This is a genomic window from Paenibacillus sp. RUD330 (assembly GCF_002243345.2).
In the GTDB taxonomy this organism is placed as follows: Bacteria; Bacillota; Bacilli; order Paenibacillales; family Paenibacillaceae; genus Paenibacillus_O.
In genome coordinates this window covers 5,441,718-5,499,388 of sequence record NZ_CP022655.2, presented here as the reverse complement: position 1 = coordinate 5,499,388, position 57,671 = coordinate 5,441,718, and the positions used below count along the sequence as shown (strand labels likewise).

The 57,671-nt window shown below is 50.6% G+C and carries 54 protein-coding genes and 1 pseudogene (2 of these 55 cut by a window edge); 35 read left to right on the top strand and 20 right to left on the bottom strand.

What is annotated here, in order from left to right; all coding sequences use genetic code 11:
* The 4 genes in view from CIC07_RS24825 to CIC07_RS24810 are tightly spaced (at most 24 nt apart) and all read right to left on the bottom strand, a layout consistent with a single transcriptional unit that may run on beyond the window.
* A protein-coding gene (locus CIC07_RS24825) for a recombinase family protein (protein WP_076357227.1) crosses the window boundary here: on the bottom strand, positions 1-162 show its beginning. It extends 1,494 nt beyond the left edge of the window; the window shows 162 of its 1,656 coding nt (coding positions 1-162); it begins with the start codon at positions 160-162; the stop codon falls past the left edge of the window.
* Positions 163-166: 4 nt separating this feature from the next.
* Positions 167-1,375: a hypothetical protein gene (locus tag CIC07_RS24820; RefSeq protein ID WP_076357229.1), complete on the bottom strand. Its 1,209-nt coding sequence runs from the start codon at positions 1,373-1,375 to the stop codon at positions 167-169.
* A 24-nt stretch (positions 1,376-1,399) separates the two neighbouring features.
* Complete coding sequence (locus tag CIC07_RS24815) at positions 1,400-1,792, bottom strand: hypothetical protein (RefSeq protein WP_076357231.1); 393 nt, start codon at positions 1,790-1,792, stop codon at positions 1,400-1,402.
* Positions 1,789-2,220 (bottom strand): hypothetical protein, encoded by a 432-nt coding sequence (locus CIC07_RS24810; protein WP_076357233.1) that lies wholly within the window; start codon positions 2,218-2,220, stop codon positions 1,789-1,791. Before CIC07_RS24810 ends, CIC07_RS24815 begins: the two co-directional genes overlap by 4 nt.
* 163 nt (positions 2,221-2,383) lie before the next feature.
* Between CIC07_RS24810 and CIC07_RS24805 the strand changes: the two genes are divergently transcribed.
* Positions 2,384-3,460 carry a BsuBI/PstI family type II restriction endonuclease gene (locus CIC07_RS24805; protein WP_076357235.1) on the top strand — a complete coding sequence of 359 codons (1,077 nt, stop codon included), beginning with the start codon at positions 2,384-2,386 and terminating at the stop codon, positions 3,458-3,460.
* 43 nt (positions 3,461-3,503) lie between these two features.
* On the opposite strand, the gene CIC07_RS24800 is transcribed toward CIC07_RS24805, so the two are convergent.
* Positions 3,504-5,021, bottom strand: coding sequence for an Eco57I restriction-modification methylase domain-containing protein (locus tag CIC07_RS24800; RefSeq protein ID WP_157741980.1), 1,518 nt, complete (start codon positions 5,019-5,021; stop codon positions 3,504-3,506).
* A 247-nt stretch (positions 5,022-5,268) separates the two neighbouring features.
* Here CIC07_RS24800 and CIC07_RS24795 point away from each other — a divergent pair, with 247 nt between their 5' ends.
* From CIC07_RS24795 to CIC07_RS24780, 4 genes are all read left to right on the top strand, one after another.
* Positions 5,269-6,834, top strand: a complete 1,566-nt coding sequence (locus CIC07_RS24795) for a DUF6119 family protein (RefSeq protein WP_076357239.1) — start codon at positions 5,269-5,271, stop codon at positions 6,832-6,834.
* A gap of 127 nt (positions 6,835-6,961) precedes the next feature.
* Entirely contained in the window at positions 6,962-7,600 is a 639-nt protein-coding gene (locus CIC07_RS24790) for a hypothetical protein (RefSeq protein WP_139334428.1), read from the top strand.
* A 96-nt stretch (positions 7,601-7,696) separates the two neighbouring features.
* A complete protein-coding gene (locus tag CIC07_RS24785) occupies positions 7,697-8,620 on the top strand; it encodes a bacteriophage abortive infection AbiH family protein (protein ID WP_094248293.1) in 924 nt (307 codons plus the stop codon).
* Positions 8,621-8,841: 221 nt separating this feature from the next.
* Complete coding sequence (locus tag CIC07_RS24780) at positions 8,842-9,582, top strand: hypothetical protein (RefSeq protein WP_076357243.1); 741 nt, start codon at positions 8,842-8,844, stop codon at positions 9,580-9,582.
* 278 nt (positions 9,583-9,860) lie between these two features.
* On the opposite strand, the gene CIC07_RS25900 is transcribed toward CIC07_RS24780, so the two are convergent.
* From CIC07_RS25900 to CIC07_RS24765, 3 genes are all read right to left on the bottom strand, one after another.
* A complete protein-coding gene (locus CIC07_RS25900) occupies positions 9,861-10,073 on the bottom strand; it encodes a restriction endonuclease (RefSeq protein ID WP_157741978.1) in 213 nt (70 codons plus the stop codon).
* A 76-nt stretch (positions 10,074-10,149) separates the two neighbouring features.
* Positions 10,150-11,127 carry an alpha/beta fold hydrolase gene (locus tag CIC07_RS24770; protein WP_076357247.1) on the bottom strand — a complete coding sequence of 326 codons (978 nt, stop codon included), beginning with the start codon at positions 11,125-11,127 and terminating at the stop codon, positions 10,150-10,152.
* Positions 11,128-11,265: 138 nt separating this feature from the next.
* Positions 11,266-12,123: a LysR family transcriptional regulator gene (locus CIC07_RS24765; protein ID WP_076357249.1), complete on the bottom strand. Its 858-nt coding sequence runs from the start codon at positions 12,121-12,123 to the stop codon at positions 11,266-11,268.
* 138 nt (positions 12,124-12,261) lie between these two features.
* Between CIC07_RS24765 and CIC07_RS24760 the strand changes: the two genes are divergently transcribed.
* A complete protein-coding gene (locus CIC07_RS24760) occupies positions 12,262-12,927 on the top strand; it encodes a flavodoxin family protein (protein ID WP_076357251.1) in 666 nt (221 codons plus the stop codon).
* Between the two features lie 38 nt (positions 12,928-12,965).
* Positions 12,966-13,177, top strand: a pseudogene (locus tag CIC07_RS25630) (sugar ABC transporter permease); the annotation flags it as partial.
* A 90-nt stretch (positions 13,178-13,267) separates the two neighbouring features.
* Here the strand turns inward: CIC07_RS25630 and CIC07_RS24755 are convergent.
* Complete coding sequence (locus CIC07_RS24755) at positions 13,268-13,768, bottom strand: VOC family protein (RefSeq protein ID WP_076357253.1); 501 nt, start codon at positions 13,766-13,768, stop codon at positions 13,268-13,270.
* 94 nt (positions 13,769-13,862) lie between these two features.
* On the opposite strand from CIC07_RS24755, the gene CIC07_RS24750 reads away from it, so the two are divergent.
* The 6 genes from CIC07_RS24750 to CIC07_RS24725 all read left to right on the top strand — a co-directional run bounded on the left by CIC07_RS24750 (position 13,863) and on the right by CIC07_RS24725 (position 28,423).
* Positions 13,863-14,795, top strand: coding sequence for a helix-turn-helix transcriptional regulator (locus tag CIC07_RS24750; protein ID WP_076357255.1), 933 nt, complete (start codon positions 13,863-13,865; stop codon positions 14,793-14,795).
* A gap of 332 nt (positions 14,796-15,127) precedes the next feature.
* On the top strand, positions 15,128-18,205 hold the full coding sequence (locus CIC07_RS24745; RefSeq protein WP_076357257.1) for an AfsR/SARP family transcriptional regulator: 3,078 nt from the start codon (positions 15,128-15,130) through the stop codon (positions 18,203-18,205).
* Between the two features lie 244 nt (positions 18,206-18,449).
* Complete coding sequence (locus tag CIC07_RS25740; protein WP_159442433.1) at positions 18,450-25,439, top strand: InlB B-repeat-containing protein; 6,990 nt, start codon at positions 18,450-18,452, stop codon at positions 25,437-25,439.
* A gap of 403 nt (positions 25,440-25,842) precedes the next feature.
* The gene (locus tag CIC07_RS24735) at positions 25,843-26,412 is read left to right on the top strand and encodes a dihydrofolate reductase family protein (RefSeq protein ID WP_076357261.1); all 570 of its coding nucleotides are present in this window, start codon (positions 25,843-25,845) and stop codon (positions 26,410-26,412) included.
* 402 nt (positions 26,413-26,814) lie between these two features.
* Positions 26,815-27,762 (top strand): helix-turn-helix transcriptional regulator, encoded by a 948-nt coding sequence (locus CIC07_RS24730; RefSeq protein ID WP_076357263.1) that lies wholly within the window; start codon positions 26,815-26,817, stop codon positions 27,760-27,762.
* Positions 27,763-27,826: 64 nt separating this feature from the next.
* Positions 27,827-28,423 (top strand): DinB family protein, encoded by a 597-nt coding sequence (locus tag CIC07_RS24725; protein WP_076357265.1) that lies wholly within the window; start codon positions 27,827-27,829, stop codon positions 28,421-28,423.
* 90 nt (positions 28,424-28,513) lie between these two features.
* Here the strand turns inward: CIC07_RS24725 and CIC07_RS24720 are convergent, their stop codons facing one another.
* Positions 28,514-28,987 carry an SRPBCC family protein gene (locus tag CIC07_RS24720; protein ID WP_076357267.1) on the bottom strand — a complete coding sequence of 158 codons (474 nt, stop codon included), beginning with the start codon at positions 28,985-28,987 and terminating at the stop codon, positions 28,514-28,516.
* Between the two features lie 135 nt (positions 28,988-29,122).
* Here CIC07_RS24720 and CIC07_RS24715 point away from each other — a divergent pair, with 135 nt between their 5' ends.
* Positions 29,123-29,539 carry a winged helix-turn-helix transcriptional regulator gene (locus CIC07_RS24715; RefSeq protein WP_076357269.1) on the top strand — a complete coding sequence of 139 codons (417 nt, stop codon included), beginning with the start codon at positions 29,123-29,125 and terminating at the stop codon, positions 29,537-29,539.
* A 496-nt stretch (positions 29,540-30,035) separates the two neighbouring features.
* The gene (locus CIC07_RS24710) at positions 30,036-30,956 is read left to right on the top strand and encodes a GNAT family N-acetyltransferase (RefSeq protein WP_175619191.1); all 921 of its coding nucleotides are present in this window, start codon (positions 30,036-30,038) and stop codon (positions 30,954-30,956) included.
* A gap of 231 nt (positions 30,957-31,187) precedes the next feature.
* Here CIC07_RS24710 and CIC07_RS24705 read toward each other — a convergent pair whose 3' ends face one another.
* On the bottom strand, positions 31,188-32,147 hold the full coding sequence (locus CIC07_RS24705) for a helix-turn-helix transcriptional regulator (RefSeq protein WP_076357271.1): 960 nt from the start codon (positions 32,145-32,147) through the stop codon (positions 31,188-31,190).
* Positions 32,148-32,254: 107 nt separating this feature from the next.
* Between CIC07_RS24705 and CIC07_RS24700 the strand changes: the two genes are divergently transcribed.
* Together CIC07_RS24700 and CIC07_RS24695 are read left to right on the top strand one after the other, a co-directional pair.
* Positions 32,255-32,734, top strand: coding sequence for a GyrI-like domain-containing protein (locus tag CIC07_RS24700; RefSeq protein ID WP_076357998.1), 480 nt, complete (start codon positions 32,255-32,257; stop codon positions 32,732-32,734).
* A 24-nt stretch (positions 32,735-32,758) separates the two neighbouring features.
* Positions 32,759-33,226: a DUF8821 family protein gene (locus tag CIC07_RS24695; RefSeq protein WP_076357273.1), complete on the top strand. Its 468-nt coding sequence runs from the start codon at positions 32,759-32,761 to the stop codon at positions 33,224-33,226.
* A gap of 104 nt (positions 33,227-33,330) precedes the next feature.
* Here the strand turns inward: CIC07_RS24695 and CIC07_RS24690 are convergent, their stop codons facing one another.
* Positions 33,331-34,152: a haloalkane dehalogenase gene (locus tag CIC07_RS24690; RefSeq protein WP_234992950.1), complete on the bottom strand. Its 822-nt coding sequence runs from the start codon at positions 34,150-34,152 to the stop codon at positions 33,331-33,333.
* A 162-nt stretch (positions 34,153-34,314) separates the two neighbouring features.
* Positions 34,315-34,908: a TetR/AcrR family transcriptional regulator gene (locus CIC07_RS24685; RefSeq protein WP_076357277.1), complete on the bottom strand. Its 594-nt coding sequence runs from the start codon at positions 34,906-34,908 to the stop codon at positions 34,315-34,317.
* 289 nt (positions 34,909-35,197) lie between these two features.
* Between CIC07_RS24685 and CIC07_RS24680 the strand changes: the two genes are divergently transcribed.
* Entirely contained in the window at positions 35,198-35,629 is a 432-nt protein-coding gene (locus CIC07_RS24680; protein WP_076357279.1) for a VOC family protein, read from the top strand.
* Positions 35,630-35,968: 339 nt separating this feature from the next.
* Here the strand turns inward: CIC07_RS24680 and CIC07_RS24675 are convergent, their stop codons facing one another.
* Positions 35,969-37,063 carry an MBL fold metallo-hydrolase gene (locus CIC07_RS24675; RefSeq protein ID WP_076357281.1) on the bottom strand — a complete coding sequence of 365 codons (1,095 nt, stop codon included), beginning with the start codon at positions 37,061-37,063 and terminating at the stop codon, positions 35,969-35,971.
* Positions 37,064-37,497: 434 nt separating this feature from the next.
* Between CIC07_RS24675 and CIC07_RS24670 the strand changes: the two genes are divergently transcribed.
* The 4 genes from CIC07_RS24670 to CIC07_RS24655 all read left to right on the top strand — a co-directional run bounded on the left by CIC07_RS24670 (position 37,498) and on the right by CIC07_RS24655 (position 39,924).
* Positions 37,498-38,160 carry an MgtC/SapB family protein gene (locus CIC07_RS24670; RefSeq protein ID WP_076357283.1) on the top strand — a complete coding sequence of 221 codons (663 nt, stop codon included), beginning with the start codon at positions 37,498-37,500 and terminating at the stop codon, positions 38,158-38,160.
* 120 nt (positions 38,161-38,280) lie between these two features.
* The gene (locus tag CIC07_RS24665; protein ID WP_076357285.1) at positions 38,281-38,769 is read left to right on the top strand and encodes a MerR family transcriptional regulator; all 489 of its coding nucleotides are present in this window, start codon (positions 38,281-38,283) and stop codon (positions 38,767-38,769) included.
* A gap of 12 nt (positions 38,770-38,781) precedes the next feature.
* Positions 38,782-39,225, top strand: coding sequence for an SRPBCC family protein (locus CIC07_RS24660; protein WP_076357287.1), 444 nt, complete (start codon positions 38,782-38,784; stop codon positions 39,223-39,225).
* A gap of 120 nt (positions 39,226-39,345) precedes the next feature.
* Entirely contained in the window at positions 39,346-39,924 is a 579-nt protein-coding gene (locus CIC07_RS24655) for a TMEM175 family protein (protein ID WP_076357289.1), read from the top strand.
* Positions 39,925-40,162: 238 nt separating this feature from the next.
* Here the strand turns inward: CIC07_RS24655 and CIC07_RS24650 are convergent, their stop codons facing one another.
* Complete coding sequence (locus tag CIC07_RS24650) at positions 40,163-41,146, bottom strand: nucleoside hydrolase (RefSeq protein WP_076357291.1); 984 nt, start codon at positions 41,144-41,146, stop codon at positions 40,163-40,165.
* 192 nt (positions 41,147-41,338) lie between these two features.
* On the opposite strand from CIC07_RS24650, the gene CIC07_RS24645 reads away from it, so the two are divergent.
* Together CIC07_RS24645 and CIC07_RS24640 are read left to right on the top strand one after the other, a co-directional pair.
* The gene (locus tag CIC07_RS24645) at positions 41,339-41,860 is read left to right on the top strand and encodes a TetR/AcrR family transcriptional regulator (RefSeq protein WP_076357293.1); all 522 of its coding nucleotides are present in this window, start codon (positions 41,339-41,341) and stop codon (positions 41,858-41,860) included.
* 109 nt (positions 41,861-41,969) lie between these two features.
* A complete protein-coding gene (locus CIC07_RS24640) occupies positions 41,970-42,980 on the top strand; it encodes an SDR family NAD(P)-dependent oxidoreductase (protein WP_076357295.1) in 1,011 nt (336 codons plus the stop codon).
* A 105-nt stretch (positions 42,981-43,085) separates the two neighbouring features.
* On the opposite strand, the gene CIC07_RS24635 is transcribed toward CIC07_RS24640, so the two are convergent.
* The gene (locus CIC07_RS24635) at positions 43,086-43,652 is read right to left on the bottom strand and encodes a TetR/AcrR family transcriptional regulator (protein WP_076357297.1); all 567 of its coding nucleotides are present in this window, start codon (positions 43,650-43,652) and stop codon (positions 43,086-43,088) included.
* Between the two features lie 187 nt (positions 43,653-43,839).
* Here CIC07_RS24635 and lpdA point away from each other — a divergent pair, with 187 nt between their 5' ends.
* The 3 genes from lpdA (at position 43,840) to CIC07_RS24620 (ending at position 47,036) form a co-directional block, all read left to right on the top strand.
* Positions 43,840-45,282, top strand: a complete 1,443-nt coding sequence (lpdA, locus tag CIC07_RS24630) for a dihydrolipoyl dehydrogenase (protein ID WP_076357299.1) — start codon at positions 43,840-43,842, stop codon at positions 45,280-45,282.
* 106 nt (positions 45,283-45,388) lie between these two features.
* Positions 45,389-45,904, top strand: a complete 516-nt coding sequence (locus CIC07_RS24625; protein WP_234992951.1) for a biotin/lipoyl-containing protein — start codon at positions 45,389-45,391, stop codon at positions 45,902-45,904.
* Positions 45,888-47,036, top strand: a complete 1,149-nt coding sequence (locus CIC07_RS24620; RefSeq protein ID WP_076357303.1) for an ABC transporter permease — start codon at positions 45,888-45,890, stop codon at positions 47,034-47,036. Before CIC07_RS24625 ends, CIC07_RS24620 begins: the two co-directional genes overlap by 17 nt.
* A gap of 88 nt (positions 47,037-47,124) precedes the next feature.
* Here CIC07_RS24620 and CIC07_RS24615 read toward each other — a convergent pair whose 3' ends face one another.
* Complete coding sequence (locus tag CIC07_RS24615) at positions 47,125-47,982, bottom strand: hypothetical protein (protein ID WP_076357305.1); 858 nt, start codon at positions 47,980-47,982, stop codon at positions 47,125-47,127.
* 250 nt (positions 47,983-48,232) lie between these two features.
* On the opposite strand from CIC07_RS24615, the gene CIC07_RS24610 reads away from it, so the two are divergent.
* Complete coding sequence (locus CIC07_RS24610) at positions 48,233-48,730, top strand: RNA polymerase sigma factor (RefSeq protein ID WP_076357307.1); 498 nt, start codon at positions 48,233-48,235, stop codon at positions 48,728-48,730.
* A complete protein-coding gene (locus tag CIC07_RS24605; RefSeq protein ID WP_076357309.1) occupies positions 48,711-49,265 on the top strand; it encodes a hypothetical protein in 555 nt (184 codons plus the stop codon). The genes CIC07_RS24610 and CIC07_RS24605 overlap by 20 nt, the downstream gene beginning before the upstream one ends.
* 138 nt (positions 49,266-49,403) lie before the next feature.
* On the opposite strand, the gene CIC07_RS24600 is transcribed toward CIC07_RS24605, so the two are convergent.
* The 3 genes from CIC07_RS24600 to CIC07_RS24590 form a co-directional block, all read right to left on the bottom strand.
* On the bottom strand, positions 49,404-50,633 hold the full coding sequence (locus CIC07_RS24600) for an MFS transporter (protein ID WP_076357311.1): 1,230 nt from the start codon (positions 50,631-50,633) through the stop codon (positions 49,404-49,406).
* A gap of 72 nt (positions 50,634-50,705) precedes the next feature.
* Positions 50,706-51,305 carry a TetR/AcrR family transcriptional regulator gene (locus CIC07_RS24595; RefSeq protein ID WP_076357313.1) on the bottom strand — a complete coding sequence of 200 codons (600 nt, stop codon included), beginning with the start codon at positions 51,303-51,305 and terminating at the stop codon, positions 50,706-50,708.
* Between the two features lie 319 nt (positions 51,306-51,624).
* Entirely contained in the window at positions 51,625-52,380 is a 756-nt protein-coding gene (locus tag CIC07_RS24590; RefSeq protein WP_076357315.1) for an SDR family NAD(P)-dependent oxidoreductase, read from the bottom strand.
* Positions 52,381-52,528: 148 nt separating this feature from the next.
* Here CIC07_RS24590 and CIC07_RS24585 point away from each other — a divergent pair, with 148 nt between their 5' ends.
* The 6 genes from CIC07_RS24585 to CIC07_RS25800 all read left to right on the top strand — a co-directional run.
* Positions 52,529-53,785, top strand: coding sequence for a helix-turn-helix domain-containing protein (locus tag CIC07_RS24585; RefSeq protein WP_076357317.1), 1,257 nt, complete (start codon positions 52,529-52,531; stop codon positions 53,783-53,785).
* Positions 53,786-53,904: 119 nt separating this feature from the next.
* A complete protein-coding gene (locus CIC07_RS24580) occupies positions 53,905-54,579 on the top strand; it encodes a response regulator transcription factor (RefSeq protein ID WP_076357319.1) in 675 nt (224 codons plus the stop codon).
* Entirely contained in the window at positions 54,569-55,879 is a 1,311-nt protein-coding gene (locus CIC07_RS24575; protein WP_076357321.1) for a sensor histidine kinase, read from the top strand. Before CIC07_RS24580 ends, CIC07_RS24575 begins: the two co-directional genes overlap by 11 nt.
* A 131-nt stretch (positions 55,880-56,010) precedes the next feature.
* Complete coding sequence (locus CIC07_RS24570; RefSeq protein WP_076357323.1) at positions 56,011-56,427, top strand: hypothetical protein; 417 nt, start codon at positions 56,011-56,013, stop codon at positions 56,425-56,427.
* A gap of 1 nt (position 56,428) precedes the next feature.
* The gene (locus CIC07_RS24565; protein ID WP_076357325.1) at positions 56,429-57,094 is read left to right on the top strand and encodes a PspA/IM30 family protein; all 666 of its coding nucleotides are present in this window, start codon (positions 56,429-56,431) and stop codon (positions 57,092-57,094) included.
* Positions 57,095-57,254: 160 nt separating this feature from the next.
* Positions 57,255-57,671, top strand: the start of a protein-coding gene (locus tag CIC07_RS25800; protein ID WP_094248290.1) for an isochorismatase family protein. The gene runs 798 nt beyond the window's last position; the window shows 417 of its 1,215 coding nt (coding positions 1-417); its start codon is at positions 57,255-57,257; its stop codon lies beyond the right edge, outside the window.

Genomic DNA, 57,671 nt, shown 5'->3' with positions numbered 1-57,671 from the left:
ACCGCTGACACCTCTGTCTACGTATTCATCGACAATTTGCTTGTTATACAGTTGACAATAGTTTTTTAAATTATCAAGCTGAGCATCAATTGAATATCCATACTCCGCTTGTTCCTCGGTGCTGACCCGAGCGTAAATGGCTACACGTAGCGGTTGTTCCATGTCGTTAAGAGCCTCCTTTTTTAATTGGTGGAATTGGCAAGCTAAGCAGAGCTGGCTTTCCGTAGATCACCGATTTGGTAACATCCCGATCATGTGGGATGGAGATTTTGTCGACTAGGCTTTGAAACAATACTTTCTTTTGTCCTTGGGAAGCACTTTGTATCATGGCCTGAAAGTTACCCAGTGCATTCCGTACACTAGCAGATGGAATAACTCGTTCAGGGTGATTCGCAATGAAAAGGGTTAGCTTGGTTGAGTTATTTGCCTGTTCAGTAAAAGCTAGACGTAATGAATCGTCATCAAAAAGGAAGTAATCTCTGCCTTTCTGCTTGCCAAGCATGGCAATGAAGGCGTAATTGTAGCTGCTTGGATTGCAGATACCGGCACTACCTAAAGGAATTAAACTCATGATATCTTGAATGGTCAACTGATCAGAAGTTTCAGGCTGACTGTCCAGTGCCAGCAGTAGGCAAGCGAACAGACGGTCTGCATTTGCTCTTTCGGTAATTAGGTTCAGATTGAATCGTTGGCTGCTCGCCGTTTCCCAGTCCAACACTGTTATGGTTGGTTCGGGTTGATTCGGTGAACTTTCGGCCACTTTGCTGAGAACATCGCGGTATCCGTAGGCAAACAAAAAGCGACCTAGCTTTAAGGAAGCATGATCGCCAAGGATGGATTGTGTCTTGGGCAGGAGCTGACGGTAAAAGTCAGTGTAATGCTCCACAGATGTAGCAACATCTTCAGGCTCTACGCATTCATCTGGTAGTTCAGCTTCTGTGAGCAGGTCGTTCATGCCTTTAACGCTGCGTGAATCGGTAAGTTCGATTTGCTCGGAACAAAGAAGATGAGTAAGAAAGGCGACCGTGTTGAAGGCGTATTCACCTTTTCCAAGCAAGCCTGTCCAGTAGGAGATGACAAATGGAGATTCAGGTTTATACTGCTCCACAAAGTTCTTCCAATGGCTAATGACCATCAGATGCAGCTTTTTATAGGGGGAGGGGATGCTCTGCTGCCATTTGCCACAAGACCATGAAAGGGCAGCACGTAGTGTATCAGCTTCAATGGTTGCAGGATCAGTGAACTGTTGCCTCCAGACCTCTAACGGCTCAACGGGATATTTGGCAAAAGGAAAACGGCTAAGGTGCTGCTCATGATGTGTTTTCACAAGTACAGCAAGTGACTTTTTCTTGGCGTCAGTGAGTTGCGGGGACATTTGAAGGATGCTCCTTTCAGTGGTTTAATTGGCTTCATCGGAGTTTGCTAGGAGCCATTGCTCTGTCTCCAAGGGATTTATGCCTTGTAACGTAAAAAACGTCATGCTGCACTCGTTGTCCAGCATGACATAGATTTTATATAAGGCGTGTCCTTCATCAAAAGTACACCGTTCGATGTATTCAGGGTAATACGTACCCGCCGAGCAGGAGAAGGCTGCTTGATCGTGCTGAATGGGAGTAAGCTGATCGGTGGTTTCCAGAATGAACAACCATTGACCAGGCGGCGGGAATGCTTCATCTTCAAGTGCGGAGCGAAGCTGTTGCATGTAATCGTGGATGAATGTAAGGCAGTCGTTAGGGATATCGCTATTCTGTAGTGGGTTTGCCCAATGTGTATCAAATGGTAGGTCGATCATTTTTCTGGTTCCTCCTGATGACTATTTTCTTGTGGGCTATCCCCGTAGCGGGGATGGTTGTTAGCTTTTGCTGCTTCAAGGGCTTCAGGCGAAACATAGAATGGTTCAGCGAGTTCTGATACCCAGCCCAGGGCGAACTCAATAGGGCTTCCTTCAATAGCTGGTGGGCCATCGGCCCAATCTTTTTCAAGAGTGAATTGGATGCTATCCTCGCCCATCGTTACAAACAAATCTGTTCCATCATAATAAGGATTTACTGTGTCTCCTTCCTGAAATGTAAGAGCGACCCGTACTTGACGCACGGGCCGCTCCTTTTTGTGGATTTGAACTTGTGTTTCTGTTTCTGCGATTGCGAGGAAGTGAATATCGCCTTCAGAGTTGGAAGTTTCTTCTAGTAAAGAGATTAGTTGATTATGTTTTTCGATCATTTTTTACCTCCTTTAATTTAATCAAGATAATAATATATGATTAAAAGATTATTTATCTCGCTCGTTCTTCTGAAGTTTATTTTTGTGTCTGAAGATAAATAAATACATTGCAGACGTTATTTCTTTATGTTAAACTCAGACTATTGAAATAGGGAGGGGTATTATGGAAAATTGGTATGAGAGCGCATTACCGGATGTGGAATTCATTAAGTCCAGATTACACACAATCATTCCTGATAATGTGCAGAACGCAAATCACGCTAGAAATATTACAGCTGCCCGTACTATCTTTGTAATGTTATATGCTTATGCAATTGAAGGAGAGGCTGGAAGAATACGCCCTTCAATGGTAACTGTAATGACTGATAGACAGTCATTGGAACAGACAAGATTAGCAAGAGAGACGTGGCGAGCGCTTGTACTGGGGCCGAAAAAGCCCAATGATCCAGAGAGATGGTACAGCGAAAATACTCGGGAGCCCATTAGAGACGACACCATCTCGTCATTAAAAGAGATAGGCGCAGTAGAAGAAGTAGCGGGTATTCCAACAACTTCATCTAAACCACGCTATTTTTTAGCACGGGATTTTGCGAATCTACTAAATCCTTTTCTTGAGGGAGACGAACTGGAAGAGTTGATAGCAATATGGAGAACTGCACATTTGGCTAAAGGGGCACTTATTCTTCAGGGATTAAGAGAGCAGGAGTTGCGAAGCGAAATTTTTGTGGAGTTTGGACACGTCAAACATCCAATGTCTCCTGGCAAGAGTTCGGTGCTGACGAAGGCTGCTGTAGAAGTTTTTGCACACAACTTTATGGAGAAACCTGAAGTCTTACTTATTAGTGAATCAGCTGAAAAAGTACACTGGCAATTTGGAAAACTTCTCGAAAGATTAAAGCTTGCAATTAATCCGAAAAAAACTCTCCCAGACCTCATAATTGCTGAGACAGGTTCTTCTGGTTTCCGACTAGTATTTATTGAAATCGTCCATTCCGATGGGCCTATATCAAACAGCAGGAAAAGAGACTTGCTTGCTCTCGCTGAAGCGAGTGATTTAACAGAACAAGAATGTACATTTGTTACTGTGTTTGCATCTAGATCTGACACTGCTTACCGTAAGGTACAGAGTAGTATTGCGTGGGGCTCCTTTGTTTGGTTTGCTGACGAGCCCGAGAGAATTGTTCACTTAATTGATACTGAATCAACAGGAAAGAAAGGACTTAACGACCTGCTAAGATAGCTGGATAACCTAATAGGCTGCCAAAAGGCAGCCTATTAAATAGTTATTCCAATAAATCTGAAACAATGTTATCAATCTCTTGCTGTTCTGGAAAATGATTATCGAATGCAGTCCCCATCTTAATAAGTAATTTGTATGGAGGGTAGGGTAAACTCTTTAGATCGCCAACATTAACTTGAGTGTGACCGTTGAACTGCCTAAAGAAACAGTCTACTAGACTTGAACTTAAATATATTGCTAAACCTTTTGCTAAATCTAGTGGTAAACCCTGTCCATTCCGATGGAAATAATTAAGGTGGTTTTCAAAGCCTACAAACTCAGCGCTCATATGCTCCTCATTATATATCGCAGTAACAATACGTCGTGTCTCCTCTTTAGGAGAGAATCTTTTAACTAATACGTAGTTTCCTTTTGGGACTAGTTGTTTGATAGTTACTTCATTTAGCGAAATTGCGTTTGGTTTATCTGCTGGAAAGAGGGGCCATTCTAAAGATCCCTTATGAAAATGGACCGGATATATTAGAGGTACTGTATCATCACCAGGCGCACTTCTAAGGTTTTCCTTAGTTCTGAAATCAACTACCCTTCCTGTAGAAACCTTTAAACCTAAATCCTCAAGAGTAGTTGTTATACCCTCCATTAACGACTTGACTCTCAGGTCTTCTTCATCTCTTAATATTCTTATGAACTTGTCCTCATCGTTTGGGTGCACCAATTTATCATATTCGAGCGTATGTGTCGATGCTTCTTCGTTTAGATTCTCTGAGGATGAAATAGTAACATTCTTGTGTTCATATTCTTTTACAGCATGATAAATAATGTTCTCTTGAAGGACCTCATCATCCTTGAAAGCATCAGTTCTAGAGTTAAAAAGATGAATTTTTCTAAAATTCATGTCACTCAAGAAGTCTGATCTAAAAGGCTTAAAATAGGTTCCATTACAAAAACTACGCGGAGTAATAGCCACCAGCTCTCCATTAGGAATGAGTAACTTCTTTGATATTGCTACGAACGCGCTATAAAGATTTGTAGTTTCAATATCAATCTCCCTAAGTGTTAGCCGTGTTTCTGACTTACTGCTAATTTTTTTGTAAGGGGGATTTAGAATTACCTTACTATACATTCCTCCTGTATTGGATTTGAGTAGTGTTGAACCGTACTTTATAAAGTCATCATGAATTATAGAATAAGTAAACTGAATATTGTTTAAGGAACACAGCTTATTACAAAACTCTAAAGAAAATCGAAGATGTTCCAACAGAGTTTCATCAATTTCAACTGCTGTTACATGGATACTGAGCGGCCTTTTATCTTTTTTGCAAATTTGAGTGATAGTTGCAGTTGTAAGAATACCAATGCCGGCTCCGGGGTCAAGTAGATTTATATGAGGCTCATTTATTTCAAACATGTCACTCATAAAAAGAGCTAGACGTGGTTCTGTGAAAAATTGACCTAGGTTTGATTTGATTTCTTTCTCAGTCGCCTTGCTAACTTGCTGCCGAGTAACGTTGATCTGAGTCAGCATAAGTTCTGAGAATAATTCATTTTTTTTATCAATCATTAGCATAATAAGCCTCCATTCTGGCCGACATAAGATAGACTCTATTATAACAAAGGGAACATATGTGCGATAGGTGTCTTGATATTTTTATTTTATAGTATGGGGTTTACATAGTCCAACTAATTTCCGGTCATTAAAATATGGAATTAATAAAGAATCCCCATTTTCCGTCAAATTATGTAAGGACAGAAGGGAGGTAAAGAAGTAAAATATAGGTAAATAATCCTATTTCGAATGAGGTGACCTTATGAAACTCTCTGTTTACTTACTCAATGAGGATGTGAAGGACTTTAAGAAGGCGATACAGCGGAAATATCTTTCTGGAAACAATCCATTTTTTGAATTGCCTAAAAAAGGAGATTTGAATTATGAATGCATTGCTTTTGTACAGAGTAATAAAGTTAAGGCTCCTAAATGGCTGGAGTTTGTGGGCCAAAACTTCGACTTATCACATCTTGCATTACTAAATGCCTCAAATTCCTTCTTAATCATTCTGAGAGTGAAGAATCGTGTCTTTGCCGTCCCCTTTGGGTTTGCTTATAGTGCTTTAGATAGATCAAGAATAGAGCAAGGTTTTGGTATGCGGGTTACTTTAAATGAGATAGATCCAGAACGCATAGAAACACTAGATACAAGGAACATTGATTTGGTTACCAAGCAAAGAAGAACGCATGTGACGGTAGGGAGTAAAGTTTCTGAATTCGGTCTAAATCAGAATATAGATTGGATTAGATACGTAAGCGGTAAGCCTACAACAAAAGAATTCGCTTCTAAACTGTCAGGTTCGGATTCTTTAGCGATTACTACAGATACCACACTTAAAGAACTTGGGAAGCTCTGTGAAGATCTGTTAGAAAAATTCGAATCGAATGTCTATAAAAAACATTTTGAATTTATAGATTATCTCCGCCCCTTAAAACGCACAGATCTCAAAGTTCAGAATTTAAATGTAGAATTAGAAGGATATTTGGATAACAGAGTGACTCAAAAGGTTACAGTGGCTTTACCAGAAATTCCTGAATCAAATGTGGATCATTACAAAATTTTTATGGGTACTCGAAGTAACAAGTTATCTGACATAACATTGGAGAGTTTCTATAATTTCTTGGATGATAATCCGGATATAGATAATTACTTAGATAAAGTACATATAATCGGTTTGGATAGTGAGGGCTCTCCTGTAACTGCAAAGTATAAGATGCGTGAGTTTATTGTGGCGGAAATAAACAGTGCTTCGGAAACTTTTGTGTTGTCACTGGGTAACTGGTTTCAAGTAGACAATGAGTATGTGAAAATGATCAAAGAAACAGTTAAAGCTATCCCTGATATAACTGACACCTTAAAGTTACCTGCTATAAAGGTGGGAGAAAAGGAAGGGGAGTATAACGAAAGGGTTGGTAAAATCAAAAACTGGCTTCTTTTTGATAAAGAGCTCCTTTACTTTAGTTCAACCGAGAAATATGAGATATGTGATCTTTTAACAAAGGAAATGCAGTACTTGTGCGTTAAGAAAATGTACAGTTCTGCAACTCTCAGCCATCTTTTCGCCCAAGGAAGCGTTTCTGCGAGGCTTTTAAGAGGGGACCCGAGGGTAGAAAAGAAGGTGGAAAAAGCATACAGTCAAATGTGGTCTAAACAGGATTTTTTAGACCAAGAGGCTCCTGAGTTTGTTTATGTGATACCTACAACTAAAGAAGGTGTCCTTAGTGAATGTTTATTCTTCTTTAGCCTTATAAACTTGGTTGATCATGTACGTTCAATAAAAGAAGTGGGCTATAAGGTTTCTCTTTGTAAGGTTGAATATGAGGATTGATATTTTTCTGATAATAGGTGATTGATCAATAATTTCAATCCTCAACTAATTGCGGAAATTCAAATGAATAATTTAGAGCGATATAATTTATGTCTGATAAAATATAGTGGGAATTTGGAGGAAGTCAATGGACTCCAACTTTGATATTTATTTAGCACTTAATGAATTAGCAAAAGATCGTCCAGTTTTCCACTCAGAATCAGATTTTCAGTTTGCGTTTGCATGGAAAATCCAATCAATGTATCCTTATGCTTTGATTAGGCTAGAGTATAATCCACAGGCGTTTAGTAGTAGAACCTACATTGATATTTGGATTCAATTTTCTAATGGGCAAAATATTGCAATTGAACTTAAATATAAAACAAGAAAGATAACGTTACAGCATTTGGGTGAAACATATGAATTAGCACGACATGGAGCACCAGCAAATAATCGATTCTTAATAGTGCAAGATATAGCACGTCTTGAACGTGTTGTAAAACAAGTACCCAACACATCCGGGTATGCTGTTATTGTAACTAATGATAACGAATACTGGCAAGAGTGGAAGATCCCTAAAGAAACTAAGGACAAGGCGTTTAGGGTTCATGAAGGCGCATTTTTAACTGGTCAACTTAAATGGAAGGAAGACACAGCAACGAGTACTATTCGATCCTTAGGAGATGCTTTATACCTTGATGGCAGATATTCAATGAAGTGGTTCGATTACTCTACTTCTACAGGTTCTACCTTCAAGCTTCTTATAAATAAGGTTATTCAAGTTTAAGGAGACCTCCGTTTTTGGAACATTAAAGAGTTACTAAATCAGAAATAAGAGGAAATAGGCCGCTGTTTTCCTTCGTTTGGTAAAGGAGTGATGAGAATGACTAGTTTATTTATTATTGGTAATGGGTTTGACATAGCTCACGGAATGAGGACATCCTATGAAGACTTTCATCAATATCTTAAGGAGGAATATCCGGATGCTTCATTCGATGGATGTGTACCCGAAGCTCAAATGATGCCTGATGGTGATATGAGTTATGGTGATATTGATGTAGTAGGTTTCTTAATGGAGGTCATTACTAATGCCGAGCCGGAAGGTGAAAAATGGTCCGATCTCGAAACATCACTTGGTTATTTAAATTTAGATGAATACCTCGATAACTTTGATGATGAAGATGATGATAACGAGTGGCATAAAGTTTACAGAAATGAAGACCTATCAAACAACCTTGTCGGAGCAGTATTGGAGATTACCGATTATTTTGCTGGATGGATCAATACAATTGATATTGATGAAGTATCTCCCAAGAGTGAGTTTGAAAAGTTGATTGATAATGGTAAAGATCTTTTCCTAACCTTCAACTACACTGCTACGTTAGAGGCGCTATACGAAGCGAAGAATGTTTGCCACATTCACGGAAAGCAAGGCGGCAAATTATTGTTCGGGCATGGAAACAATACTGATTATACAGAAGAATATATGGGGCGCCATGTTGGTTCTGAGAACTCACTACAAGGTATGCAAGAAAAATTAAGAAAGAACACAACCGAAGCTATTAAGGTGAACGAGGACTTCTTTAATAGTATTAGAACAATATCTGTTGATAAAGTATATTCATTCGGATTTTCTTTCTCCGAAGTTGATAAAATATACATAACGGAGATTTGTCGCAGATTAACGAATGCAGATGTTACTTGGTATCTAAATGACTTTGATGATATTGTACTACGTAAGGAATACGAAAATGTTATTAAATCTTGTGGCTTTAATGGTGTGTTTGATACTTATCATGTTTCCTAGATTCTGACACATTAATGCAGGATGACTACTAGGCTCCCTCTCCATAAGGCCAAAACATCACGCGGCGGTGAATTGACATGGTTCCTTTCTGAGCATTTGTCCATGTAAAACCACAATAGCTAAAGCTGAATTGGGGTTCAGTATCGTTCAACTGAACTTAACAGCTCCGCTGCTGATGGTGCGATATTATTGTCTAGGGTTAAACGAAGGGGATGATTTTAATGTGGGATGGAATATTGCTTCTAGTAATTATTGCGGGTTTCTTTTCTCTTGGACTTTTTATAAAAAACTATTTGCCTACTTATATGAACGAAAAAGGGAAAAACTTAGCGACCAAAGAAGACATTGGGGATATTACACAAAAAACCGAAGAAGTAAAAAATGTGTTTCAAAAGGAGTTTGCGGATTTTTCTACGGAGTTAAGTTTTAAAAATGATTTCTATTACAAACAATATTCCCAGTTATATGCGAAGCTGTATGCCATCGTAGCTCAGTCGGAATACTTTAGATACTTTGCTGAGAAATATCATGGCTTAAATTATCCATCGGATGACGTTCCTTTCTTTGAAATCCACGGTAAACGGACGGAAATGAAAGCAGATCTTTTTTCTAGTACTATCTTAAGTCAGAAGGCAGAAGAAATAACGGATTCCGTTACTGAGTACAACAAGAAGCAGATTTGTGATTTTATCATAGCAAACGGAGATATTGCCTCGCAGAAATTGCTGAAGCTTGCTGTCGCCTACCGGTATGCACATCGCCATTACTCTGGTTCTGGAAAGAATGTGGAAGATGAAGAACTTAAAAAAGCGTTCGATAATGAGGAATTTGAATTGATTAAGAAGATCGTTCGTACGATCATTATAGACTATAATACGTTAAGAAAAGATATCAAGTTAGAATTTAGCACAAGTGAACTTGAAACTGGCCTTTTTGATGACCTGGAGTTTAAAGCAAAGTAAGGTACCCCTGGATACTATCGATGAAAGAGGGATCCCTGTGATTGCATATGTTACTACGTAACCTCACCAACCATCCTCGGCAGAACACTTCGGTGAATTGTGATTTTGCACAGCCACGGGTCACTGCTTCAAACCCTTGTCCAAGTGTGAAGGGCGCCTAACCAGGGCGTCCTTCATTTCGCTCTATTTATGATACGGTGAACCGTATCATAAGTGACGGCGAAATCTTATGGATCAGCTTCTGAAGAACAGGTATAATTTACAGGGAAATATACTTTTTACAAGCTCCAGATGCCGGTATCTGGTTTACGCATCACCATAATCCAACTGCGTAGAGTTTCGCGATTCGCCTCCGCGACTGGATATGCCCGAGCAGAACATAATTTTCTTGATCCAGGCGAAAAGCTGCTTGTTGTCACTATCAATCCTTTTTCTGCTTTTTCATATAGCACATCAGCGTACAAGGCTTTTACAATAGTTTGCTCGACCAAATCTTTTTGTCTTTTACACTGAATTAGAATTGTTGGCGGCCCTGGAAAGCCCAGCAAGGCTTTTGATTTATGAAATTCAATTGGATAGAAGATTATTTAGTGCATCATTAATAAATGAGATATCAGGCTGATGAATACCCCTTCCAGCAAAATGTCCCCAAATGGAGTCTATTGGATGTATGCATGCGTTCGGCATATGATCGGCTTCGTACATGCTATCATCGTGCGTAAAATAGAGATCTGTTTTTCCTGGCATAATGCAGGCTTGGGCCTTGATACTTTGGAGTGCCTTATTGAAATCACCCTTGTACAAGGGATTATTGCTGATGTCGGCATGTTGCCCTGTGCGAATCATTGCCAATAAGTTGTAAGGGTCAAGCGTAAGAAAGTTTTGCTCCCAGAAACCGGCAATAAACTCATCTAATGAATCGTACCCTAGCTCCTTGTAGCAGCTATTACGATAGAACGCATGCGAGAGTCCCCATCCGGCGTAAATACGTCCTACGGCTCGTAAGCTTGTGCTCGTGCCGTTAGTCTCCAGTGGAGCTTTTACACCTTCAAAGAAGGCATAGGTGTGAGGCCAAGTCTTGGCTGTTCCGTTAAAAGGTGCTATCCGTTGAACCATATTGGGATAAGCGGCTCCCCATTCAAAGGCTTGCATAGCTCCTAATGACCAGCCTGTGACCAGAGCAATCTTCTTAATTCCTAGTTTGTACATCATGAGATGGTGCTGTATTCGCACATTATCATAGATTGTAATAAGAGGAAATGAGTTCTTATCTGACGGTATTTCTATGTTGCTAGGGGATGAAGACAAGCCGTTTCCTAAAAGATTTGGAACAATAATAAAGTATTTATTCGGATCCAGTGCCATACCTTCGCCGATCAACCATTCATTACTTCGATGGGTATCGCCCAGAGCTGTAGGATACAAAATAACATTGTTCTTCTCAGCATTCAAAGTCCCATAAGTTTTGTATGCGAGAAAAGCGTTATTTAGCACTGCACCTGACTGCAGGGTATAATCGCCTAGCTCCAAAATCTCATATTCCATGATATAGTCCCTCCCAAAATTGAATTGGTTTCATTCTAGTTTAATCATTGCAGCAGCCGCAGTTTAAGACTTTATTTACCTCCACTTCATAGAGGAGGGAGACAGGAAATAGAGTTATAAAATGGAATCGGGTGGAATTTATTCCAGGCCAGCAATCTTCACCATCTCTACGAAAGCTGTCAAGGCTTTACTGGAAAATGGAGCATTCCGGCGAACCAGGTTTGTCTGCGTACACCTAAACGCTGCCGGAATCGTGAATGCACCCAGCGACTTGTAGGCTCCAGTCAGCACGGATTCAGGCAGCAGCGTAGCAGCAAGACCGGACCGCACACAACTCAGGAGCGTTTCCAACGAACCGATTTCAATCATATTCACCAGAGGTATTCCTTTGTTGCCAAGCCACTCCTCCAAAATAGCTCTGAATGGACATCCCTTCGGAGAAACAGCCCATTTTGTATTCGACAGGTCCGGGTAAACCTCATCTGTTTTTTTGGTCAGTAGCTTGACCTGCTCCTGCATCGTATATTCACAAATCAACTGAGGCGACTTGATATCACCAGTGATGAAGGCGCCATCCAATTGATAGTTTAGCACCTTTGCAAGAAGCTCCGATGAGGTTCCAGTTATAAAGGAAAGCGATACATCAGGGTATTGCAATTGAAAATCTGATAAGATGTTCATAAAATTTCCGCACGTAACGGTCTCTACAACGCCGATCGCTAAGGAGCCGCTTGGATAAGAAGTCTCCCGGACCTCTTTAACCGCTTCTTCGGACAAATTCATAATCGTTAGCGCATATTTGCGGAATACGATCCCCTTCTCAGATAGTGTGACGCCTTTGGAATGTCTGTGGAACAACTCTACCCCCAATTCAGACTCCAGCTTACGGATTCGCGCGGTAACATTCGACTGCACGTACTCCAATCGTTCAGCTGCCCGCGAAATACTGCCTTCTTCTGCAATGCTCAAAAATACTTTGAGATCAATCAGTTCCATGCTTTACTCCTTCAAAGGGATATCAGAAATAATGATACCGATATCAATATCGATCATTATTCAATTTGCAATTTCATTATTACAATGAGGATAAGAAAGCGTTAAACATAAAACCGCATTTGGAAAGGGGAAATAGAATTGAATCCAAAAAACCATTCACAAAAGCTGCTTATCCTCGTTGGCAGCCCGCGACGCGAAGGGAATTCTGCCGCGCTTGCAGCAGCTGTTCAGCGTGGCGCCGAGCAGGTGAGAACTCAGGTATCGTTGCGGTTCATTGACTCGTACATTTCAAGCTTCCTCCATGATTGCCGGACATGTCGTCTTCCGGACGGCGAGTGCGCTATTGCCGACCAGTACCGGACGCTGTTTTTCGATGACTTTCTACCGGCCGACGGTGTGGTGTTCTGTTCCCCGGTGTACTGGTACGGGTTATCAGCTCAGACAAAAGCGTTCTTCGATCGCACATTCTGCTATTATGCAGCGTCGTACTCGGAATCGGCCCATGTTATGGAGAGGATGTCCCGCAAGCGTATTGGCCTTGCGCTGGCTTCCGAGGAGACTTATCCGGGCGCATCGCTCGGCATTATCCATCAAATTCAGGAGTATTCCCGCTACACAGACTCCGAATTTGTTGGTGTCGTACGAGGCTTCGGCAACAGCCGCGGCGAGGTGGTGAATGACCCAAGCTCTCCGGTTACCGCCGCCGAGCAGCTTGGCCGTGAATTTTTCCGGGGCAAATATTCCGATTACCGCATAGACACCCAGAGGAGCGGGCGAGTGTGGCCTTCGGATTCGACTAATTAGTTGCTCCTGAAAAAGTCCAAAATTGAAAAAAAAAGGCCCCCCATTTTCTGTCTTGGATTATTCTGGGCGACATTCTGATCGATATATTATCCCCTTCGGAGGGAATCCTCAGTTGGGCGCTCGGCCTGCTCATTACGAAGCGGCAGTCATCGACGGTGCGAACCGCTGGCGCCAGACCTGGCACGTCACCCTTTCGGGTATCGCCCTGATCGTCGTGCTGATGGTGAGGTTGAGCTTGGGCAACGTTCTCAAGCATTCAAGATCAATGGGGGAAACTTACCATAAGTGACGGCGAAAATGTCTGCAAAAATCCTCTTTTTGGTGGTTCAGGCTCTGGCTTTCAGCTCTTTTCCACATCCGTCAAAAATGGATTAAAGCTCTTCTGGGCATATTCCATAGCATCGATATACTTTTGCTGTTTTGACCGCTCTATCATTTCTTCAGGACTAACGTCCTCTATTTTGGATGTTATCCACCATATATTCCCGAACGGATCAATTACTCTTCCACCTCGTTCCCCCCATGCCTGGGTTATCACTTTCGTCATGGATGTAGCGCCGGCCTCTATGGCCTGAGCATAAAATTTATCACTGTCGTCCACGTACAGACGAATTAAGCAAGGAAACGGCGGCCATTCGTCAGGAGAATCGAACATGAGAATTTTTGAATCACCGATGCGTACCTCTGCATGCCCTATGCTTCCGTCAGCATTGTATACCCGGCCAAGTTCCTGTGCATAAAAGGCGGAAGCCAAAAAGGCAATCAATTTTTCTGTGCTTTTTGTAGTGATCCAAGGGGTAATGGTATGGTTCTCAGCATGCAACATTTGGTTCTCGTTCATTCAGCCCAACCTCCAATGATAGAATTGGATTGATTGTATCATGTAAAACTTGACAACATTATGTCATAGTTTAAAGGGTAGAGGGGGTGACAGGATGAGGATCGACCGATTAATCTCCATTATTATGCTTCTCATGCAACGCAGAAAAATGGATGCTAAAGAGCTGGCCGCCATTTTGGAAGTGACTACCCGTACGATTTACCGGGATATTGAAGCTATCAATCAGGCGGGTATTCCGATCGTAACCTACCCTGGACGTCTGGGCGGCATTGGTATTCTGGAAGAATATAAAGTAGATAAAAAGTTTTTTACCAACAACGACATTCGCACGATGCTTATTGGTTTGTTAGGCCTTCAATCTGTATTAAAAGACGAGCAATCCAAAAATGCCATTATCAAAGTCAAAGGTATGGTGCCTAGTAATCAATTATCGTTGGTTGAAAGACAAACGGAACAAATCGTCATTGACCTGACGCCGTGGTATGCAGACGCTCGTTTGGAGCAATTTCTAGAATGCGTGCAAAGAGCTTTGGATCAGCAGAAAATATTACATTTTGAATATTGCAACGCACAGGGAGGGACGTCCAACCGGGAAGTCGAGCCGTACCGACTTGTTCACAAGGGAAATCATTGGTACTTGCAAGGCTTTTGTCGGACAAAGCAGGAGTTTCGAACATTTAGAGTTTACCGGATATCTAATATTTCTCTATCAAAGACTACATTTGTCCCGAGCAATTTTGAAATCGATGAGATGGATGCATCATTCTCCAAAGAAGTATCATGGATAAACGTTCAAATTAGATTTAATGAGAATATTAAAAAGACGATGATAGATTATTATGGTGAAGATTGTATTGTTTCTTATTCGGATGGCTGGTACACTGCAACAATTTCATTGGAAGATAATGAGCAAGGTTATGACTCCTTATTAAGGTTTACCAATCACTGCGAATGTTTGAGCCCTTCGCATATCAGAGAACATTTAATTGAAAAAGCGGCTGGTATTTTGTCTTTATATGGACGATAGACGGACAGCGCGGAGAATCGTACCACAGTGCCGAAAGACCTGATACATCGTTTTATGGGAAGTTCCCCAATGCGCGTGGGGTGACGTACTTTAAACCACAATATTTTATAGCATAACTGAAATAAATCACCTAATAAACGCACGGGGAGAGCTGCTACGGCAGCATTATTCACATTTTTCGCCGGTAGAACCGTTAAGCTGAACCTTATCACAAATAGGGCGAAATTATAACGGTGACACTAAGTTTGCCAATAAGACGTAGGAATTTACGACTTGTTGTCGAAGTTACACTTCATTACTCATTTTCAGTCTTACTTCCGGAGGGTGCCTTGATGATTGCCGCAACAAAGATGCATATTCCTCATGAACGGCATACTTTGGTTATTCGCTCGGATCTGATTCGTATGCTAGATCAGGGCATGGATGCGAAGCTGACGTTCGTATTCGCTCCATCCGGCTATGGGAAAACGACGGCGTTAAGCGAATGGGCCAGACAAAGAGAGAAATCTGTTGCATGGGTATCACTCGGCAAGCAGGACGACGGATGGATTACATTCTGGAACACGGTCATCGCTTCGATCCAGAATCGGATTGTAGGTTTTGGCCGGACGGTTTGGCCACTGCTAGCTCAGGGGCCCTCTGCGTCTTCCGCGTCAATGGAGCCGGCAATGACTGCGCTGTTGAACGAGTTGTATCGATTGCCAGGCGAGCTGGTCATCCTAATTGACGATTATCACCTGGTGACGATGCCCGCCATCCAGAAGTCGATGAGCTACTTGCTCGAATATCTTCCCGATCATATTCATTTATATATCGCAAGTCGCAATGACCTATCCTTCCCGACAACAAGATTGTTGTCGAAAGGCCAGATGCGACGGATTACGATTGAACAATTGCGGTTCCGACCTGAGGAAGTATCCGATTTCTTCCAAGATACGACGGAATTGAAGCTGTCGATGGAGCAACTCCATATATTGTACAACCAAACCGAAGGCTGGATTAGCGGATTGCGTCTGGCGGCCATCTCCCTGAAACGGAGCGGCAATGTGGCTGAAATGATCCGTCAGTTCAGCGGTCAGCAACAGCTCGTATCGAATTACTTGTTGGAGGAAGTCATTGGCGATCTGCCGGAGGCGATGCTCGGTTTTTTGCTGCAAACCTCCGTATTAAACCAGATGAATTACGCCTTGTGCGAGGCGGTGACCGGCCAGTCGGGAGGCCAGCAACAGCTGGAACAATTGGAACAGCTACAGCTATTCATTATTCCATTGGACGATCAACGCAGATGGTATCGTTATCACCATCTGCTGTCTGATTTTCTACAGTCGATGCTCGCTCGAACAGAGCCTGAGCTGTGGGTTCAAGCGAATGCGCGAGCCGCGCAATGGCTCGAAAATAATGGCTTTGTCGAAGAAGCGGCAGAGCACTACTTGGCGGGGCGGCAGTATGATGACGCCGTTCGACTGATCGAGGGTTATCTGCATGAATTTCTGATTGGCGGCAAAAACTTCGTCGTTGCTCGCTGGGTGATGAAAGTGCCTGAGCAATACTTATCGCATAGGCCATTCCTCGAGCTTTTTTATTTGTATGCGATGGTTGGTATTCGGCAGTTTAAAAGCATTCCGGATCGAGCGAAGCGGCTTCGGGTCCGTTTTGAAGCGATGAAGGATCATATGGATGCGGACGTATGGTGTGCGACGATGGGAGAAATCTATTATATCTGCGCTTCTGCTGCCTATGTATCCAAAGACCTTGTCAGCACAGCTGAATATTTTATCCGCGGGGATAAGTCTGCACCTGAGCACAGCTTGTTTATTCAAGGCGGCAACAATAGACATTATTCCGTAGAAGAGTTTGATGACCATCTGTGCTACATTAACGACTATCATGGCGCGGCACAATTTTTCGCCAGGATGACGGGTCATTGGCGGGATCACGTGAACCATCCGTATGCGACGCCGATGTATGCGTCATATGCCAAGCTATTGTGCGAGTGGAATCGGTTAGAGGAAGCGGAAGTTTGGATCAACCGTATGAACCGCGCGGACGGACTCGCGCCCGTTCCTCGCAATATGTATCAACTGGATGTGGCGGCTTCGAGAATTCAAGAAGCGAAGGGGAACTCACTAGAAGCTGCGGCGCTGCTAGAACGACTTAAGCTGAGGATCGATTCACCGGACTATGAAATCTTCCTACGGAAAATCGAAGCGGAACAGGCCAGCCTGGCGGTGCGTCAAGGCGACTTGGCGTCTGCTCAGCGATGGTTGAAGCAATGTGGGATGTCATACTCGGACGAGGCAACGCTGGACAAAGTGCCCGAACAGTTGGCGCTGGTTCGCGTGCTTGCCGCATGCGAACAATACGAACAAGCGCTTTCTCTCGCAGAGCGGCAGTATCATCTGTTGACGAAGGAAGACCGTCTGCGGGACCGCATTCACATTCTGATTTTGCAAAGCATGGCGTTATATAATAATGGTCGGATTGAGCCGGCGCTGGCGAAGCTGGGTATCGCACTGCGTATCGCGAAGCCGCAAGGGTTCATCCGCAGCTTCGTTAACGAAGGCGCGGCGATGGCGGAGCTGTTGTCTATTTATGTGCAGTCGCATGGAGACAAGGGGGCGGGATCGACGGATGTGTCCAGTTATGCGGGTCTCATACTAGATGCGTTTCACATGAATAACACACGTCCGCGAATGAAGATTCGATGTTTTGGGCGATTGCGTGTAGAGACGGAGAACGGTACTGCGATCAAGTGGCGGACATCCAAAACCGAAGAGTTGATGGCCTTTCTCCTTCATCATCGCGGCGAGGCGGTGAGCAGGGATCGAATTCTCGATTCTTTGTGGGGAGAGGTGCAAGTTGAAAGGGCAGGGGCCCAGTTTAATACGACGGCTCACTATTTACGCAAGGCTTTAAGCCAAATCGGCCTTGATGGCATCGTTCAGCATGTGGGAGACGGTTACCGAATCGATATGAGTCAGTTGGAATGTGATCTCGTTGACTGGAATCGTTTGCTGGCGGCTCAGACGCAGATCGATGATATCAAGCTGCGGGACTTTGCCAGTGAGCTAGTTCAATTATATGGAGAAGGCTATATGGCAGGCACCTCGTACGTATGGGCAGAGCCGACGCGAGTTCGCCTGGAAAACCAGTACGTCGAGATGTTGCTTCGTCTCCATGAACGTGAGAAGGAAATGGGGCAGTATGATGTGGCTGCGGAACTGCTGAGGCAGGCGCTTGCGCGCGATCCGTTGAATGATTATATTCATGAGCTGCTCATCCGCGTGATGGTGCTGGCAGGTAACCGCTTTTCAGCGATCAAGCAATATGAGGCGCTCCAGAAGATGTTGTTGACCGAGTTCGGAATGAAGCCAAAGGAAGCGGTCAGGAGACTGCTGGATATAAACTGAAGCATTTTACTTTGAAGGGAGTATCCCTCAGTCATCGAGTATGACTGAGGGATACTCCTTTTTCTATGAGCGGATTGTTTAGGGTTTGTTTAGACCGCCTGTGCTAAGTTGTAGCAGAATATCGACATCCTGCAGGGGTTTAGTAGTTATTTTGTCTGATTTTATCGGCGCCTAAACTTTCGAAAAATGCCTAGCCGAGCCGGACAGATATTGGATTGATTATCATATCGGAAGGATGTTGGACTTGAACAAGTGGCATAAGCGAACGATTAGCTTCTTACTTTTATTTTCTATTCTGGTATCGTTATTATCAACGTGGGCATTTGCTGCTCCAACAAGTGCGGTCGCGCCAACAGGTTCCTCTTCTACGCCAATAACATGGCATGATGCATCACGGAATGCAGGGACAGCGCAAAATACATTTCAAGATGTAAAATCAACGGATTGGTTCTACGATGCTGTAATGTATGTGCTGCAAAATGATATATTCACGGGTACTGGACAAGATACCTTCTCGCCGAAGAGTACAATGACTCGTGCCATGTATGTAACGGTGCTTGGACGAATCGCAGGTGTTGATGCAGGTAAATTCACCACTTCTGTATTTACAGATGTGCCGCTGACTGCTTGGTATGCGCCTTATGTGCAATGGGCAGTTGAGAAAGGCATTACAAGCGGTACGGGTGGCGACACCTTCTCGCCCAACAAGACTCTATCAAGAGAAATGATGGTGACGCTGACATTACGATATTTTGAAAATGAAAACATCGCTTATCAAACGAACGTCAAAGTAACAACGTTACCGAGTGACATCGCGGATATTTCTCCTTGGGCGGTCGATGCGGTTGTCAAGCTATGGCAGGCAGGCTTGCTTACCGGAGACGAGCATGGTGATTTCAAACCCAAGTCTAGCGCAACTCGTGTTGAAGCGGCTGCTTTTTGCATGCGCAGCAACGAAGTTGTAAAGGTTTGGGCGAGCCAGAATCAAGTAGTTCCAACACCTTCGCCATCACCAACGCCAACACCAATAACCGAGAATGCTAGCAGCGGCGGTGGCGGTAACTCAGGAAGTAGCGACGCTGTTACTTATGCCATTACGTTTGTAACAAATGGCGGACCGGCTATTGCTAGCCTTCAGCTCCACAAAGGTGAAACTATGAGCAATCTTCCGGTTCCAGTGAAGCAAGGGTTTATTTTTCAAGGTTGGTATAAGAACAGTGATCTTACACGAATATTCGCCGATGGCAGTACAGTCAACGAAAACATGACGTTGTATGCCAAATATATTGAAAGCCTCGATGATGCCGTTCAAAGTATTCCGAGTATTACGGTTCTGGATCAAGCGCCGAGCTTCACGATCAAAGTGGATGATGCTACGGGCAACATGACGGTAGACCAAGTGAAAGCTGGAATGAAGTTTGAATCGCCGGGCAATCCCCAATTTGCAGGCATTGAAGTAACCGGCTCGCATGGTCAGTTCATTGTAGTTGCCAAAGGCGGCGCGTTCGAGGAAGGGAACACCTACCAGCTTACGCTTACGGACGCCCATCTTTCTTTTGCAGGTCAAGACCCTACGACCACGATCTATGTTTTTGACATTGCCAAACAAGAGGTCGTGCAGTTACCGCTAAACCATGACATGGTTTATGTGCCGTTCTCGGACGTATCGAACATGACGGAGAACGGTACGGATGTGGACTCCCTATCGATTCCGGTTATCACTGCGGAGGTTGGCGATAGCAGAACAAGTCTGGGCTCAGTTAACGTTTTAAACGGTACTTTCGATTATGACGGTCATTCGGTTCAAGTTGGCGATACCGTTGCCATATATACAGGTGTTCGGCCTGATCAGCGTACTGTACATACAAGCGACGCCGGCAACGGCGATGTGGCTTATGTAGAGATCACGGCGAAAAGCGGCAACACCTACACCTATACCCATGCAGATCCCGAGAAAGTGTTAGTTAAACCGAACGTTCTTCCTGTGAGCACGACAGCGGACACGGATGGAAGCGCGACGAACCACTCTATCACGCTAGAGCATACAACGATGAACTATAGTAATAGTAAGTATTCGCCGCTGGGTCTGGATGAGCTCACCGTTGTAAAAGCAGGGGACTTTATCGCTTTCTACAATGGTGAATTCGGCAGCGGAGCCACTTCTGCAGGATACGGACTCATCACGTCGATCACGCATGCGGAAGATATGGATATCCTTACTTATACAGATGCAACGGAGGAACAACTAGAGAACCCTCTGAATTTCTATCAGAAGCAAACGCTCGACGGAGATCAGTTATTATCGAATGCCGAAGTCGCGAGTCTGGAAGGGCAAATCAAGCAGCAAGCCGTAGCAAGTGGATTCGTCAATCAAGCGGCTAATTATTTGTCCACTGCGGCGCTGCAAACCGACAGCTTCAAGCAGCAGTACAACGCGCTTGCACCGATGGCTGCAACAAACTCCAGCAAAAAAGTAAGCGTGGAAAATCTAACTATCATACCTTCGATAGGCAGTCAATTGCAGCATTTTCCGGGATATACGGGGGTTAGCGTCTCTCTCCAAGTGAAGTGCGATATCGTCATTGATTCCAACAACGACAATAAAGATGTCATTATTATTCATCTGACGAGCACGTTCCTTGAAGAAATGCATTTTGGTCTCAGTATTAATGGCCAGACGCAGACCCATAAAATTTTGTTCGTTCCTATCATAGATGACTATGTCATAACGGCCAACCTAGATGCCTATACGTACACAGGCATCACGATAACGGCCGAGATCGGCACCATCGCAAAGACTAATCTAAAGGATGCTTTAAAGGACTGGAATAAGATAAACAACGCAGTAAACATCGCTCAGCAGATTCAAGCGCTGCTTGAGGGTGTCGATGATTCCGGGGCAATCTCCGCGACTACATTGAAGAACAAGTATCGGAGCCTGCTGAAGAACGAAACGGAATGGGTTCCGTTCCTAAGCAAAGAACTCGTGAGGAACCGTCCAAGTGTTTGCGCGGGTCTCGTTCAAGTTGAATTTACGGCTACTCTTGTCGTCAGTGTCAATCCGAATCTGACGGTGGGTGCGGATTATAGTTATCAGAGCGCCAAGAGGTATACGGCTACCGTAAAGGTTTATTCTTTTACAGGCAGCAGCAGCACCTTAAGTTTACAAGGTGATGGTAACTATCAGTTTAAGTTCTATGTCCTGGGTACTATAGGATTGCGCGCAGGTCTTCTAATGGAACTTAAGGCAGGTATTTTAAGTGTTAAATTGAATAGTATAGGCGCCTCTGCAGAGGCTGGAATTTATTTGAAATTATGGGGATATTTCTACTACCAGCTGACGAATACGTCCGCCGGCAAGACGGCCGATTCTCTAGGCGCTTTGTATTTGGAATCGGGAGTTTACTTGGTTTCAGTAGTCGGGGCGCAGCTGGGCGGCGGTTTGCTCTCGGGAGATGTTCCGCTGTACGAAAATGAATGGCTGCTTTATTCTGCGGGGTCGCAAAACAATGCCGATGACTTCGCATACCCCCAGGATGATTCGCTTGGATTTACATTCGTGCCTGCTGCGACCTCCTTCCAAGTTCCGGACAAACTGTTTACGATGAATGGAATCGATATGAAAACAGGAGACGCGACTGCCAAAGTTTATGATCCATCCAATTTCGATATCCAGGTGGATAATCCTGATTTCAAGTATAATCCGAGCACCAGAACGATAGAAGTTGCCAACAAGAGCAATTCGGTGAGCGCAGGCAACTTGGTTATTACATGGAAGAATGCGTCCTTGGCTTTCAGCGCATCCCCAATAAAGCGCACGTTGCCATTGTATTGGTCATCGAGACAGGGTAATTATACGATCGAACTGGAACTGAGGAACGGTGAGATCAACAGAGTCATTTCTGCGCCCTATGATGCAAAAATTGATGTTCAGGCTCCCGTATATTCAGGATATACCTTTAAAGGCTGGTATACGGCTCTTGACGGCGGCACGAAGTATACGATTTCTAACACAATGCCGGCAAAGGATCTCCACCTTTATGCGCACTGGGTGCCGAACAGCAATACGCCGTATGCCGTTGAACATTATTTAATAGATCCGAACAGAGGAGATGCCAGCCTTGCGGCTACGGAGAACTTGCAGGGGACAACAAATACGGAGATTAATATCACCTCCAACAAATTCGCGCTCCAAGGTTATTTAACTGGTTCTGTAAGCGGTGTGTACATTAAGGGAGACGGCACGGCAGTCGCCAGAATTTATTACCGGCCCGCGGATCGGATGATGACCTTCAAATTAGGCTATGGGGCTTCATCTGCCGGGAGTACGGTAAGCGCGCCAATCGGGAAGGACATATCCACTCAAATACCGGTAATGACAAGGCCAGGCTATTCGTTCGCCGGATGGTCGCCATCCGTTCCGAACGCCATGCCGAGTCAAGACGCTACATACACCGCGACGTGGACAGCCAGAAACGATACGCCTTACAAAATCGTATACTTGCAGCAGGATATGGGAAAGGACCAATACGGATATCCCATCGGAGGTAACACATATACAATCGCTGATGTGGAATTATTAAAAGGAACGACGGATACGGCAATTAACGCAACGCCAAAGAGTTATGAGGGCTTTAGCTATGACAGTTCTGCCCCAGGCACGCTTCTCACGAGTACAATCGCGGCCGATGGGACTACTGTTCTAAAGATGTATTACAAACGTAACCAGTATCTCGCAACATTTGATCCAAACGGAGGTACGCTTGTTGGCGGTTATACCAACCCTATTAACAAGACGATCTATTATGGTCAGAATATGAACATATGGACACCTGCTGTAACCAATGGAAATGCCGTGTTCATGGGATGGTCGCCTTCCATACCCGCGACAATGCCAGGGCATAATGTCACTTTCACGTCACAATGGAAACAGGGTTCTTATACGGTAGACCATATTCGGCAAGATCTAACGGGTGCATATACGATAACCGAATCCGAGACGATAGTTGCTCCAGCCAATAATACAGTTACCGGAACGCCCAAAAGTTATGAAGGCTTCACGTATAACAGCGGCATGTCGGGTACTATCGCATCAGGGGTAGTGGGGGATTCGACGAATAGCCCGCTGCATTTGAAACTGTATTACGCGCGCAACAGCTACAAGGTGACGTTTGATGCCAATGGAGGTACGGGCGGAACCACGATAAATGTGGTGTACGGCGCGTCCACGTTTATCGTCTCTGCGCCGCAAGTGACAAAGGCAGGCAATGTGTTCAAGGAGTGGTCTCCTTTGCTTTCCGCCATGCCTGAAACGATGCCCGCCCAGGATATTGCGTACACCGCTCAGTGGAAGGCGGGTCCCTCCGTAAATTATGCAGGTATCATTCTTCAAGCGTCTTATAAAGTGGGAGATACCCTTACGGCTACTGCGACAATAAGCGACGGTAATCCAGTAGGCAACCGAGCGGCTTATCAATGGCAAGTAGAAACGAATGTAGGTAGCGGGACGTACCAAAATGCATCCGGTTCGGGCAGCACAACGGCGAGCTACACGATTGCAATGGCGGATATGGGTAAGAAACTGAGAGTTGCGGTTACCGGCGCAGAGGAAGCAACGGGAACAGAAACGAGTATAGCAACTAGTGCAGTGCTCATACCAGTCTCAGGGGTAACGATCAATATTGTCAATCCTATCGTGGGAGATACCCTTGCTGCCAATGTCACCATGGGAGATGGCAATGCAGCGGGCAGCCGAGTGAACTACCAATGGAAAGTAGAAACGACGGCAGATAGTGGAACATACCAGGATGCAGCGGGCACGGGCAGCCAAACCGCAACATACACGGTTGCAGAAGCAGATTCGGGTAAGAAACTGCAAGTTGTGGTGACGGGTGCAGCGGGAGCATCGGGAACGGCAACAAGCGCAGCAACAAGCGCGGTGCCTGTTGGTGTCGCGGGAGTAACGATAGATAATATATATCCGACCATTGATGCGATCCTTACGGCTAGCGCAACCATGCAAGATGGTAATGTTGCAGGCAACCGAGTGATCTACCAATGGAAAGTAGAGTCGGCGGCTGGAAGCGGAACGTACCAGAATGCGACGGGTACGGGCAACGCGACAGCGAGCTATACGGTTGCGGCGGATGACATGGGTAAGAAACTGCAGGTTGTGGTGATGGGCGTAAGCCCGGCAACCGGAACAAAAACCGCTACGACAAGCACGGTGATCGATTCTATCTATATCACTGGCGTAACAATTCCCAATGTAAATCCGGGGGTTGGTTGGCGCGGGGTAAATTCCGGTGTTTATGCCAGAGTATCGATGAGTGATGGTAATCCGACAGAAGGTCGAGTGTCTTTTCAATGGCAAGTAGAAACGGAAACAGGGAGCGGGACGTATCAGAATGCAACAGGTGAAGTCTTCGAATCCCAGGGAGCCGGATTTTACAGACCTGTAGCAGGAGATATAGGCAAGAAGCTGAAAGTCATTGTGACAGGCTTAGGTCCGGTTGCCGGAACGAAAACCACGGTAACCAATGCGGTAATCGCTGGTTTTGATAATTATCCTATTATAGACAATACAAATCCTAGAATAGGTGATACCCTGCATGCGGATGTCTTGATGGCTGATGGCAATCCGCCTGGCGACCGCGTTACGTATCAGTGGTATACGGAAGACCTATTACCCGGAGACTATATCCCTGCCAAGGGTGTTGACGCCACAACGGCAAGTTACACGGTTAAGGCAGCGGATGGAGGCAAGAGGCTGAAAGTTACGGTTACTGTCGACGCAGATTACGGCGCTCTAGGAAGTGCGGCCACGAATGCGGTGAAGTTGATTTCGGACAACATTATCCCTACATGGATCGCGGTTGCCCAATCAGCCGGACTGACGAATCTCACTCAAGTCTCGAACACGGTAGTATCCATGTCAGGCCCAGCTACGCTAACGGGCAATTTGACAATTCCGGAAGGCGTAACGCTTATTGTGAGTGATCCATTTGTTGTGGCTGCAGGCACAAAGCTTACCATTGAGGGCACGCTAAAGGTCCATAACCACCCGTCGTTTGCCAACAACGGCACCATAGTAATGGAAAATAATTCGTATTTTATCCAGTTTGGCGAGGATTTCACCGAGGAACTTTCGGAAGCAATAAACGAATGGATCGATAATGGTACATTCATCATCAACGGTGACGGCACTCTTGTAATTGTCCCCCGCGAGCTATGAAACGAAGGCAGGTAGGCCGTGTTTGACGCAAACGGTACCAACGAAGGGCACCCCATTCAGGTGCCCTTTCGATTTTGCCCTATAGATGATGCGGCGAACCGTATCATAAGTGACGGCGAAAAATGATTGTTGCTATACAATTAAAATAGGTAAAAAGCTGGGATTAATCACTGAAGGGGAGCAGGTAAGGATAACAAGCAGCTCATAAGTAAAATAGACGATTGCCAATCCTTGCCGCGGTCGGTTGTCGCCGTTTTAAAGCTTCCTTGTGGGTACTGGCTAGAGACTGCACCAAAGGCGATCTCCAAAATGGATTCCTCCTTGAACCTTACGCAACGTAATGATTTATAGTGAACGTAACAGCAGGACAAACATTGAATTCGAAAACGGAGGAGAAACAGTCATGAGAAAACTCGTATTGTTCATGCATGTATCGCTGGACGGGTATGCGTCGGATTCGAACGGGGGACTAGATTGGATTCCCTATAACGAAGAGATGGAGAAGTACGCCGAGGAGGTCGTAGCCGAAGTGGGCTCTCCTGTATATGGACGAACGACGTATCGGATGATGGAGAGCCACTGGCCCATGGTGCTGGACCATCCGAATGCGTCGATGCACGATAGGGAGCATGCCAAATGGGTGCAGGATGTTAAGAAGATCGTCATTTCCGGCACGATGGACAAGGCGGAGTGGAACAATACGATGCTGATCAAGGACAATATCGCTGAGCAAATCAAGGCGCTCAAGGAGGAGCCGGGAAAAAATCTCGTTATCTTCGGCAGCCCGGGAGCTGCGAAGACGCTGCTTGAGCTCGGCCTGATCGACGAGCTTCTATTGACGATTTGTCCGGTCGTCCTCGGAGGCGGAACTTCGGTTTTCCACGGCGGCGTCGAGAAAATCAGGCTCAAGCTGCAGTCCAGCCGGACGTTCAAGTCGGGCATCATCGCGACCCGCTATGAATTGGAGAAGTAGTCCCTTACAAGGTGCTCCGCTCTAACCGGGAACGATTGCCTAAAATACTAGACTGCAGCCGGCTAAAAAGCGTGGCTGCAGTCTTTATTTAGCTATAGGGCAGGTTTATTCCTATATATGATATAGCATTTCGTCGGGCATATGCTTCAAAAGGAGTCTTCCCAGATAAATCGCCTCATCCACTAGACCCTTGCGACGCGAAACCGCTCCCGCAAGCACCTCCCGACCGTTTCCACAAGCTGCATAAATAACTTCCAGTAAGGTGTCCAAGCGCTAGGCAATTGCAGAAGCTTCAGGATGCCATTTCCGCGTCAACATCTGACAGAATTCCACTTGCAGACAAACCTCCGAGATAGCGATATAGTAGACAAAAGCAGGGCAGGACAAAGGATGTGGGCAGCAATGAACAAAACCGATCGGATGTTGGCGATCGTCATTGAGCTGCAGCGCAAGGGAGTGCTGCGAGCCGAGGATCTGGCCGGCCGGTTCGAGACGAGCGTCCGTACGATTTACCGCGACATGCAAGCGCTTAGCGAAATGGGCGTTCCGGTGGCAGGTGCGACGGGCGTAGGCTACTCCCTGATGGGGGGTTACTTTCTTCCCCCCGTGAGCTTCACGGCGGAGGAAGCGACAGCGCTGCTCGTCGGGGCGGACTTCGTGGAACTGAGGCTGGACGCGGAGTACGGCTCGAGCGCCCGCAGCTCGCAGGAGAAGATCGAGGCCATCTTGCCGGAGAATGTACTCGAGGAAACGGCCCGGCTGCGGTCGGCGATCCGGCTGCTGAGCGATAGAACGGCCCGAACACTCGGGAAGGAGAAGGAGACGTTCGAGCAGCTGCGACGGGCGATTGTGCAGAAGCGCAAGATTCATTTCCACTATTCAAAAAACCTGCCGGGACCGGATGGAAGTCGCCACAGTGAGCGTACGGCTGACCCTTACGGTCTCGTTTTTTCTCAGGGGACGTGGATGCTTGTCGCGTTCTGCGGACTAAGGGGCGACATTCGCCACTTTCGGCTGTCCCGCATGAATGAGCTCATCGTACTTGAAGCCTCTTTTGAAGTCCTTCCCGGCTTCAGCCTTCAGGACCGGCGGCCTGCGGACGACCGGAACGTTATCGTACGGATGCGGGTCGATCCGGCTGTCGCGGACCTGGTTCAGGGAGCGGACAACTTCTATATGGAAACGTTCGAGCCGCGGGAGGAAGGCTGGCTGGCGACGTTCCGCGTCCGGCGGATCGAGGACCTGCTTCAGTGGACGCTCGGCTGGGGAGCAGCGGTGCACGTTCTCGAGCCGGAATCGCTGCGGGATCGAATGCGCGCAGAAATCGAAAACATGCGGAAGAGGTACTGACACACTTGTGTCAGGAGCCATGTTGTATGCTTGAGCCAACTCAGTTCAAAGGAGTGGTTCGGCAGTGGATACAAAGGAAACGTTGCGCAAGTTCGAGGACACCGTGAATGGATATATTCAGGAATTGGAGAACTTCAGTCTCGAGCAGCTGTTATGGAAGCCTGCGGCAGCGGAATGGTCGCTTGGTCAGATGCATATGCATCTGATCCGCTCCGCGCAGTTTATGCATTTGCGGAATGTAGAGCTGTGCCTTGCGCCGAATGGCGATCCGGAAGGTTCTCCTACAGGCAAGACACAGCAGGGGGAGGCAATGTTCAAGGCGGGAAGCTTTCCGGCAGAGCGCATTCAGGTTCCCCCATCGCCTCAGTACACGCCGCCGCAGCCGGAAAGCAAGGAGCAAATCGTTGACGGGCTGCGCGATACGGTGAGTCGGATGACCGGAATCGAGCCGATGGTGGCGGCGGCTTTTGATCCGGTTGCCCAAGACCTGTCGGAGCCCGGCAAGGGGACAGCATTCGAGCGTGTGCAGAATACGGTTGTTCACCCGCGCCTCGGCGGCTTGAATGCGCTCGAATGGTTCCAACTGATCGAGATGCACTACCGCCATCATCTGCTGCAGAAGAAGCGGCTGGTCGACGCTTGGAGGCAAGCGCATGCATGAGGTTGTGCAAAGACGGGCTCATTCCCGCCCGTTGTTTTCGCCGATAGATGACAAAGAGCGGGGCTTCTGACTAGGTTCGGGAGGGTGTCTTTAAGAGTTTTCCAAGCGGTGTCTGGTAACAATTTGTTCGTTTTGGTTGGGCTTGCCTTTCCCCTTCGCAATTAAGTCGCGTAGGCTGCCATTTATGTAGGTGCCCCAGGAGTCTGAACAGACAGAGTAGCATTCGTAAGAGGGAACGAGGCCTACATGGGTAAAGCGAACTTCTGTTTTGCCTTCCCCTTTGATGATGTCAAAGACAATGTCTGTACCCGTCCACTCGCTCTTGTCCTCTACGAAGTTGAAGTAGTTGTCCACGATGTGCCAAACTACCTTTTCATTTGGGGCGAGTTCTGTGATATTGATGGTGCTGCGGTGAATGTCTCGGTAATGGTACTTGAATTGGCCGATTTGGTCGGTTCTGCCTTCAACTTCTTCTGACCACCATCCGCGGACGTTGAGGATAGCGGCAAAAACTTCTTCGGGGCTTTGGTCTACCGTAAAAGAAAGGCGCAAATTTTGATCCATTTCAGGATTCCCCTCTCGGTATTTGTGATCTTTCAAGTCGAGTATAGAATTTGTACTTGTAAAATGCAAGTACATAGTTGAAATCATGCTCGCCGCCAACTTGCAGAATGCAAGTACAGTTCGTATAATTAGGTTATGAAAAAGCGAGCTTCCACAGTTTGTCCAATCGTATATGCGCTCGATATATGGGGAGACCCATGGAGCCTTGTCATACTTCGTGACGTCCTCATTCACAACAAGCGGCATTATCGCGAGTTTCTTGCTTCACGCGAGCATATCTCAACCAATATTTTGAGCGCACGGCTCCAATCCCTCGTTGAAGCAGGCCTTCTCGTCAAGATTGAAGGCGAGTCCAACCGTGCCCAAACGATGTACCGGCCGACACAAAAGGCACTTGATCTATTCCCGGTCGTATTTGCCATGATGCACTGGGGCCTTAAATACAATCCCAATACCGATATGAGCATTCCGATCATGCAGGAACTAACAACAGACGAAAAAGGGCTGGAGCAGCGCCTTTTGAGTCATTTCGACGATATTCATTCCTATTAATTCATTTTGAGGGCAAGGAAATGTCGCTTACAGAGAAAGCTATCATATCGTAATTGGAGTGATAAGAATCGCAACAACGCGCCGAATCCGGTATCCTCGTTGCGGCTTGTCGGATTGTTTAGCTTTTTCCATCGCAAGCTCTTTCGTTTTGCAGAAGGGGAGTTGCTCATTGTAGTCAAGGAGGAGACGCCATATGAGCTCTATTCTTAAGGTGATATCCGCCACGGGCACTCCGCTGCGAAGAGCAAGTTTGTATACCTCTGAGCTGAATGACTCTGGAACATCTTCTAGATTCGAGACGTTCTTGAAGGGGATCAATCGATTCGGCCTATGATCGATCTGGAGAGAATCATTTCATTTTATGACATCCAGGATGCTTTCAGCGCAATGGTTTGGTATAAAAACAGAGGCAGTGATTTTCTTCAGGAAAATATTCTTACTGGACGGAAATCGGTGGGTTATTGAGCATCACAACCGGATCAGAGGAGGGTACATAATGAAGCCAATCCGTAACCCGTGGTTGAAGCTCAGAGAAGGAATCGGCCAAGAAGACTACGACTTGATCAACAGCCTCCAGGAACGTTGCATCCGCGTAGATGAGACGGCGCTGAAGCTCGAGCTGGACTACAAGCTTGGTGTACATTCAGGGAGGGATTCCAGCGGAATCCGCCAGATCAATGAATTCATGTACTTCGACGGACATGAGTTGATCGGCTATATGGGAATTTGCGGGTTCGGGGGCGCAGGAGCTCCGCTCGAGGTGAATGGAATGGTGCACCCCGAATACAGGCTTCAGGGTGTATTTGGGACACTTGGCAGGCTGGTTATGGCAGAGCGGGGACGCCGATCCCGACCGATGCTTCTCTTGAGCGAACGCAAGTCAGAAGCCGGGCAAGCCTTCATCCGGGGAACTGGAGCAACATACCATCACTCGGAGCATGAAATGTTTCTTCGTGGCAATCAGCCGGAGACGCACCCTAATTTAGAGCGCATTATAATTCGGAAGGCGACGAATGCCGATGCGTGGGAGATTCACAGGCAGAATGCGATCTATTTTGGAGACCACCCAGGGGAAGAGGAGAAAAGCGGACTGGCGGAAGGGATGATCCTGCCTGAAGAGGAAGAGAAGAGGGGCATGACGGTCTATCTTGCGGAAGTCGGCCAGCAGATCATCGGGAAAGTCCATACCCAGCTGTCGCCCGGCATTGGAGGCATCTACGGTCTGGGCGTTCTGCCCGAGCATCGTGGCAAGGGATATGGAAGAGCGGTTCTCTTGAAGGCGATAGAGAAGCTGAAGGAAGCGAACGCAGGGGACATTATGCTGCAAGTGGCCGTGGAAAACGCCAATGCGCTCCGGCTTTATCAATCCTGCGGTTTTGTTGAGACCTCGACGATGGATTATTATGAGCTGAAATGATCCTCTTCACAAATGGCCGACCTGATTCGGCTCCTTGCGGGCGAAAGGTGCAGTCGCCGTACTCAAGCAACCGGGCATCGTCGGCGGCAAAGGCGCAAATGAGTTTGATCCCTCCGACGATCGGACGACAAAGGAGCTGCCGCGGCAGCTCCTTTCGCCATTTCAAACGAATCGGGAGGTCGTTGATGGAGCCGTATGCGCAGCGGGCTGGGCTGCACGGTCGAGGATGCGTTACCGGATCACATCCAATCTCCCCTGCAGGCCCTCCACGACTTCTTTCGGTATTTCCCTGGCCTTGATATCTTCACCCAAGAAAAGCAGCCAATTGGTGAATTCATCCATTTCGTCCGGATGATGAACATGGATGAACGTTTTCAAAATAGCCGTCGTTTGATAAGGATTCGTGTATGAAAGGGTCACTTTCAATGGATGATACTTTTTGAACTGGGCAATCGCCTTGGGACCAAGCTCGAGGATGAGATTGACGGCTTCTGCCTGCTTGCTCAGTTGGTCGGCGATCTTCTTCCTGCTGATTCTCTTTTTTTCGGGGTACGTTTTGACATCGGTGAGATTGTCGACAGAAATGATCCTCCTCCTTTCCTCTTCAAGGTCGAAGCCTTCGATCTGCCAAGAGCTTTTTTCACGATACAGGCGGATGAGATAGATGGGATAAGACTGTATTACTCCTCCTTCTTCGACCGATACTACTAAGTAGCTGTCTGCGAGCAGGGTTTGGATAAGTTGCTCCAACATCGGATGGGGCAGATCGGATAGATCAAGCAGGTCAGGATTGTGGGGGTTGGTGCCTTCGAAGAGCAGCAGTTGATTCAACCGAACAAGATCATCCTGCTGGTTTTCGGAGATGAGGCCGAGCAGTTTTTCCGCCAAGGAATGGCGGCTCTTGAGATAAGGGAGCTGCAGATTCCGCGTGGCCATGAAGGCGATAAAAAGAGCTTTAATCTCATTGTCGGTAAAGCGGACAGCGGGCAGGACGGAGTTGTGCATCACAAAATAACCCCCGTCTCTCCCGACCTCGGCGACTAGCGGCATTCCCATCGCTTCAATTTCCCTGATATCCCGAATCGCCGTCGAACGGGAGATGTCGAACTCGCGCATGATTTCCGAAATCGTAAAATGAGCGCGGTTGTTGATGTACCGCATGATGATGTTGATCCGTTCTATTTTTTTCATCGGGCCCTCTAAACAGGTTCATATTTTGACATGATTTATGATTATTATAAACCCATCAAGTCCATTAGCAAATCAATGGATCCATTCAAAAAAAGGGAGCTGGGATGATGGCTGCGCATGCTTTTGAGGAAAAAGACGGTTTTATCGTGCTTGGGATTGGAACAGAGCTGAAGAGCGATTACACGGACTATGCCGGCATCAACAAGGAGAAGGAAAGCTTTTGGCGGGCAGTGGAGCAGGATGGAAGGCTGGACACGTTAAAGGCAATTGCGGCGAACGACTATATTTTTGCCGTCAACGAAGCGGTGAATCACAAGATGATGCATTATGCCGGCGTCATGACGGATTCATCGGTGCCCGAAGAACACAGAGTGATCCAATTTCCCAAGGGACACTATCTCGTCGTTAAAGGCGAAGGGAAGACGGCTGATGAGTTGAGCGGCACCCTCACCGGCATTGCCTTTGGCCAGGTCTTGCCGGCAGCCGATCAGTACGCCTATGTCGGCGGACCTAATGCAACGGTTGAGATGGGGCGGCGAGATGGCGTGGTATATGGAGAAATGTGGATTCCGGTTGTGAAGAAGTAAACAAGACCAAAGGAGGAATGCGGAATGTCCCCTATCGTTGATTTCAAAAACGTGTCCACGGCTGGTTTGGAATCCTCGCCGGTTGCAGAAGCGCTTGCGGGATTGCGCGCCAATGAAGCCCGCTACTTCATGAATAAATACAAGCACGAATTCACGGTCGTGTCAGCCGGCGACAGCCAGGAGACGCTTGATTACGTGAGGCGGGTCTTGAAAGAAGAGCGAGGGATCGAGTTTGCGGCCAAGCCTCTGGAAACCTCGCGTTTTCAAGTGGAAAACATCAAATGGGCCTTCGTCTTTTATGAGGATGGCCTGGCGATCAACGTCATGTATACGGTGGATGATCCTAAGAAGCGGGCCGTCGGATTCAAGCTGTCCGAGGGGATGGAAGTACCCCGGGAGCTGGAGGAGAAGAAGTTCAAATTTGCCAGACAGAAGTCCAAGCTGGCCGGGACCATACGTGGCACGTTCTTCGTCATTAAAGGAGAATACTGAGCCATCGATGCCCCTTGGAAGGGATCGGCTTGCCTGGCGGATCCGAACATGGCGGCAAGCCTAACTAAAGACAGGGCCATCCGCTTCAGGATGGCCCTTGACGGCTAGGTTAAATTCTTCAGCCAGGCAGCAAGCGCCTCGCCAATTACATGAGGCGAATCTTCCTGGGGATAATGAAGTCCGCGGACGGTGATCTCCGTTTGCATGGGCCAGGTACGGCAGAACTCAACATGAGATGCCGGCATCGTGCCGGGATCGCAGTTGACGAAGAGCTTCGGGACCGAGCTCAGCGCCATCCACTCTCCGTATGCGGCGACGATGTCGGTCACATCTGCCGGATCTCCATCAAACGGAAGCTGTCGAGGCCAGGTCAACGTCGGGCGGCGTCCTTCGCCAGGCAGCAAGAAGGGACGGCGATATTCCGTCATCTCCTCCTCCGTCAACTTGCGCAGAATGCCGATTGGAAGGTTGGTCTCGATAAAAGAGTTCTGTTCCAACACCATCTGCTCTCCTTTGTCGGATCGTAATGCCTGGAAAATAGCTCGCCCCCTTTCCGGGAGCTCGCTCCAACGGCGAGGTTTTATAATTCCCTCCATATAGACGATTCCTTTAACGGCTTCCGGATGGCGATACGCCCAATCGAATCCCAGGGCCGACCCCCAATCATGCACAACAAAAGTGACCCGCTTGCGAATGCCAAGCTGATCCAAAAAGGCATCGAGATATCGACGATTCTCTACAAAGGTGTAAGAGCTGGAGCCGCTGAGGGGAATTTTGTCGGAATCGCCCATGCCTATGAGGTCAGGAGCAAGGCAACGGCCGAAATCTTGAGCATAAGGAAGAATTTCACGCCAGAGATAAGAGGAAGTGGGGTTGCCATGCAGGAAAACAATCGGATCGCCGCTTCCTTCGTCCACGTAGGCCATCTCTAGACCAAGCACTCGTTGACGCTTTTTTTCGTACGGAAAAGACGGACTCCTCATTGCGAATCTCACCTTTCATGTTTGGATGGTATGTGAAGATTTGCATGAATGAATGCAAGCACATACTTTCATTATTCGTTTGAAAAAAGCTCCATTCGGAGCTGCTCAAGCATTAGGGCTTAGAGCCTTGGCAAATAGGTGGACGCTCTCTTCAATAAATTCGTCCCGTGCAGCTTCCGAGACCGCTTCCTTGGCATTCAGTGTACTGATGAAAGCCCCGTAATTCATCCACATGAACGATAAGGCTTGGATTTCTGGATTGGAGGATGCCGCCTTGCCTTCGGATGACATTTTCGTCAGATAATCCGCGAGCAGATTTTTCAGCTGCTTCGGATTGCGCGAAGCTTCTTGGAGAACAGAGTCAGGCAGGGTATGGCTTCCTTTGAGTGCGATTGAAATCAGGTTTCTGTTCCGGTTCATAAGGCTATGATACGTTCGGCTAAGTGTAAGCAGATCCTCGTACAAATTTCCCTTAAGTCCCTCGCTGAAAAGCTTAGTCATTTCATTGCCATAGTGAAACTGGCTGAAAGCAGCCTCAAGCAGCTTTTCTTTCGTTCCAAAATGCCGGAATAGGGTGACCTCGTTCACCCCGGCAGCTAACGCGATCTCTCTGGTCGTGGTGCCGTCGTAACCTTTTTCCGCCATGAGGGTTATGGCGGCCAGCAATATTTTTTCGCTTGTCGTTGGATGAGCGCTCATGAGTCTACTCCTTAATGCAAGTGCTTGCTTTCATTCATTCTAAATAGAGTGTAATAAATTGTCAATACTCTTTCCGGGATAGGATTCGTGAGAAAGCCCAAAAAAGATGAAAACGCTCCTGACATAACGCTGTCAGCAGCGTTTTTATATAATCGGAATATCAAGCCGGAATTCGCGGCAGGCGTTAGCTCCGCCTGAATGTGAGGGAGGCACAGTGTTAGGATCTGATCCAGCTAATCCGTGAAACAGGCCGCCCTATCTTTTTTTATTGCAGGAAGGATGATAGCTTGTGAATTTCGCTTCTGTACGCATCATTACCAACGACGTGGATCGTCTCGCCGGGTTTTATGAAAAAGTCCTTGGCGTTTCGGCGGAGCGCCCAGCGCCTGTATTTGCCGAGCTCGTCCTGCCGTCATGCACCTTGGCCATCGGCCACTCCCAGACGGCGCAGCTGTTCGGCGCCGGTTCCGTAGTTGCAGCCGATAACCGCAGTGTCATCCTCGAGTTCCGCGTCGACCATGTCGATGCCGAATACGCGCGCTTGAAACCATTTGTCGAACAATGGGTACAGGAACCGACGACGATGCCATGGGGGAACCGTTCGATCCTGTTCCGCGATCCCGACGGCAACCTGGTCAATCTCTTCGAGCCGGAGACCGAGGAGGCGATCAAGCGGTTCAGTGGACGGCAGGCTTTCTCCCAGCGTCCCAAGCTAGATTGAGCCCTGCAATTCCACCCTTAAAGCAGGTCTTCTCCTTGTTGGGGGAAGACCTGTAAGCCTGGTATCCAGCCTGCTTCCATTCGATCATGAAGCAGGCTCTTTTTGTCGTGATGAACAAGTACAAGCATGAGTTAGTGGTCGTGCCAGCCTGCGAAAGCCGGGAAGCCCTTGTATGTCCATCCCGTTCAAAGCTTTGGATTACTCAGCAATTCCAAGTAACACCTTTTAAATATTTTCCAAAAAGGACCCCTTGGGGGCTATTTGACAGACGGAATGAGCGCCAGTCAAAAAGGGCCGCCAGTCCGACTTCTCCTGATAGGGCTCAAGCCGTCCGGCCCGCTATTTCCACCAAGCCGCCGTCATCTCTTCGGGTGCGCCGACGGCCAGAGTCTGTCCGAGCCTAGGAGTTGCGATCGCGACTCCCTCTCGGCGTGCCGCTGCAACGACTCGATCGATGGGATCGGTCCATGGATGCAGCGCTAACGTAAACGCGCCCCAGTGAATCGGAATCAGCAGATTCGCCTGCACATCAAGATGGGCTTGAACCGTCTGCTCCGGCATCATATGAATGGCCTCCCAGCTTGCATCGTACTGGCCGCATTCCATCAAAGCGACGTCGAAAGGTCCATGCCGGTCGCCGATTTCCTTGAAGTGGGGGCCGTAACCGCTGTCTCCGCTGCAGAAGACGCTCGCGTGCCGGCCCTTCACGACCCACGAGCACCAGAGGGTCGCATTCGAATCCACTCCGCGCCTGCCCGAGAAATGCCGCGCCGGCGTGCAAGCAAGCTGCAATCCTCCCAGATCGGCGCCATCCCACCAGCCAAGCTCCTCGATCTTGTCGGGATCGACACCCCATCGGATCAAATGAGTCCGTACGCCGAGCGGTACGAAGAAGCGGCCGACCTTGTCCTTGATCCGCTTCACCGTGCCGTAGTCGAGATGATCGTAGTGATCATGGGTAATCAAGACGGCGTCCAGCGGCGGCAGCTGCCCGGCATCCAGCGGCGGCTGGCCGCTGAACCGCTTGCCGCCGATTGGCGGAAAGGGCGACGGCGCGCGGCCTAGCATCGGATCGACCAAGATCGTCTGCCCCTCTATGCGAAGCAGGAACGTCGAATGTCCGAACCAGATGATGCTCGTCCCCTCGGAGCCCGCGAATGCGCCCGGATCCACCTTGTCGGCCGAGAGAACCGCTGCGGGCCGGCGATTGTTCCCGCCTTTGAGGTATTCCTTCGCCACGGCAACCATAGTGGCAGGACCGGCCGCCATGGGGGTATCAATGAGGTTGTGGAACCGACGGCCCGAATATAAAGCTTCTTTTGATGCGAACTTCAAGCGCTCCTCGCGGGATACCCGTCCGCCTAACGCCGGATAGATTAGAAACGTTACATAAACAACCGCAATGACTCCAACAATAATGAGCAACCACGTCAAGCTGCATCCCGCCTTCGCTCCAGCATTCTTCAGTCGAACGGCAAAAGATTCGTCAGCGAATCCTGCGGCTCGCCTCTGCTCCTCCAAGTGCCCTGCTATCGACACCGGACTCTCTTCCGGTTCCGGATTGTTTGCAACCGCCCCGTTTTTGAACGGCTCTATTCATCATAACGTGTCCGGCGAGAATTTGCGAAGCGGGCTTTCTGCGCCTGTTCCTGATAGGTCGAACCGTTTGGTTTCACAACAGCCTTCAAGCGCCATCCGGCCTTGCGCAGCATGCTCTTCCAGAGACGTTTGCTCGGACAGGGCTGGTTTCGCTTGCAACGCCAGCTGGAGGAAAAGGCTGATTTCTACAAAAACAGTTCAGGAGTATGGTATCTTCTAATGAATACCATTCGGATCCCAATGACGATGGGGGGACAAGGAGGAGTTTCATGGAGTACGGATTTCTCTTGCGGGTTGTATTGGCCGGCGTTTGCGGAGCGTTTATCGGGTACGAGCGGAAAAACAGAATGAAAGAAGCGGGAATCAGAACTCATTTTGTCGTTGCTGTCGGAGCGGCTCTTATGGTCTTGATATCCAAATACGGCTTTGGAGACGTGATCGGCAAAAATGGCATCGCCCTCGATCCGTCGCGAATCGCGGCTCAAGTCGTCAGCGGGGTCGGCTTTCTCGGAGCCGGCATGATCTTCATGCAGCGGCAGACGGTGAAGGGCTTGACGACAGCTGCGGGAATATGGTCGACTGCCGGCATAGGCATGGCCATTGGCGCCGGTCTTTACATCGTGGGCGCCGGTACGACTATTCTTATTTTGATCGCTCAGAAATTGTTGCACAGCAAAATAAAGGTGTTGAAAACACCGAGAACGGAACAGCTGACGATCCGATTGAATAATGAAATCGGCGCGATGGACTCTGTTCAGAGCTTCCTGAACGAAAAAGAGATCACGGTTTTGCATTTTCATACCGAGAAGGTGAAGGAATCGTCTGAACTCCTGCTGGAAATGACCCTCAAGCTGCCTGGAAACTGCGATGCGGAGCAACTGCTGCCTCTAATCCAGCAAAGCCCATTTGTTACCGATGTCGAGTTTCAATGAATCTTCCGCGCCGAAAAAGTTCTTGGCAGAATGCCGATGTTTCCGCTTGCACCTTACGCTGCGTCATGTTGCACAATAAAGATACCGGTAGAAAGCTAGCGCCAAAGAATGGAGAGGGGAATGAAGAGACAGTGGAAGACCGGAGACCTCGCCAATCTGACGGGTCTTACGGTTCGAACCTTGCGGTATTACGACCAGATCGGATTGTTCTCTCCATCGGGGCAGACGGAATCCGGCCACCGGCTGTACAATGAAGCGGATCTGTCATATTTGCACCAGATCTTATCGCTCAAGGAGCTGGGGCTGTCTCTGGAGGAGATCAAGTCCGCTCTCGGCGGCGGGTGGATCAGTCCGCTTGAGATCGTCCAGCTGCAGATCGGCCGGATCAAAGAGCAGATCCAAATGCAGCAGAAACGATTAGAGCTTCTGGGACATGTATCCAAGCTTATGCAAGGCAAGGCGCCACTAACGGTTGAAGACTTCACAAGCCTTCTGCAAGCGATGAAGACGGGATTTGAGAAGCCCGTCCTCGAGCGGCAGATGAGCTGGGAGCGGAATCTGGATCAGTTGGGAGACTTTCTTGCCGAGAAGCAGAGTGACGAAACCTAAGGAGGAAGATCAATGAACGAACGATTTGTGAAGCATGCGACCTTTGTCGTCGAGAGGACTTATGCCGCGTCGCCGGAGCGGGTGTATCAGGCTTGGTCGGACCCGGTTGCGAAAGCCGGATGGTTCTCCAAGCCGGACATCTTCGATTTTCGGGTTGGCGGGCGAGAGTACAGCAGGGGCGGGCCGCCGGAAGGGCCGATCTTCACCTTCGATGCGAGCTACCAGGAATTGATTCCGGAGCAGCGCATCGTGTATACCTACACCATGGATTCGAATGATATACGGATCTCCGTCTCGATGACGACGGTCGAGCTTATCGAGGTGGATGGCGGCACCAAGCTGATCTTCACCGAGCAAGGCGCGTTTCTTGACGGACACGATACGCCGGAAATACGGGAACACGGGACAACCATCATGCTGGACGCTTTGGGCAAGGTACTCGAAGGAGAGGCGTAAGCATTTTGTACGGCCAGCCTAGCTGCGGCTGGAAATCCAGCCGCCATCAAGGCAGGCTGATCGGGAGCATCGCTTTCGAGAAGAGTTGAACGAGCGCGGAAGCGAGAAAAGGTGAGGCGAATGAGAGCGAATCGGATGGAAGCATTCAGCGATGGCGTGCTGGCCATTATCATTACCATTATGGTGCTGGAATTCAAAGTGCCGGAGAGCCACGACTGGCATGCGTTGATCGGGCTCGGCCCGAAAATTCTCAGCTACATCTTCAGTTTTGTGTATGTCGGCATCTACTGGAACAATCATCATCATCTGCTGCACATGGTTCGTACGATGAACGGGCGGCTGATGTGGCTGAACCTGCTGCTTCTCTTCTGGCTATCCCTTATTCCGTTCACGACAGCCTGGATGGGAGAAAGCCATTTTGCAGCGACTCCGACAGCTCTGTACGGGATTATTCTACTGCTGGCGGCGCTCTCCTACTGGCTTCTTCAGCGCGCAATCATGAACCAGCATGCCGGCGATTCCTCCTTTGTCATGCAGATGGGCAAAGACTGGAAAGGCAAGCTATCTCCGCTGCTCTACTTGCTCGCGGTCTTGACCGCATATGCGAGCCCTTGGATATCCGGCTTTTTTTTCGTGCTCGTCGCGGTGATCTGGTTCGTGCCGGATAAGCGTATCGAGCAGGCTTTGGGAGACCGCTGAGCGACGCTGTTCAATTCTTGCTTGCCAATCGAGCTCTTTGCTTTGGACGATGCAAGGAATGCCAAAATCGCCGTTCGATTCCTTTGGGGAATCGGACGGCGATTTTTAGGTTCGCAGCGGAGCGGTTCGAGGCTTCAACCGCTGATTCGGCCGCATCTTTTTCTTTCGAATCGGCTCGCAAGCGAACTCTGGTAACGGTGCGGACTTTTCAAAAAGGATGTCCGTCCGTCGATAACAGCTACACGAATTCTCGATAGTCGCCGCTGAGCATCGCCGTCAGCATGCGGTAGAACAAGTCGTAATCGGCTTCCAGGCATACCTCGGCGCTCGTTCTTTCGCCGCCGCTCCAAGCGGGCGTGTTCTCGGGAGCAGGCCTCGTGTCGACGGCGCTGAAGCCGCGGTTGCTCTCGCTATGGCACTCGATCTCCACATGGCAGCGCTGCGAGCGGAGCATCAGCTCCGGCCGGATGCACATGGCGATCGTGACCGAATCGGGATGGGTCACGCCGTTCAAACCGTTCGCGAGGTTGAAGGCGAGCGCTTTGCGGTTGACTTGGCGATAGAAGCGGGCGATCGGCGTATCGATGCGCTCGAGCTTGGCCAGATCCTCGCCGCCGACAAGGGCGTAGCGGCAGCAGATGTCCCATCCGATCATGACGATGGGGAAGCCAGCCTGGAACACCATTTGGGCCGCATCCGGGTCGACGTAGAAATTGAATTCCGCCGTTGCCGTGATATTGCCCCGGAAGTGGCAGGAGCCGCCCATGACCCATACTTTTTTGATCTTGCGGACAATGGATGGATCCAGCATGTAGGCTACGGCGAGGTTGGTCAGCGGGCCGTGAGCGACCAGCTCCAGCTCTCCCGGGTATTCGTTGACCAGCCGGACGATGGCGTTCGCCGCATGCTCGTCCCCCGCCTTGAGCGAGGGAGGCGGGAATCCGGATTCTCCCATGCCGTCCGAGCCGTGAACGTAAGCTGCCTGCACCAGAGGGCGGAGCAGGGGCCGATCGCAGCCTTGGAAGACGGGCACCTGTCCGCCCTTCCCCGCCCGCTCCACGGTTGTCAGCGCATTGAGGGTGCATTGGCCGACGGGAATATTGCCCATTACCGTCGTGATGGCTTCTACTTTCACGCCTGGCCAAAGCATGCCGAACAGCAGGGAGGTGACGTCGTCGCCGGCCGTGTCGGTGTCGATAATCAAGCGGAGATTGCTATTCATGGGTCGGTATCGTTCCTTCCTTGAATCAGATAAGCTTGTCCTTGGATTCCACTAAGTATACGGCGTCCCTTCAAGCCGATACAAGCGGCGAAGACTTTCCGGGCGGCCTGTTCTTCGTTTGTTCCCGGCATGAATTGCTGGTACACTTTGATTGTGATTGATTCATCACTTTTATTGAAAGGAAGTTCTGGCATGGCAAAAAACGAATCCGTATCGGCCAATCGGCGATCGGACATCATATCGGCGGCAATCGAGGTTTTCGCGGAAGCGGGGTATTACAGGACGACGACGGCGCAGGTCGCCCAGCGGGCAGGCATTTCCCAGCCTTATGTGTTCCGCTTTTTCGCGACCAAGGAGGCGCTGCTGCTCGCTGCGCTGGAGGCTTCCTGGGAACGGGTGGCGGAATCGTTCCGGCAGGTGATCGCTTCCTCGACCGGCGAGAGGCTGGAAAGGGAACTGATCTCCGCGTACGAGCGGATTCTTTCGTCCCACCGACAGGAGACGCTCCTTCAGATGCAGGCTCAGACGATGCTGGAGGAGCCGATCCGGACGGCGATGAAGGCAGGACTCGGAGAAGTCCGCCGCTTGGTGCAGGATTCGTTCCGGGCGGCGGGGATTCCGGATCCGGAAGATCGAACGATGCTTTTTCTGGCCCGGGGAATGCTTTGCAACGTATCCATGGCTTTGAATATGCCGGAACTGATGAAGGGCTGAGCGATCAGCCCTTCCTTCTCAAAAAGTTGTGATTGACCAATCACTAACAAAGCGATATAGTGAATTCAAAAGTTAGTGATTGATCAATCACATTTAAGGAGGAAATGACATGAACAAAGCCATTGTCATCGGAGCTACTGGAGGAACGGGTGCGGCAGTCACGGAGGAGCTGCTCCGGAGGGGGATCCCGGTCATTGCCTTTGGCCGTTCACTCCGCAAGCTGAGCCGCTTGGCGGAGGAGCTCGGCAATCCCGCCGCACTGACGCTGGCGACGGGAGACGCCTTCTCTGCCGATGAGGTTGAAGCCGCGTCGAAGGAAGCCGATGTCCTCTTCCATTGCGCCAACGTTCCCTACCAGGACATGGCCGAGCGCTTGCTTCCGCTGGGGGAGGCCGTCATGGAGGCGGCGAATCGGCTGCGTCTGAAGATCGTCGTCATGGACGGGATTTACCCTTACGGGAAGAGGCAGGCCGAATGGGTGAACGAATCCCATCCCAAGGAGCCTCATACCCGCAAAGGGCGGATCAGGCTGAAGTATGGGCAAATGGTATTCGACCGGCGGTGGGGACATGCCCGTCCCTTGATCGTCCGGCTGCCGGACTATTACGGACCGTCTGCGAATCAAGCTTCCTACCTGGGCTCTACGATGGAAGCCGTCGCGGCCGGAAAGCCGGCCATGTTCATTGGAAACATGCATGTGCCCCGCGAATACGTGTATTTGCCGGATGCGGCCAGAATGACCGTAGAGCTCGCACTGAGGGACGATGCCTATGGAGAGGAATGGAACCTGCCTGGCGCGGGAGAAATAACGGGCGCTGAGATCGTCCGCATCGCCAGACTGGCGAGCGGCGTATCCAAGCCTGTGATTCCGCTCGGCCGGGTCGGCCTGTCCTTGCTGGGACTCTTCGTGCCGGCCATGAAGGAAGTGGTGGAGATGCTCTACCTGACCAAGGAGCCGCTGCGTCTCAGCGGGGAAAAGTATGCGAGACGAATCGGTCCGATCGCGGCCACGAGTTACGAGGAAGGCATTACGGCTACGATAGGCAGGCTCAAAGGAGCAGGCTCTTCGCCAAAACCTAACGGTGCGCGAATGGAAGTATCACCAGGTAATCCGAAGTAATTCTTGCTCTAGCGACGCAGGTTGCCCGTAAGCAGCCCCTTCCTGGATGGAAGGGGCTTTCTTTTGAAGCATGCGCCGGATAATCTGGAGAGCCCGATCGCCATGCTAGACCTTCATCGATCTCTTGGCCTGCTCCTTGCTTGCCTCGAGCAGGCTGTCGCTGAGTTTGCGGTCCGCGACGGATCGAGCCAGCAGCAGCGCTCCGACCATCGTACTGAGCAATGCGCCGCTTGCAGCGGCGTCTATTTTTGCCGTACGGGAAATAAAGCCGATCATTCGTTCCAGCTCGCGGGTGTACACCTGCCGAACCTCCTCGGAGGAACGGGATATTTCACTGGACAAGGCAGGCAGGATGCAGCCCATCTCTGTTCGGTCACGATGATATGGGCTTAAGTAGTAATCAATGACCGCATCGATTTTGTGTTCTTCCTTTTCCCGGTCAGCGGCTTGCTGCAGCAGCGCAATCGTGTCATCGATGGCATACCGGCAGGCTTCGGCGACCAATTGCTCCTTGTTGTCGAAATGCGTATAGAATCCTCCATGAGTCAATCCGGCTCCTCTCATGATGAAAGGGACGCTGATGTCGCGGATTCCATTCGTACGAAAAGCTTGAGCGGCGCTTTCGATGATCTTGCCTCTGACTTTCAGTTTATGGCCTTCGGGATAAGGCATCTCCATCACTCCGAAACGTATCGATTTTAAAATATTATAATGATCATAATTAGAGGAGTCAATTCTGCTTTTGGCGACGATCGGGGATGGAAAGGAAATAAGGCCATTGACCGTTCTAAAATATGATGATTATAATATATTATGTTCATCATATTTTGGGGGCGCATTTATTTGGAGGTGCTAGGCAATGAGAAAGCTTGAAGCGGTTGATGCGTTGGTCATAGGGTCGGGTCCGGGAGGGTATGAGGCTGCACGGAGATGTGCGCAGCTGGGAATGAAGACGTCGATCGTCGAGCGTGCCCAGCTGGGCGGAGTCTGCACTCATGTCGGCTGCATTCCTTCCAAAGCATTGATTGCGGAAGCGCACCGCTACGCGTCCAGCAGGCACTGGGGCCAGATAGAGGGCTCGGCTTTCTTCTCGAATGCTCAAGCATTCAAGCAAGGTGTCGTGACGAAGCAGGCCGGAGGAGTCCGCTATCTGTTGAATGCGGCAGGAGTGCAGATTCTGGAAGGAGAGGCCGGCTTTATCGACGAGCATACAGCGGCCGTCAAGCAAACAGGGACAGATCGGGTGATTTCATTCAAACACGCCATACTGGCAACGGGCTCCCGTCCGATCGAGCTCCCGGCCTTGCCGTTCGGCGGCCGTATTTTGTCTTCCTCCGAAGCGCTGTCGCTCTCTCATATTCCAACCCGTCTGGTTGTCATTGGCGGAGGATACATCGGCGTGGAGCTCGGACAGATGTATGCCAACTTCGGAACGAAGGTGACGATGCTGGAGGCAGGGGAACGAGTATTGCCGGGATTCGAGGCGGAGCTTGCCGCTCCTGTAATCCGGCAGCTGCAAGCCGACGGCATCACGATCCTGACAGAGGCGACAGCCGTAAAGGCAGAGCAGACAGCGGATGGCCTCACTCTACATTATTTGAAAAACGGGGAGCTTCATCGGATTGACGCGGAGCATGTGCTCGTGACGGTAGGCAGAAAGCCGAATACAGACGGGAGCCTGGGGTTGGAGCGCATCAAGTTGCCCCTGACAAGCAAGGGACAGCTTGAAACCGACGGCCAGTGCAGAACGGCTATCCCGCATATTTTTGCGATCGGCGACGTTGCCAAGGGACCTTCGCTCGCCCATAAAGCTTCCTATGAAGCTAAGGTAGCCGCAGAAGCCATCGCAGGCAAGCCTTCTGCAGTCGACTACAAAGCGATTCCGCTGGTCGTCTTTTCCGAGCCGGAGCTAGCCAGCGTCGGGCTCGGCGAAGCGGATGCGCGGGCAGCGGCTATTCCGGTTGTCATCGGCAAGTCCTCCTTCGGCATCAACGGCCGAGCATTGGCGCTCCAGGCGCCGGAAGGGTTCGTCAAATTGATCGCAGATCCTTCGTCGGGAATCGTAAGGGGAGCGCAAATCGTAGGCGCAGAAGCGTCGACGCTCATATCGGAGCTTGCCCTGGCCATCGAGATGGGGGCGACCGTCGAGGATCTGGCTATGACCATCCATCCCCATCCCACTTTGGGAGAGGTGATCATGGAGGCAGCCGAGAACGCCGTTCGCAAGCTTGCGATGGACAGCAACAAAGAGCAGCACGCTAGGGAGCGCTCATGGAGAGGGGGAGGGCAGCATGAAGCTTAGATTGGGGCTGTATATTGGAATTGCCGTTGCGGTCATTGCCGGAGGCGCGCTTCTTGCTGCAGCGGGCAAGGATGCCGTCAGTCAGGCGGAGAGCCGAAAACAAGGCGTGCTTGAAGCGGAGCAAAAGACGGTCGTATATGACAAGACCTCGGGAAAAATCGTTCATATCCATGCGTTCGCCGGCGATGCTATCAAGCAGGGCGACATTCTGTTCCAGGTCAAGTCAGCCGAAGGAGCCGAAGTGGATATGCTATCTCCGGAGGATGGACTCATGAGCAGAATCCTGATAAACGCGGGAGATGAGCTGGCGCCGGGCATGCCGGTTGCTGTCGTGCAAAGGAGCGCTTATTATGCGGATCTCTATGTGCAGGAAGGAGAAATTCAGAAGCTTAAGGTCGATAAAAGCGTGAAGGTCCATTTTCCCTATTTAAAGCGTCCTGTTGAGGGAGATGGCGTTGTCGCTTCGATCTCGGCCGCACCTCAGTTCGCCAGCATGCGCATGACGCGTGAGAAAGGGCAGGCTGACCTGAGCATGTTCCTTGTCCGGATATCCATACGTGCAGACTCCGGCCTTCTTCCGGGCATGACTGCGGAGGTGGACCTTGATGAAATCGCTGATTGAGGAATGGAAATACGCGGCGGGGAGCAAGTTCCTGCTTGCGGTTTTCATCGGCCCGCTGATCGCAGCTTTGTTTTTTGGGCTAATGTTTTCCCAAAATCAAATCAGTGAATCCCCGGTTGTTGTAATTGACGAGGATCACAGCGCTTATTCGCGGCAGCTGATCTCCACGATAAACGCGTCCCCATACATGAAGGTCGCGGCTGTACGGGCAAGCCGCATGAATCCCGAGGTTTTGCTTGCCAACGAGCAGGCGGTGGCGGTCATCATGCTGCCGGATCGACTGGAGCAGCACAAGCTGCAAGGGAAGTCCTCGACGATCGGAATTCTCATGGACAATACCATGCCCACAGGGCTTACGGGGATCCGCACCGCGATTCAAGAAATTCTGGCAACGGAGAATACGGCTCTTGCCGTGACACGGCTCGCTCAGGGCGGAATGGATGCGGAGACGGCCAAGGGGCTCTTGTCCCCCTTGTCTCTCCATCAGCGGATGCTGTTCAATCCGACGACAAGTTATGCCGGCACGATGGTTCTTGGATTCGTGAATATCATTGTGCTCATGATCACAACGAATGCGGCCGGATCGATCGCCCCTCGGCTTCGCAAGGAAGGAAAGCTGCTTGCGGACGGCGCCTCGCCTGTCCAGCTCTGGGTTCGCAGCGTGCCTTACGCGGCATTGACCGCATGCTCCTTGATTTTGAGCTATGGTCTATTGAAGCAATTTGGGAATATGCGTTTTGAAGCGGAGCTCCATCTCTTTATGATTCCCTTGCTCGTCTATTCCTTTGCCCTGTCTCTTATGGGGATGCTGATCGGTTATACGGCCAAGGATGCGTCCAAAGTCGGGTCAAGAACGAGTCTTGTCGTCTATCCCTCGTTTCTAGCTACGGGAGTTCAGCTGAGCCCGCTGGCGTTCCCTGTATTCTTCCAGGTGACCGCATGGGCGCTGCCGATGAACGGGCTGAACCGCGCCATTCGCGGCATGGCATTCCGGCATGGTTCGATTGCCGCATACAGCATGGAGATCGGAGCACTCGTGGTCATTATCGGCATCGTCTCCTTGCTCATCGGAATGCTGATGTTCCGTGAAGCGGGCAAGCTGGACGCTTCCGTGGAGCCGCCTGCGCATTGAGATGCGAGGGGGATATCGGTCAGCGCTGATGCGGGATACGGCGCTCGAGACAGCTGTTTAGGCTGCACGCCGTTGTTCTCGCTGCCCATTACCGAAGGGACTTCTCGCTGCCCAACGTCCGCACAAAAGCTTCTATATTGCCTGTGATGAAATCAGGCTGCTCAAATCCGGCATTGGCGATGACGGCTTTGATATCGTGGACAAACTCAGCCATGCCGGCCGTAGAGGCCTTCCCGAACCTGCCCGCCTCGGCGATATCCCCGGTCTGCTGGCCTGCCGCTTGCCGGTATTCCTGCATCCAATCCTTGCGGGCCGAAACGGTCCTGGCGAACGATTGCAGAATGCTGTTCCAGTCTTTTCCGCCGGCTATCGCTTCTTGCAGCTTGTCCAGCGTTTTCGGCTCGAATTTCTTCATCATATAAGCCAAATCGATATAGTCGTCCGGAGCTCCAACAGGCCTTTGCGGCGGCGTTTCATAACGGATTTCATTCGTATCAGGGTCTGCGGTTCGGGTTTTGGCAATCGCTCCGATTTGACGGATGGTCTGCATGAATTCAACCGCATCGTTCCCCTTCATGTAGTTGTCCGCCATATACTTGGCTTGCGCAAGGCCTAATTCGGACAAAGCCGCCCGCTCCTCTTCCCCGGACACGTCTGTAATGAAATTGGATTGAATGATGCCGTATGCGGCCTCCTTCACCTCTGGGGGCTGACCGTCGAGCAGGCGATTCAGCGAATCGTTGATTTGGGCGGTTCCAAAGTAGATCGCCGAATGATTCACCAGATCGGATGCCGCCAGCTCTCTGGCAGCCGGGCTGATCGCCACGGTATCCGTGTCATGCGGCAGTTCGGGCATCGTGCCTGCGACCAAGGCCGGCTTGTCGGCAGGCTGCTTGGAATTCAGGTATATATTCACGTCATGCTGGCTCGAGCTGTAGATCTTCATCCGAAATGCACCCCTATCCCGATGGTTGGTCCGATTGTCTTCTTCTCTAATCTCGGATCGGCATTCCATATTTTTAATATTAATGGACAAAAATAGAAACCGCCTTTCCGTCTTGGCTTGCAGTCGTCTGCGGCCTTTTTTGCGTTCATAGCCATGAAAGGCGTGAAATTGCCATTCGCCAAAATAAAATCGGCCGCAATGAAAAATAAAGGGGCCCTCAGTTGTATTCATAGGGAAAGGGGGTACGGATGTGCGCCATTCATTTGAGCTCAATGAATCTGTGCGGCGGGCCTTGGACTTATATTCGCAAAGCCTGATCAAAATCGCCTTTGCCTATTTGAAAAATATAGCGGATGCGGAAGAAGTGGCGCAGGAAGTGTTTCTCGCCTATTTGCAAAAGCGCCCTGTATTCGAAAGCGGAGAGCATGAAAAGGCGTGGCTGATTCGAACCGCGATCAATAAAAGCAAAAATATGCTGAAAACGGGATGGTTCAGGAGCAGAAACCCGGTTCCGGAAAACCTCAGCTGCCTCGCCAGGGAGGAAAACGAGATTTTGCAGGCGGTGCTCGCCTTGGACAAGAAATATCGGATCCCGATTCACCTGCACTATTATGAAGGTTATTCGATCCAGGAAATTGCCGTCATCATGCAGTCCAAGCCCGCAACGGTAGGAACATGGCTGGCAAGAGGACGCGCCCTCTTAAAAGAGAAGATCGGAGGCATGGAGGATGAAGAAATCTGTTTATAAAACGGCGATGTCCAATGTGCAGACCAGCGAGGACTTCAAGGAAGCGACGTATGAGAAGCTGATGCGGGAGATGGAAAGGACAACTCCGTTCGAGAAGAACAGTCAAAAGGGGGAACGGCAAATGGAGAACGCGAAGAAAAGAAGGGCGGCCGGCTGGACGATGGGGATCGCGGCGTGCGCAGTGGCGACGGTCGGCATCCTGACGATGAGCCCGACGGCTCCGACGACGGCTCCCCAGCCTACGCAAGCCGCAACGAAGCCTCCTGCCATGGGGAAAGCCGCGGTAAATATTGATGGCGTCATCTCCGAAGTGAGTCCGGACGGCAAAAGCTTCAAGATCGGCAATCTGTGGGTGACGATAAGTGATCGGACCAGGCTGGGCATCGACGGTCCAACAGCGGCCAAGCCATCGGAAGAGCTGCTGCAGAAGGAATTTAAAGTCGGGAATGCCGTGTCCGGATATACTTCTCAGGATCTCAGCGCCGGCAAGGTGACGGCTGACGTTATCTACAACAATATAGCCCCGCAGCATTAACCGGCCGCGCCCAGCAGCACTTCCATTGATAGTTGAATATAAGCTGTATGGCTCCAAACAAAAGGAAGCTCGATGACTCAAGCTGAGCCTTGAAAAGCCGTTCCGGCACGCCGGAACGGATGATTTCAATTGGTCCGATCAGCTCGGCAGCCGTCCGGATTCCGGCGTCTCCCGCGGGCGTCCGCGCTCCATCCGCAGCGACATGGCGAAGCAGAGCAGCAGGACAATGCTGGCGAGCGTATACGGATAATGAATATTCACATCGAACAGGACACCGGCGATGATCGGTCCCGCAATGTTGCCGAGGCTGGTGAAGGCCGAATTCAGGCCGGCCACGTAGCCCTGCTCGTTTTTGGCGAGCATGGACATCTGGGTGCTGATGGCGGGCCGCAGAATGTCAATCGCCAGAAAGACGATGAAGGTCACGGCGAAGATGAGCCAGAACGTATGCACGAACAAGGTCATCAGGATGAAGATGCCGGCAAACAGCAGGCAGGTGGTGATGACGCGCTTCTCGCCGAACCGATTCAGGATCCAGCCGAAGGCGGTCACCTGGACGACGGCGCCGGCGATGGAACCGAACGTGATGATGAAAGCGATGTCCTTCGGCCCGAATCCGAACTGATGGTCCACGAACAGGCCGAACACCGTCTCGAAGTTGGCGAGTCCGAACGACAACGTGAACACGACGATCAGGCTGAGGAAATAAGGCTCGCGGTGGGCGGTCAGGAGCTGGGCGACCAGGCCCTTCTGCGGCCTGACCGGAGAAGGCGCTGCATCGGCCGGCGCTTCGGCCTCGGCGGCCGGCTTGGATTCCTGCAGGACGAAAAAGGTGAGGCAGGCCGCTATCAATCCTGCTGCGCCTGCGGCGTAGAAAGGGACGCGCAGGCCGAACTCGGCGATGTAGCCGCCGATTCCGGGCCCGATGATGAAGCCGGTCGTAATGGCCGCGTTGATGTAGCCCATACCGGCCGCGCGCTCTTCGCGGGTCGTGACGTCCGCCGCGTAAGCCATGACCGCCGGCATGATCAAGGCGGCGCTGACGCCGCCAAGCAGCCGGGAGGCGAACAGCAGCCACGGCTGCTCGGCCATTCCGAACAAAGCCTCCGACACGGCGAACACCGTCATGCCGGCGACGATCATCCTCTTGCGGCCGAAAGCATCGGCCAGGCGACCCGCCAGCGGCGAGAACAGCAGCTGGGTAAGCGAGAAGGCGGCTACAAGCAGTCCGACCAGGCTGCCGTTGATGCCGAGCAGCTCCATGAACTTCGGCATGATCGGAATGACGAGGCCGATCCCCGTAAACACTAAAAAGAGATTGAGCATAAGGAGCAGGATGGCTCCGCGTTTTTTCAGCAATAGAGTCATGATGTCGATCCCCCCGTATAAGTGCGATTGAATCCTGAATATCCGTTCTAGATTATGGCGAAAAAAAGGCGGCTAACGGGCCGCCTTGGCGATGCCGTGCAAGAGCATCTCCATGGCCGTTCGATATGCGGCAAGCGCTTCGTCGCGCCGCATCCGCCGGGTATGCTGGCTGAGGCCGTACAGCAGGCTGTCCAGAATCATGGCCGCGGCATCCACGTCCGCGACGGCGAACTCTCCGCTGTCGATGCCTTTCTGGAGCAGCTGGCGGTTGAAGAGAAGATACCCCTGGACGATCTCGCTCATCCGTTCTTCCACATCCGATGTTTTGTCCGAAAGGTTGAAGAACTCGTCGACGGCTTTGGCCAGAGGGTGGTTCCACTGATCGAGAGCCAGATGCTCGGCCATCCCGTACAGCTTCTCGATCGCGGTCTCGTAGCGATGCTCCTGCGCCAGCCATGTCTCTTCCCATTCCTGATTCCATTCGTCCAGCAGATGGAGAATAAGGCCTTCCTTGTTCTTGAAATGATAATAGATGTTGCCGGCGCTGCAGCCGGTCGCCTTGACGATCTCGTCGATCGATGTGGCCTTGTATCCCTTTTGAATGAACAGCGTCCGCGCTGCTTCGGCGATCTTTTTCTTTGTCTGCTCGGTCTGCTGCTGCTTTTTGTTCACCGTGGCGTCACCTCGATTCGGGCGGTGAAATAATACTGAACATTTATTCAGTATTATAGAGGAATAGATGCGCAGGTTCAACCCTAGGATGCCGATTCCGCTCCTGGCCTATTCAGGTCGGATCGGCTGCGGGACGTGCGAGTCGGGACAGGTGGACATGATGGCCGGCTTGGAGCGGGGGATTAGACAGACGGAGCATTGCGGCGGGACGATTCGAGACAGGGATATCGATGGCCCGACGGGATCGAATTCTACAGGCAGGCTCAGGCGGATAAAAAAAGCCGAAGCGGCCAAGCCGCTTCGGCTGTTCGACGTCAACTTACAGGGTCAGTCCGCCGTCGGCGAGCACGATCGAGCCGGTCATGTAGCTGGCGCGGTCGGAAGCGAGGAAGCAGACGACCTCGGCCAGCTCCTCGGGCTGCGCGTAACGCCCCATCCGCATGTTGGCGACTTCCTCCGGCACGTAGCCTCCGGACATGAACGCCTGCTCCACGCCCTTCGTCAGCGCCGTCTCGACTCCGCCCGGGCAGATGCCGTTGACGCGGATGCCCTTCTTCACGTATTCCATCGCCGCGCCCTTCGTCAGGCCGACGACCGCATGCTTGCTGGCGGAATACGCCGAAGCGCTGTGCTCGCTTTTCACGCCAGCGGTGGAGGCGGTATTGATGATTGCGCCGCTCTCCTGCTTCTCCATGACCTGGAGGACGTATTTCATGCCGAGGAATACGCCGCGCACATTCACGCTCATGATCCGGTCGAACTCGCTCTCCTCGATATCCGCCAGCTTGGAAAATTTCTGCACGACGCCTGCGTTGTTGAAGAACACGTCGATGCGTCCGAAGGCTTCCAGGGCCGCCTGCACATAGCGCTGGACGTCCTCGGCTTTCGATACGTCGGCCTGCACGAAGATCGCTTCGCCGCCTTGCTCCTGAATGAGGCGTACCGTCTCCTGGCCTGTCGCCTCGTTGAAGTCGACGACGACGAGCTTCGCTCCGTAGCCTGCCATTTTCAAGCTGGTGGCGCGGCCGATGCCGCTTCCCGCTCCCGTCACAACTGCAATTTTACGGTCCAACATATGCGTTCATTCCTTTCCGGAGTGTAGTTCCATCGGTTCTGCCTCTATATTGTAAGGCGCTTACATGAAGGATAATTGTAGTTTTCTCCGATTTGTAGTATTTTCTACTCATTCTATTGGCTGAAATTCTCGGGAGGTCGAGGTACAGATGAACAAGCTGCCGGAGCTGGCCGTTTTTGGCCGGCTTCTCCATGATGCGCTGGGGGTGCCGGTTTTCGTCATCCATCCGGGGAGGAGGATCGAAGCCGAATACGCCAACGATTCGCTTCGGACCAACCCTTATTTCGCTTCCTTCGTCCGCGGACAGGTATCCGGCTACGAATATGCGCTTTATGCCGCCGACCGGCCGGTCCACTTCACCCGCTCCCGGCTGCAATACTTCTTCGTGAACGCGCTCGACGAGGAGCGTCTGGCCGGCACGCTCGTGCTCGGCCCTCTCGTGCAGGAGCGTCCCCATGACGGGCTGTGGAGCGAAGAGCTGGAGAACCTCCATGCGGCCAATCGCCGCCCGCTGCTAGACCTGTACGAAGAGGTGCCGCTCCTGCCTCCGGAACGCGCCCGCGCGCTCAGCCTGATGGTCCACTATGCTATCCGCCGGCAGCCTGTCGATCTGTCCGCGAGCCTGCCTGCCGAAGCTCCCCCGGAAGAGCCTGCAGCCATGAAGGCGGAATCGGAGTCGGACGCAGAGCTGTCCCGCGGCCGCCGCAGCGGGCTGCTCCATGCGAACCTGGCCCATGAGCGCGTCCTGCTGCATTATGTGCGGACCGGGGAGAAGGAGCGGATGCGCACCTTCGCGATGGAATTCATCATCGGCGAGGATGAGTTCGGCGTGCTGGCCAAGCGCAGCCGGCTCCGCAGCGAGAAGAACCTGATGATAACAGGCATCGCCCTCATCTGCCGGGCGGCGGTCGAGGGCGGCCTGCATGAGGAGGACGCGTTCACGCTCAGCGACTACTACATCCAGCAGCTGGAGGAGATGGGCTCGCTGCAGGAGGTCGGAGCCGTCATGACGAAGGCGCTGTTCGACTTCGTCGACCGGGTGGCGCAGGTGCGCCGGGGCCATTATTCGCCGGCCGTGCAGGACTGCCTGCATGAGATCGCGAGCCAGCTGTACGGCGATCTGACGCTGGGACGGCTCGCCGAGCGCGCTCATCTCAGCCCCAATTACCTGTCCGGACTGTTCAAGAAGGAGGTCGGACTCACCCTCTCCGACTACATCCAGCGCGAGCGGATCGAGGAAGCCAAGAAGCTGCTGGCCCTGACCGATTATCCGGTCGCCGACATCGCCGCATGGCTGAGCTTTCACGACCAGAGCTATTTCATCAAGGTGTTCAAGAAATGGGAAGGGACGACTCCGCGCGCCTACCGCCGTTCGGAGCGGAGGCCGATGCGGAAGCTTCATTAGAGCCGCATCGTCTGCTTGCGCGGGCAAGGCCTTTTCCGCCCATCCCGATTCTCTTTACCGCGTTTATACTTTTTCTGTGATAATCTAGACGTAATCTTCCAAGCGGCGGTGAAACCGAGATGAACATTCTTCTTGCCGAAGACGACAAGAAACTGGGCAAGCTGGTGAAATACATGCTGGAGAAAAAAGGCGGCTACCATGTCGATTGGGTCGAAACAGGGGAGGATGCGCTGGAATATGCCAGGCAATCCTCCTATGATGTCCTGATCCTGGACTGGATGATGCCCCGTACGGATGGAATCGAGGTGTGCAAGAGCCTGCGCGCCGCGAATTATGGCCAAGCCATCCTCCTGTTGACGGCCAAGGACGCCCTGCAGGATAAAGTGCTCGGGCTTGATGCCGGAGCGGACGACTATTTGACCAAGCCGTTCGAGATGGATGAGATGCTGGCGCGCCTCCGCTCCCTCACACGTCGCAATTTCGCCCCTATCCAAGCGGATGTGCTGACGTTCGGGAGGTTTACGTTGAACCGCGCCTCGCGCCAGCTGTTCAGGAGCGGGGAGGAGATTTTCCTCAGCCAGCGGGAATACCAGCTGCTGGATGTATTCGTTCAGAACAGCGGCCATGTATTGAACCGGGAGGTCATTCTGGATCGCGTATGGGGATTCGGAAGCGAGGTGTCCTACAAGAATGTGGACGTCACGGTCAAGATGCTTCGGGACAAATTGGAGGCTGCGGAGGGAGAAGCGAGAATCCACAGCGTCAGGGGAGTAGGCTACCGGTTTGAAAAATAAGCGAAGCCCAAAGAGCGATCTGTTCGTTCAAACGCAAAAAAAGCTGACCTTCACTTATGCCTGGCTGATCATCGTCTTCCTCATTCTGTTTTCGCTTCTCGCTTCCCTGTTCTTTCTCGGGATGGCTTATCAGGAGCAGCGCAATTCGCTCCAGTCCACGATGTACGCGACGGACAACGGAAGGATAGCGATTCCGGATCTGTCCGACTCCCGCGGGGAGGATCTGTACTTCTTCTATATTTTGGATCAAGGCGGGAAAATGATCGCGGGCAGCGATGCCTTCCCGCAAAACAGCGACGCCAGCCTGGAGAAGATCGGCCGGTGGCATCCGCGCAAGGCCGAGTACCGCCTGCAATGGCTGCCCGAGTCCCGGGACCGCCATGACGGCAAGAAATTCAAGGAAAGCGACCGGCTGCTCTTCGTAGGCGCGCGTCCGCTCCTGACCGCCGACGGACAGGCAGCCGTCATCTATGCGGCCAAAGATGTGACCTTCTACCTCGAGGTGCTCAAAAATCTGCTCCTTGTGCTGCTCTTTATTCTTTTGCTCTTTTTCATCATCGCCGTATGGCTGAGCTATTCCATGTCCAAGAAAGCGATGATTCCGATCCAACGGGCATACCGGCATCAGCAGCAATTTCTGGCTGACGCGTCGCATGAGCTTCGGACGCCTCTCAGCATCATGAATACTTCCCTGGATGTCATCGAGCTTGAGAACGGGGAGGACTTTTCCGCCTACACACGCGAAGTCGTGTCGGATATGAAGGAAGAGGTGGGCCGGATGAGCCGGATGGTGCAGCATCTGCTGGTGCTGGCCCGTTCCGACTCCGGCTCGGTCGAGTTCGAGATGGCTTCGTTCAGCCTGGTGCCGAAGGTCCGCCAATGGATGACGGCGTTTGAGGCTGTGGCTCACAAGAACGGGATCTCACTGACCGCCCGGCTGCCGGAGGTGCTGGAGGTCACGGCCGATGTCGAGCGCATCAAGCAGCTGGTGTACATTCTGCTGGACAATGCGATCAAGTACACGCCGGAAAACGGCTCCGTCGACGTTGCGCTGGGCAGCAGCGCCAAGCAATGGGTGCTGACCGTACGGGATACCGGAATAGGCATTCCCGAGGAAGGCAGGCAGCGCATCTTCGACCGGTTCTACCGGGTGGAGGCGCATCGTTCCCGGGATGAAGGCAGCGCCGGCCTCGGCTTATCAATCGCGAAATGGATCGTCGAGGCCCATCGGGGGACGATCGAGGTCGAGAGCTCTCCAGGCGAGGGAAGCGCCTTTGCGGTGAAATTCCCCCTTAACTGAATGCGGCACCCTTTCTCAGGCAAGCGGAGATAGGGTGCTTTTTTTCTTTTTCATTTTACCGTACTTATACTTTTCGGGCCTATAGTGAGCCATGTAGACAAGAAATACGCAAGCGAAAGGATGGATGAAGCATGAGATCCGGTAAACCTTGGATCAAGAAAATCCTGCTCGCAGCCGGGATCATCGCCGTAATCGGTGTCGGCATCAATCTGGCCTCGAAAATGGACAGGCCCGACAATCATCACGGAAAGCAGAAGGAAAGGACATCCTTCATGTCCGCGCAGGGCGGCGGGAATGGATGGGCGGGACCGAACGGCCGTCATGACAGAGGAATGCGGGGCGGAGGCGGCGAGCATGATGGCTGGGGAGCCGGAGCAGTTGTCGGCGGAACCCTTCTCGGAGCCGGATTGCTGCACTGGGCCATCAAGAGAAGGAAAAGACCAGCCGGAGCTCGCGCAGCCCTTGCTGCTCCCGTAATTCCTTCCACATCCGATTTCCTGGACCAATGGGAACAAAACCAAACCACAACGAAAAAGGAGTCGAACTGACATGGGTATTTTCAAACGGATCAAGAACACTTTTCTGGCGGAAACGAACGGGCTCTTGGACAGGTTCGAGCAGCCCCTCCACATGGTCGATCAATACATCCGCGAGTTCGAGCAGGAGCTGGCGAAGGGCCAGAGCGCTTATGCCAACCAGCTGTTCATTGAAAAAAGGCAAGCCGCTCTCATTGCCGAGACCGAAGCCGGCCTGGAGAAAAGAGATCGCCAGGCCAAGCTGGCCGTGACGAGGGGCGAGGAGCATATTGCCCGGCTGGCGCTGCAGGAGAAGCTGCTGCTGGAGAAAAAGCTGTCTGTCTATCAGGCGCAGCAAGCCGCAATCCAAGAGCAGACGAAGCTGTTGGAGGAGAGGATCGGCCAGCTGCTCGTCCAGTCCGAGGAATACAGCCATCGCCGTCTGCTGTTGGCGTCCCGGGTCAATGTCGCCGGTTCGCTGAAGGAGATGAACCAGAGCGTCGTCGCGTTCCAAACGGAAAATGTCGCCAAAGGGATTGCCCGCGTGGAAGAAAAAGTGCTGTTGATGGAAGCCCAGGCCGAGGCGTTCGCCCACTTCTCGTCCCCGGCCAAACGCTCGGCTCCGCAATATCTGGACCCAAGCCTGTCGGCCGACATCGACAAGGCGCTGGAAGACCTGAAGCAGCAGAACGAGCGCTGACATATGGATTGAGGAAGGACCATTCCCGGCTGGGGATGGTCCTTTATGTTGAATCTTAGTCCCAGGCGAGCGCATGACGCGCTGTTCGTTTCGCCGGGAGGGCAGGAGAATCCAATCGCCAGGTTGAATTCGATACGTTGGAGAAAAGGAGGCCGAGCTCATGCACAGTTCACGCAGCCAAAGCGCGCTGCTCGTCATGGATATGCAAAACAGCGTCGTATCGCGTTACATCGAGCACGAGAATGAGCTGCTCCCGTTCCAAAAAGCTCTTGAAACCGCGCGACGGCACTCGATTCCCGTTATTTATGTGCGGGTGGCGTTTCGAGAGGGCTATCCCGAGATCAGTGCGCGCAATAAAATGTTCGGCGGCATTGCGGGAAGGTCCGGAGGTGCCGCTCCGGAAGCGGCTATGCACATTCACTCTTCGCTGCAGCCTCGGCCAGGCGAGCCGATCGTGACCAAGCTGCGGGTCGGCGCGTTCACCGGGAGCGACCTCGAAGTCATCCTCCGCGCCAATGGGATCGATACGCTCATTCTCAGCGGCATCGCCACGAGCGGAGTCGTATTGTCGACTCTG

Coding starts and splice junctions, on each gene's coding strand:
- CIC07_RS24820 (WP_076357229.1), bottom strand. CDS start 1,375: ATGTCCCCGCAACTCACTGACGCCAAGAAAAAGTCACTTGCTGTACTT.
- CIC07_RS24815 (WP_076357231.1), bottom strand. CDS start 1,792: ATGATCGACCTACCATTTGATACACATTGGGCAAACCCACTACAGAAT.
- CIC07_RS24810 (WP_076357233.1), bottom strand. CDS start 2,220: ATGATCGAAAAACATAATCAACTAATCTCTTTACTAGAAGAAACTTCC.
- CIC07_RS24805 (WP_076357235.1), top strand. CDS start 2,384: ATGGAAAATTGGTATGAGAGCGCATTACCGGATGTGGAATTCATTAAG.
- CIC07_RS24800 (WP_157741980.1), bottom strand. CDS start 5,021: ATGATTGATAAAAAAAATGAATTATTCTCAGAACTTATGCTGACTCAG.
- CIC07_RS24795 (WP_076357239.1), top strand. CDS start 5,269: ATGAAACTCTCTGTTTACTTACTCAATGAGGATGTGAAGGACTTTAAG.
- CIC07_RS24790 (WP_139334428.1), top strand. CDS start 6,962: ATGGACTCCAACTTTGATATTTATTTAGCACTTAATGAATTAGCAAAA.
- CIC07_RS24785 (WP_094248293.1), top strand. CDS start 7,697: ATGACTAGTTTATTTATTATTGGTAATGGGTTTGACATAGCTCACGGA.
- CIC07_RS24780 (WP_076357243.1), top strand. CDS start 8,842: ATGTGGGATGGAATATTGCTTCTAGTAATTATTGCGGGTTTCTTTTCT.
- CIC07_RS24770 (WP_076357247.1), bottom strand. CDS start 11,127: ATGGAATATGAGATTTTGGAGCTAGGCGATTATACCCTGCAGTCAGGT.
- CIC07_RS24765 (WP_076357249.1), bottom strand. CDS start 12,123: ATGGAACTGATTGATCTCAAAGTATTTTTGAGCATTGCAGAAGAAGGC.
- CIC07_RS24755 (WP_076357253.1), bottom strand. CDS start 13,768: ATGAACGAGAACCAAATGTTGCATGCTGAGAACCATACCATTACCCCT.
- CIC07_RS24750 (WP_076357255.1), top strand. CDS start 13,863: ATGAGGATCGACCGATTAATCTCCATTATTATGCTTCTCATGCAACGC.
- CIC07_RS24745 (WP_076357257.1), top strand. CDS start 15,128: ATGATTGCCGCAACAAAGATGCATATTCCTCATGAACGGCATACTTTG.
- CIC07_RS24735 (WP_076357261.1), top strand. CDS start 25,843: ATGAGAAAACTCGTATTGTTCATGCATGTATCGCTGGACGGGTATGCG.
- CIC07_RS24730 (WP_076357263.1), top strand. CDS start 26,815: ATGAACAAAACCGATCGGATGTTGGCGATCGTCATTGAGCTGCAGCGC.
- CIC07_RS24720 (WP_076357267.1), bottom strand. CDS start 28,987: ATGGATCAAAATTTGCGCCTTTCTTTTACGGTAGACCAAAGCCCCGAA.
- CIC07_RS24715 (WP_076357269.1), top strand. CDS start 29,123: ATGAAAAAGCGAGCTTCCACAGTTTGTCCAATCGTATATGCGCTCGAT.
- CIC07_RS24710 (WP_175619191.1), top strand. CDS start 30,036: ATGAAGCCAATCCGTAACCCGTGGTTGAAGCTCAGAGAAGGAATCGGC.
- CIC07_RS24705 (WP_076357271.1), bottom strand. CDS start 32,147: ATGAAAAAAATAGAACGGATCAACATCATCATGCGGTACATCAACAAC.
- CIC07_RS24700 (WP_076357998.1), top strand. CDS start 32,255: ATGGCTGCGCATGCTTTTGAGGAAAAAGACGGTTTTATCGTGCTTGGG.
- CIC07_RS24695 (WP_076357273.1), top strand. CDS start 32,759: ATGTCCCCTATCGTTGATTTCAAAAACGTGTCCACGGCTGGTTTGGAA.
- CIC07_RS24690 (WP_234992950.1), bottom strand. CDS start 34,152: ATGGCCTACGTGGACGAAGGAAGCGGCGATCCGATTGTTTTCCTGCAT.
- CIC07_RS24685 (WP_076357277.1), bottom strand. CDS start 34,908: ATGAGCGCTCATCCAACGACAAGCGAAAAAATATTGCTGGCCGCCATA.
- CIC07_RS24670 (WP_076357283.1), top strand. CDS start 37,498: ATGGAGTACGGATTTCTCTTGCGGGTTGTATTGGCCGGCGTTTGCGGA.
- CIC07_RS24665 (WP_076357285.1), top strand. CDS start 38,281: ATGAAGAGACAGTGGAAGACCGGAGACCTCGCCAATCTGACGGGTCTT.
- CIC07_RS24660 (WP_076357287.1), top strand. CDS start 38,782: ATGAACGAACGATTTGTGAAGCATGCGACCTTTGTCGTCGAGAGGACT.
- CIC07_RS24655 (WP_076357289.1), top strand. CDS start 39,346: ATGAGAGCGAATCGGATGGAAGCATTCAGCGATGGCGTGCTGGCCATT.
- CIC07_RS24650 (WP_076357291.1), bottom strand. CDS start 41,146: ATGAATAGCAATCTCCGCTTGATTATCGACACCGACACGGCCGGCGAC.
- CIC07_RS24645 (WP_076357293.1), top strand. CDS start 41,339: ATGGCAAAAAACGAATCCGTATCGGCCAATCGGCGATCGGACATCATA.
- CIC07_RS24640 (WP_076357295.1), top strand. CDS start 41,970: ATGAACAAAGCCATTGTCATCGGAGCTACTGGAGGAACGGGTGCGGCA.
- CIC07_RS24635 (WP_076357297.1), bottom strand. CDS start 43,652: ATGCCTTATCCCGAAGGCCATAAACTGAAAGTCAGAGGCAAGATCATC.
- lpdA (WP_076357299.1), top strand. CDS start 43,840: ATGAGAAAGCTTGAAGCGGTTGATGCGTTGGTCATAGGGTCGGGTCCG.
- CIC07_RS24620 (WP_076357303.1), top strand. CDS start 45,888: ATGAAATCGCTGATTGAGGAATGGAAATACGCGGCGGGGAGCAAGTTC.
- CIC07_RS24615 (WP_076357305.1), bottom strand. CDS start 47,982: ATGAAGATCTACAGCTCGAGCCAGCATGACGTGAATATATACCTGAAT.
- CIC07_RS24605 (WP_076357309.1), top strand. CDS start 48,711: ATGAAGAAATCTGTTTATAAAACGGCGATGTCCAATGTGCAGACCAGC.
- CIC07_RS24600 (WP_076357311.1), bottom strand. CDS start 50,633: ATGACTCTATTGCTGAAAAAACGCGGAGCCATCCTGCTCCTTATGCTC.
- CIC07_RS24590 (WP_076357315.1), bottom strand. CDS start 52,380: ATGTTGGACCGTAAAATTGCAGTTGTGACGGGAGCGGGAAGCGGCATC.
- CIC07_RS24585 (WP_076357317.1), top strand. CDS start 52,529: ATGAACAAGCTGCCGGAGCTGGCCGTTTTTGGCCGGCTTCTCCATGAT.
- CIC07_RS24580 (WP_076357319.1), top strand. CDS start 53,905: ATGAACATTCTTCTTGCCGAAGACGACAAGAAACTGGGCAAGCTGGTG.
- CIC07_RS24570 (WP_076357323.1), top strand. CDS start 56,011: ATGAGATCCGGTAAACCTTGGATCAAGAAAATCCTGCTCGCAGCCGGG.
- CIC07_RS24565 (WP_076357325.1), top strand. CDS start 56,429: ATGGGTATTTTCAAACGGATCAAGAACACTTTTCTGGCGGAAACGAAC.